This window comes from Cupriavidus sp. FW216-B1 (genome assembly GCF_058789195.1).
The window spans coordinates 1-55257 of sequence record NZ_JBYTEL010000026.1 but is presented as its reverse complement, the minus strand read 5'-3'; the positions used below and the strand labels follow the sequence as shown (position 1 = coordinate 55257).

Annotated in this window: 60 protein-coding genes and 4 tRNA genes (1 of these 64 only partly in view); 4 read left to right on the top strand and 60 right to left on the bottom strand. The window is 65.5% G+C overall.

Features of this window, described 5'->3' with window-relative positions:
• Both AC3WXD_RS31330 and AC3WXD_RS31325 read right to left on the bottom strand, forming a co-directional pair.
• A protein-coding gene (locus AC3WXD_RS31330; protein ID WP_059416012.1) for a cytochrome c biogenesis protein ResB crosses the window boundary here: on the bottom strand, nt 1–1247 show its 5' portion. 1114 nt of this gene lie to the left of the window's left edge; only the first 1247 of its 2361 coding nucleotides appear in the window; the start codon lies at nt 1245–1247; its stop codon lies off the left edge, out of view.
• Between the two features lie 196 nt (nt 1248–1443).
• Nucleotides 1444–2103 (bottom strand): c-type cytochrome, encoded by a 660-nt coding sequence (locus AC3WXD_RS31325; protein WP_029043788.1) that lies wholly within the window; start codon nt 2101–2103, stop codon nt 1444–1446.
• A 596-nt stretch (nt 2104–2699) separates the two neighbouring features.
• Here AC3WXD_RS31325 and yihA point away from each other — a divergent pair.
• The 3 genes from yihA (at nt 2700) to AC3WXD_RS31310 (ending at nt 6084) form a co-directional block, all read left to right on the top strand.
• A complete protein-coding gene (yihA, locus tag AC3WXD_RS31320; RefSeq protein ID WP_020203834.1) occupies nt 2700–3428 on the top strand; it encodes a ribosome biogenesis GTP-binding protein YihA/YsxC in 729 nt (242 codons plus the stop codon).
• A 351-nt stretch (nt 3429–3779) separates the two neighbouring features.
• Nucleotides 3780–4772: a porphobilinogen synthase gene (hemB, locus tag AC3WXD_RS31315; protein ID WP_029043789.1), complete on the top strand. Its 993-nt coding sequence runs from the start codon at nt 3780–3782 to the stop codon at nt 4770–4772.
• Between the two features lie 10 nt (nt 4773–4782).
• Nucleotides 4783–6084, top strand: a complete 1302-nt coding sequence (locus tag AC3WXD_RS31310; RefSeq protein WP_492325386.1) for a magnesium transporter CorA family protein — start codon at nt 4783–4785, stop codon at nt 6082–6084.
• Nucleotides 6085–6123: 39 nt separating this feature from the next.
• On the opposite strand, the gene dsbD is transcribed toward AC3WXD_RS31310, so the two are convergent.
• The 34 genes from dsbD to AC3WXD_RS31140 all read right to left on the bottom strand — a co-directional run bounded on the left by dsbD (nt 6124) and on the right by AC3WXD_RS31140 (nt 27307).
• The gene (gene dsbD, locus AC3WXD_RS31305; protein ID WP_492325385.1) at nt 6124–8112 is read right to left on the bottom strand and encodes a protein-disulfide reductase DsbD; all 1989 of its coding nucleotides are present in this window, start codon (nt 8110–8112) and stop codon (nt 6124–6126) included.
• 66 nt (nt 8113–8178) lie between these two features.
• Complete coding sequence (gene cutA, locus AC3WXD_RS31300; RefSeq protein WP_043366869.1) at nt 8179–8514, bottom strand: divalent-cation tolerance protein CutA; 336 nt, start codon at nt 8512–8514, stop codon at nt 8179–8181.
• A 208-nt stretch (nt 8515–8722) separates the two neighbouring features.
• Nucleotides 8723–9118 (bottom strand): 50S ribosomal protein L17, encoded by a 396-nt coding sequence (gene rplQ / locus AC3WXD_RS31295; protein ID WP_029043791.1) that lies wholly within the window; start codon nt 9116–9118, stop codon nt 8723–8725.
• A gap of 163 nt (nt 9119–9281) precedes the next feature.
• Complete coding sequence (locus AC3WXD_RS31290; protein ID WP_017225222.1) at nt 9282–10262, bottom strand: DNA-directed RNA polymerase subunit alpha; 981 nt, start codon at nt 10260–10262, stop codon at nt 9282–9284.
• 181 nt (nt 10263–10443) lie between these two features.
• Complete coding sequence (rpsD, locus tag AC3WXD_RS31285; protein WP_020203841.1) at nt 10444–11067, bottom strand: 30S ribosomal protein S4; 624 nt, start codon at nt 11065–11067, stop codon at nt 10444–10446.
• 296 nt (nt 11068–11363) lie between these two features.
• On the bottom strand, nt 11364–11765 hold the full coding sequence (gene rpsK / locus AC3WXD_RS31280; protein WP_017225223.1) for a 30S ribosomal protein S11: 402 nt from the start codon (nt 11763–11765) through the stop codon (nt 11364–11366).
• Between the two features lie 24 nt (nt 11766–11789).
• Entirely contained in the window at nt 11790–12155 is a 366-nt protein-coding gene (gene rpsM, locus AC3WXD_RS31275; RefSeq protein WP_020203842.1) for a 30S ribosomal protein S13, read from the bottom strand.
• A 19-nt stretch (nt 12156–12174) separates the two neighbouring features.
• Nucleotides 12175–12291: a 50S ribosomal protein L36 gene (rpmJ, locus tag AC3WXD_RS31270; protein ID WP_008642959.1), complete on the bottom strand. Its 117-nt coding sequence runs from the start codon at nt 12289–12291 to the stop codon at nt 12175–12177.
• 31 nt (nt 12292–12322) lie between these two features.
• Nucleotides 12323–12541, bottom strand: coding sequence for a translation initiation factor IF-1 (gene infA / locus AC3WXD_RS31265; RefSeq protein ID WP_010812378.1), 219 nt, complete (start codon nt 12539–12541; stop codon nt 12323–12325).
• A gap of 23 nt (nt 12542–12564) precedes the next feature.
• Complete coding sequence (gene secY / locus AC3WXD_RS31260; RefSeq protein ID WP_020203843.1) at nt 12565–13908, bottom strand: preprotein translocase subunit SecY; 1344 nt, start codon at nt 13906–13908, stop codon at nt 12565–12567.
• 48 nt (nt 13909–13956) lie between these two features.
• On the bottom strand, nt 13957–14391 hold the full coding sequence (rplO, locus tag AC3WXD_RS31255; protein ID WP_020203844.1) for a 50S ribosomal protein L15: 435 nt from the start codon (nt 14389–14391) through the stop codon (nt 13957–13959).
• A 20-nt stretch (nt 14392–14411) separates the two neighbouring features.
• Complete coding sequence (rpmD, locus tag AC3WXD_RS31250) at nt 14412–14594, bottom strand: 50S ribosomal protein L30 (RefSeq protein WP_006160440.1); 183 nt, start codon at nt 14592–14594, stop codon at nt 14412–14414.
• A 13-nt stretch (nt 14595–14607) separates the two neighbouring features.
• A complete protein-coding gene (gene rpsE / locus AC3WXD_RS31245) occupies nt 14608–15126 on the bottom strand; it encodes a 30S ribosomal protein S5 (RefSeq protein ID WP_006160449.1) in 519 nt (172 codons plus the stop codon).
• A gap of 21 nt (nt 15127–15147) precedes the next feature.
• Complete coding sequence (rplR, locus tag AC3WXD_RS31240; protein ID WP_020203846.1) at nt 15148–15504, bottom strand: 50S ribosomal protein L18; 357 nt, start codon at nt 15502–15504, stop codon at nt 15148–15150.
• A gap of 11 nt (nt 15505–15515) precedes the next feature.
• The gene (gene rplF, locus AC3WXD_RS31235; protein WP_020203847.1) at nt 15516–16049 is read right to left on the bottom strand and encodes a 50S ribosomal protein L6; all 534 of its coding nucleotides are present in this window, start codon (nt 16047–16049) and stop codon (nt 15516–15518) included.
• 9 nt (nt 16050–16058) lie between these two features.
• Nucleotides 16059–16454 carry a 30S ribosomal protein S8 gene (gene rpsH / locus AC3WXD_RS31230; protein ID WP_010812384.1) on the bottom strand — a complete coding sequence of 132 codons (396 nt, stop codon included), beginning with the start codon at nt 16452–16454 and terminating at the stop codon, nt 16059–16061.
• A 27-nt stretch (nt 16455–16481) separates the two neighbouring features.
• Nucleotides 16482–16787: a 30S ribosomal protein S14 gene (gene rpsN, locus AC3WXD_RS31225; RefSeq protein WP_081651439.1), complete on the bottom strand. Its 306-nt coding sequence runs from the start codon at nt 16785–16787 to the stop codon at nt 16482–16484.
• A 9-nt stretch (nt 16788–16796) separates the two neighbouring features.
• Complete coding sequence (gene rplE / locus AC3WXD_RS31220; RefSeq protein WP_020203848.1) at nt 16797–17339, bottom strand: 50S ribosomal protein L5; 543 nt, start codon at nt 17337–17339, stop codon at nt 16797–16799.
• Nucleotides 17340–17364: 25 nt separating this feature from the next.
• Nucleotides 17365–17673, bottom strand: coding sequence for a 50S ribosomal protein L24 (gene rplX, locus AC3WXD_RS31215; RefSeq protein ID WP_017225232.1), 309 nt, complete (start codon nt 17671–17673; stop codon nt 17365–17367).
• Between the two features lie 9 nt (nt 17674–17682).
• Entirely contained in the window at nt 17683–18051 is a 369-nt protein-coding gene (rplN, locus tag AC3WXD_RS31210; protein WP_017225233.1) for a 50S ribosomal protein L14, read from the bottom strand.
• Nucleotides 18052–18328: 277 nt separating this feature from the next.
• A complete protein-coding gene (gene rpsQ, locus AC3WXD_RS31205; RefSeq protein ID WP_020203849.1) occupies nt 18329–18607 on the bottom strand; it encodes a 30S ribosomal protein S17 in 279 nt (92 codons plus the stop codon).
• Complete coding sequence (gene rpmC / locus AC3WXD_RS31200; protein WP_020203850.1) at nt 18604–18798, bottom strand: 50S ribosomal protein L29; 195 nt, start codon at nt 18796–18798, stop codon at nt 18604–18606. The genes rpsQ and rpmC overlap by 4 nt, the downstream gene beginning before the upstream one ends.
• An 11-nt stretch (nt 18799–18809) precedes the next feature.
• The gene (rplP, locus tag AC3WXD_RS31195) at nt 18810–19226 is read right to left on the bottom strand and encodes a 50S ribosomal protein L16 (RefSeq protein ID WP_006160465.1); all 417 of its coding nucleotides are present in this window, start codon (nt 19224–19226) and stop codon (nt 18810–18812) included.
• A 2-nt stretch (nt 19227–19228) separates the two neighbouring features.
• Nucleotides 19229–20035, bottom strand: a complete 807-nt coding sequence (rpsC, locus tag AC3WXD_RS31190; protein WP_020203851.1) for a 30S ribosomal protein S3 — start codon at nt 20033–20035, stop codon at nt 19229–19231.
• Between the two features lie 9 nt (nt 20036–20044).
• Nucleotides 20045–20374 carry a 50S ribosomal protein L22 gene (rplV, locus tag AC3WXD_RS31185; protein ID WP_020203852.1) on the bottom strand — a complete coding sequence of 110 codons (330 nt, stop codon included), beginning with the start codon at nt 20372–20374 and terminating at the stop codon, nt 20045–20047.
• Between the two features lie 9 nt (nt 20375–20383).
• On the bottom strand, nt 20384–20659 hold the full coding sequence (gene rpsS, locus AC3WXD_RS31180; protein ID WP_029043792.1) for a 30S ribosomal protein S19: 276 nt from the start codon (nt 20657–20659) through the stop codon (nt 20384–20386).
• Between the two features lie 21 nt (nt 20660–20680).
• On the bottom strand, nt 20681–21511 hold the full coding sequence (gene rplB, locus AC3WXD_RS31175; RefSeq protein WP_020203854.1) for a 50S ribosomal protein L2: 831 nt from the start codon (nt 21509–21511) through the stop codon (nt 20681–20683).
• Nucleotides 21512–21513: 2 nt separating this feature from the next.
• The gene (gene rplW, locus AC3WXD_RS31170; RefSeq protein WP_006160473.1) at nt 21514–21828 is read right to left on the bottom strand and encodes a 50S ribosomal protein L23; all 315 of its coding nucleotides are present in this window, start codon (nt 21826–21828) and stop codon (nt 21514–21516) included.
• Nucleotides 21825–22445 (bottom strand): 50S ribosomal protein L4, encoded by a 621-nt coding sequence (rplD, locus tag AC3WXD_RS31165; RefSeq protein ID WP_029043793.1) that lies wholly within the window; start codon nt 22443–22445, stop codon nt 21825–21827. Before rplD ends, rplW begins: the two co-directional genes overlap by 4 nt.
• 11 nt (nt 22446–22456) lie before the next feature.
• Nucleotides 22457–23107 (bottom strand): 50S ribosomal protein L3, encoded by a 651-nt coding sequence (gene rplC, locus AC3WXD_RS31160; RefSeq protein WP_020203858.1) that lies wholly within the window; start codon nt 23105–23107, stop codon nt 22457–22459.
• A gap of 282 nt (nt 23108–23389) precedes the next feature.
• Nucleotides 23390–23890 carry a flavin reductase family protein gene (locus tag AC3WXD_RS31155; protein ID WP_492325384.1) on the bottom strand — a complete coding sequence of 167 codons (501 nt, stop codon included), beginning with the start codon at nt 23888–23890 and terminating at the stop codon, nt 23390–23392.
• 1 nt (nt 23891) lies between these two features.
• Entirely contained in the window at nt 23892–25133 is a 1242-nt protein-coding gene (locus tag AC3WXD_RS31150) for a styrene monooxygenase/indole monooxygenase family protein (RefSeq protein ID WP_454732297.1), read from the bottom strand.
• A gap of 29 nt (nt 25134–25162) precedes the next feature.
• The gene (locus AC3WXD_RS31145) at nt 25163–25951 is read right to left on the bottom strand and encodes an SDR family oxidoreductase (RefSeq protein ID WP_492325383.1); all 789 of its coding nucleotides are present in this window, start codon (nt 25949–25951) and stop codon (nt 25163–25165) included.
• A gap of 120 nt (nt 25952–26071) precedes the next feature.
• On the bottom strand, nt 26072–27307 hold the full coding sequence (locus AC3WXD_RS31140) for a dienelactone hydrolase family protein (RefSeq protein ID WP_492325382.1): 1236 nt from the start codon (nt 27305–27307) through the stop codon (nt 26072–26074).
• Nucleotides 27308–27604: 297 nt separating this feature from the next.
• Here AC3WXD_RS31140 and AC3WXD_RS31135 point away from each other — a divergent pair, with 297 nt between their 5' ends.
• Entirely contained in the window at nt 27605–28618 is a 1014-nt protein-coding gene (locus tag AC3WXD_RS31135; protein WP_492325381.1) for an AraC family transcriptional regulator, read from the top strand.
• A 117-nt stretch (nt 28619–28735) separates the two neighbouring features.
• Here the strand turns inward: AC3WXD_RS31135 and rpsJ are convergent, their stop codons facing one another.
• The 24 genes from rpsJ to AC3WXD_RS31015 all read right to left on the bottom strand — a co-directional run bounded on the left by rpsJ (nt 28736) and on the right by AC3WXD_RS31015 (nt 54900).
• Nucleotides 28736–29044 carry a 30S ribosomal protein S10 gene (rpsJ, locus tag AC3WXD_RS31130; RefSeq protein WP_006160488.1) on the bottom strand — a complete coding sequence of 103 codons (309 nt, stop codon included), beginning with the start codon at nt 29042–29044 and terminating at the stop codon, nt 28736–28738.
• A gap of 95 nt (nt 29045–29139) precedes the next feature.
• Nucleotides 29140–30330: an elongation factor Tu gene (gene tuf, locus AC3WXD_RS31125; protein ID WP_020207180.1), complete on the bottom strand. Its 1191-nt coding sequence runs from the start codon at nt 30328–30330 to the stop codon at nt 29140–29142.
• Nucleotides 30331–30411: 81 nt separating this feature from the next.
• On the bottom strand, nt 30412–32520 hold the full coding sequence (fusA, locus tag AC3WXD_RS31120; protein WP_059416023.1) for an elongation factor G: 2109 nt from the start codon (nt 32518–32520) through the stop codon (nt 30412–30414).
• A gap of 117 nt (nt 32521–32637) precedes the next feature.
• Complete coding sequence (rpsG, locus tag AC3WXD_RS31115) at nt 32638–33108, bottom strand: 30S ribosomal protein S7 (RefSeq protein WP_017224519.1); 471 nt, start codon at nt 33106–33108, stop codon at nt 32638–32640.
• Nucleotides 33109–33332: 224 nt separating this feature from the next.
• Nucleotides 33333–33710 carry a 30S ribosomal protein S12 gene (gene rpsL / locus AC3WXD_RS31110; protein WP_006162330.1) on the bottom strand — a complete coding sequence of 126 codons (378 nt, stop codon included), beginning with the start codon at nt 33708–33710 and terminating at the stop codon, nt 33333–33335.
• Between the two features lie 371 nt (nt 33711–34081).
• A complete protein-coding gene (gene recQ, locus AC3WXD_RS31105; protein WP_020206077.1) occupies nt 34082–35938 on the bottom strand; it encodes a DNA helicase RecQ in 1857 nt (618 codons plus the stop codon).
• 142 nt (nt 35939–36080) lie between these two features.
• A complete protein-coding gene (gene pcaD / locus AC3WXD_RS31100; RefSeq protein WP_059416025.1) occupies nt 36081–36863 on the bottom strand; it encodes a 3-oxoadipate enol-lactonase in 783 nt (260 codons plus the stop codon).
• Between the two features lie 42 nt (nt 36864–36905).
• Complete coding sequence (gene catC / locus AC3WXD_RS31095) at nt 36906–37190, bottom strand: muconolactone Delta-isomerase (protein WP_020206075.1); 285 nt, start codon at nt 37188–37190, stop codon at nt 36906–36908.
• A gap of 52 nt (nt 37191–37242) precedes the next feature.
• Nucleotides 37243–38289 carry a cyclase family protein gene (locus AC3WXD_RS31090; RefSeq protein WP_492325380.1) on the bottom strand — a complete coding sequence of 349 codons (1047 nt, stop codon included), beginning with the start codon at nt 38287–38289 and terminating at the stop codon, nt 37243–37245.
• A gap of 98 nt (nt 38290–38387) precedes the next feature.
• On the bottom strand, nt 38388–38684 hold the full coding sequence (locus AC3WXD_RS31085) for a YciI family protein (protein ID WP_020206073.1): 297 nt from the start codon (nt 38682–38684) through the stop codon (nt 38388–38390).
• A 62-nt stretch (nt 38685–38746) separates the two neighbouring features.
• A complete protein-coding gene (locus AC3WXD_RS31080; RefSeq protein ID WP_492325379.1) occupies nt 38747–40087 on the bottom strand; it encodes a short-chain fatty acid transporter in 1341 nt (446 codons plus the stop codon).
• Nucleotides 40088–40529: 442 nt separating this feature from the next.
• Nucleotides 40530–44774: a DNA-directed RNA polymerase subunit beta' gene (gene rpoC, locus AC3WXD_RS31075; RefSeq protein WP_020206071.1), complete on the bottom strand. Its 4245-nt coding sequence runs from the start codon at nt 44772–44774 to the stop codon at nt 40530–40532.
• Nucleotides 44775–44897: 123 nt separating this feature from the next.
• Nucleotides 44898–49004, bottom strand: coding sequence for a DNA-directed RNA polymerase subunit beta (rpoB, locus tag AC3WXD_RS31070; protein ID WP_029044256.1), 4107 nt, complete (start codon nt 49002–49004; stop codon nt 44898–44900).
• A 445-nt stretch (nt 49005–49449) separates the two neighbouring features.
• A complete protein-coding gene (gene rplL / locus AC3WXD_RS31065; RefSeq protein ID WP_020206069.1) occupies nt 49450–49824 on the bottom strand; it encodes a 50S ribosomal protein L7/L12 in 375 nt (124 codons plus the stop codon).
• A gap of 70 nt (nt 49825–49894) precedes the next feature.
• Nucleotides 49895–50422, bottom strand: a complete 528-nt coding sequence (gene rplJ / locus AC3WXD_RS31060) for a 50S ribosomal protein L10 (protein WP_029044255.1) — start codon at nt 50420–50422, stop codon at nt 49895–49897.
• Between the two features lie 424 nt (nt 50423–50846).
• On the bottom strand, nt 50847–51542 hold the full coding sequence (rplA, locus tag AC3WXD_RS31055) for a 50S ribosomal protein L1 (RefSeq protein ID WP_020206067.1): 696 nt from the start codon (nt 51540–51542) through the stop codon (nt 50847–50849).
• Nucleotides 51543–51974 carry a 50S ribosomal protein L11 gene (gene rplK, locus AC3WXD_RS31050; protein ID WP_006162338.1) on the bottom strand — a complete coding sequence of 144 codons (432 nt, stop codon included), beginning with the start codon at nt 51972–51974 and terminating at the stop codon, nt 51543–51545. It abuts the gene before it with no gap.
• A gap of 166 nt (nt 51975–52140) precedes the next feature.
• Entirely contained in the window at nt 52141–52722 is a 582-nt protein-coding gene (nusG, locus tag AC3WXD_RS31045) for a transcription termination/antitermination protein NusG (protein ID WP_029044254.1), read from the bottom strand.
• A 10-nt stretch (nt 52723–52732) separates the two neighbouring features.
• Nucleotides 52733–53113, bottom strand: coding sequence for a preprotein translocase subunit SecE (gene secE, locus AC3WXD_RS31040; RefSeq protein WP_020206065.1), 381 nt, complete (start codon nt 53111–53113; stop codon nt 52733–52735).
• A 59-nt stretch (nt 53114–53172) separates the two neighbouring features.
• Nucleotides 53173–53248: transfer RNA gene (locus AC3WXD_RS31035), tRNA-Trp, on the bottom strand.
• A gap of 84 nt (nt 53249–53332) precedes the next feature.
• The gene (gene tuf / locus AC3WXD_RS31030) at nt 53333–54523 is read right to left on the bottom strand and encodes an elongation factor Tu (RefSeq protein WP_020207180.1); all 1191 of its coding nucleotides are present in this window, start codon (nt 54521–54523) and stop codon (nt 53333–53335) included.
• Between the two features lie 43 nt (nt 54524–54566).
• Nucleotides 54567–54641, bottom strand: a tRNA-Thr gene (locus AC3WXD_RS31025).
• Between the two features lie 41 nt (nt 54642–54682).
• Nucleotides 54683–54756: transfer RNA gene (locus AC3WXD_RS31020), tRNA-Gly, on the bottom strand.
• Nucleotides 54757–54814: 58 nt separating this feature from the next.
• Nucleotides 54815–54900: transfer RNA gene (locus tag AC3WXD_RS31015), tRNA-Tyr, on the bottom strand.
• Between the last annotated feature and the right edge of the window lie 357 nt (nt 54901–55257).

Genomic DNA, 55257 nt, shown 5'->3' with positions numbered 1-55257 from the left:
TTGGCGCGGTCCGGGTTGACCGCCGAGCCGAGGTGCGACTCGAGCTTCTCGTTGAACGACTTGTGCGCCACGCCGCGCGCGTCGGGCTTGCCGGAGGCGTCGGTGACGTTCTCGATGTTCATCGGGCGGAAATCGCTGAACTCCACCGTCAGGCCGTCGGCGTCGGCGGCGCTGCCGGTGCCGGCCAGCGGCGTGTTGGCGCCCACCGTGCCGGCGAAGGCGAAGGTCTTGCCGCTGCCGCCCTGCATCGGGTAGCCGACGAATTTCAGCCGGGAGCCGCCGTCCTCGAAGCTCGACTGGTAGATCGCCACGCCGTCCACCACCAGCGGCTCGTTGACCTTGACGGTGGCCTCGGTGCGGCGGCCGGTGGCGCGGTCGGTGATGATCACGTCGGAGGCGAACAGCTTGGGCATGCCGGTCGAGTAGTGCTCGACGGTGAACTTCTTGAGCGTGATGGTAAACGGCAGGTCCTGCACCAGCGCGCCGTCGGCGATGTTGAGGATGGCGGTGGACACGGTCGCGCCTTCCGGCACGAAGGCGTTGCCGCGGAAGCCCGGATTGCCCGCCGACAGGCGGTGCTGCGGCGGAATGTCGGTGATCACGGCGTTGCCGCTGATCGGCGTCTTGCCGCCGAACCACATCTGCGCGCGGATCAGCATGTCGCCGTCGAGCAGGCCGCCGATGCAGATCACCACGATGGCGGTGTGCGCGAGGATGTAGCCGAGCTTGTTGGCCGAGCCGGCCTTGGCCGCCAGCAGCGTGGCGCCCTCGTGCGGCACCGCCTTGACGCGGTAGCCGCGGTTGGACAGCAGCGCGGCGAGGCGCGCCACCGCATCGGCGCGCGGCCGGCCGGCGTCGAACTCGGCGCGGTGGTGGAAGGCACGCAGGCTGCGCTCGCGCACGTGGTCCTTCCACGAGCGCATGTCGGTGATCATGCGGGGCGCGTTGCGCGTCAGGCACAGCGAGGTGGAGACCACCAGGAAGGCCAGGATCAGCAGGAACCACCAGGAGCCGTAGACCTTCTGCAGCGACAGCGTGTGGAACAGGTCGGCCCAGAACGGCCCGAACTGGTTGACGTAGTTGGGGTACGGCTCGTTCTGCTTGAGGACCGTGCCGATCACGCTGGCGATGGCGATCACGGTCAGCAGCGTGATGGCGAAACGCATCGAGGACAGCAGCTCCACCGTGTCGCGCAGCAGGCGGTGGGAGGTCTTCAGGTGCAGTCCTGACGTGGAAGCGGTCGACATGTGCAGTGTGGCCCGGGGCCATCAAATAAAAAGAGGGTGGGCATGCTCGCGCAGGCCACCCTCTTCGATTGCCGCCGGGCTGCTTGGTTGCGCCGGCGCGGAACGACTTTGGGAGGTGGTTTCAGGCAGAAGCCTGGCGACAGTACATCAGGCGCGGCACGCCGCGCAACGACGCCAGGGTTTCCGCCTCTACCCCTCAACGCACACCGGCGACGTAGTCGGCGACGGCCTTGATCTCGGCGTCCGACATCTTGGCGGCGATCGTGGTCATCACGGTGTTGTTCTTGCGGGTGCCCTGGCGGAATGCGACCAGCTGTGCCTCGGTGTACTCGGACCACTGGCCGCCGATGCGCGGGTACTGCGCGGGAATGCCGGCGCCGGTGGGGCCGTGGCAGGCCGCGCAGGCCGGCACGCCCTTGGCCGCGATGCCGCCGCGGTAGATCTTCTGGCCGGCCTCGATGGTGTCCTTGTTCTTGGCGGTGGCCGGCTTCAGCGACTGCTTGGCCAGGTAGGCGCCGACGTCCTTCATTTCCTGCTCGGACAGCGCCGCCGCGTACGGCGACATGATGGCGTTGCTGCGGGTCTTGGCCTTGAAGTCGTCGAGCTGCTTGTGGACGTATTCGGGATGCTGGGCGGCCAGCTTGGGATTGACGGCGGCGCCGCTGTTGCCGCCGTCGCCGTGGCAGCTCAGGCAGGCGGGCACATTGCGATCGGGCGCACCTTGCGTGTACAGCGTCTCGCCCTTGGCCGGATCGGCCTTCGCGGCGGGCTGCTCGGCTGCAGATGCCAGACCCGTCATGGCGGTTGCAGGCAGGCCCAGCGCCATGACAGCCAGAAGTTTCGCAATGCGGTTCATTCGCACACCTTCTCTGATTGTTTTGAATTCCACGGAGCACGCCGCTCAGCCTCTTGCCTGCGGTGAGGACGCGCAGGGCCGGGACTTTGACATCGGAAATTCATCACGACGGCCACCCGGCCGCCTGAACCGACAACGCCCAGACGCAACCCGGATGGCGCCGCGCCCACGCAGAACGGAATCGAAATGGCATCGAAACGAATCGTGCGGATGCGGCGGACCGTGCGAATATCCAGGTAGCGGACTTCCGGTGCCGATTTGCCCCGCTGTGCCGGCACCGGGTTCTTGGCGCCGCCGCAACGAGGCCGGAACCGCAGGCCGCGCTACCACGATGGAACGGACACGCAAGGCTTCCTTCATGCGCAATGAAGCGTGCCAAGGATGTCACGCGTCACGCAATCGGGAGGCCGTTAACCGCGTTATTGTACAATAAATCGTGTGCCGGATAGAGGATGTGCGCGCTGCGACGCGGCCCGACGCCACCCCCGGCCAACCCGGTGGCCCAAGTGCCGCCCGCCTTACTCACTTCGGCGCGACCGCGCCGGCAGCGCCAATCTCTCGCGCGCCGCCGCCGCCCCGCCTCATTGCCCACGCGCATGTCCCTCCTACACCAGGCCCGCTTCTTCGTCACCGTCAACCACCTGCGCGACCTGCCCGCCACGGCGGTGCCGGAAGTGGCCTTCGCCGGCCGCTCCAACGCCGGCAAATCGACCGCCATCAACGTGCTGTGCAACCAGAAGCGGCTGGCCTTCTCCTCGCGCACGCCGGGCCGCACCCAGCACATCAACTATTTCGCGGTGGCGCCGGTCAAGGCGCCGGACCCGCTGGCCTTCCTGGTCGACCTGCCCGGCTACGGCTACGCGCAGGTCTCGGGCTCGGCCAAGTTCCACTGGCAGGGGTTGCTCAGCGACTACGTGCAGACCCGCACGCAGCTCGCCGGCCTGGTGCTGATGATGGACGCGCGCCGCCCGTTTACCGACCTCGATTGCCAGATGGTGGAGTGGTTCCTGCCGACCGGCCGGCCCATCCACGTGCTGCTGACCAAGGCCGACAAGCTGACCAACAGCGAGAACGCCCTGGCCCTGCGCGAGACGCGCAAGATCCTGGCCGGCTACGCCGGGCAGCTCGACACGCCGGTGGCGCTGACGGCGCAGTTGTTCTCCAGCCTCAAGCGGCGCGGCATCGAGGAAGCGCAGCGCGTGGTGGCCGGCTGGATGGGGCTGCCCGAGGCGCAGCCGGCGGCGGCGCCGGGAACGGAGCCGGAGACCGGGCCGGGAACCGAACCGGCGCCGGCCGAAGGCGCGCCGGACCCGGCCGCGGAATAGCCGCGGAATAGCCGCGGAATAGCCGCAGAATACCCGCCGCCGCGTACCCGGCGCTGCGCAAAAAAAACCCCGTTGCAAGCAACGGGGGCGAACTTTCCCGCCGGTTGAGGGCGGGTACCCGCTCAGGGAGGAGTAGCGGGGGACGCTGCATCGCGCAAGCGCAACACAGGGTGTCCGCGAGTATGATAGCGGGCACGATCAAAAGTTTAGTTTTTCTTGCCCGGCAGCCTGCCCGATCACGCGCGCGCCACATCGCGGCCGGTGGCGGCCATGTCCAGCCTCTGCGCCATCTCCGCCCATCTCCTGCCGACCGGTCCCGATTTTTTTCTCCCGACTCCCTCACCTCAAGCCATGTCCACTTTCCCCGAGTACCGTCCGCGCCGCATGCGCCGCGATGATTTCTCGCGCCGGCTGATGCGCGAAAACCGCCTGTCGCCGGACAACCTGATCTACCCGGTGTTCATCCTCGACGGCCACAACCAGCGCCAGAGCGTGGCGTCCATGCCGGGCGTGGAGCGCGTCTCGGTGGACCTGCTGCTGCCGGTGGCGGAGGATTGCGTGAAGCTGGGCATTCCGGTGATCGCGCTGTTCCCGGTGATCGACCCGTCGCTCAAGACGCCGGACGGCATCGAGGCCACCAATGCCGAAGGCCTGATCCCGCGCGCCGTGCGCGCGCTCAAGGACCGCTTCCCCGAACTGGGCGTGCTCACCGACGTGGCGCTGGACCCGTACACCAGCCACGGCCAGGACGGCGTGCTCGACGACAACGGCTACGTGATCAACGACATCACCGTCGAGATCCTGGTCAGGCAGGCGCTCACGCAGGCCGAGGCCGGCGTGGACATCGTGGCGCCGTCCGACATGATGGACGGCCGCATCGGCGCGGTGCGCGCCGCGCTCGAGAACGACGCCCACATCCACACCCGCATCATGGCCTACTCGGCCAAGTACGCGTCGGCGTTCTACGGCCCCTTCCGCGACGCGGTGGGCTCGGCGGCCAACCTGGGCAAGGGCAACAAGATGACCTACCAGATGGACCCGGCCAACACCGACGAGGCCCTGCGCGAAGTGGCGCAGGACATCATGGAAGGCGCCGACATGGTGATGGTCAAGCCCGGCATGCCGTACCTGGACATCGTGCGCCGCGTGAAGGACGAATTCCGCTTCCCGACCTACGTCTACCAGGTCAGCGGCGAGTACGCGATGCTCAAGGCCGCCGCGCAGAACGGCTGGCTGGACCACGACAAGGTCATGATGGAGTCGCTGCTGGCCTTCCGCCGCGCCGGCGCCGACGGCATCCTGACCTACTTCGCGCGCGACGCGGCCCGCCTGCTCACGCGCTGAACCGGCACGGATGCAACTGCTAGGCTTCTCCGCCAGCCAGGTCCACCAGCTCGCCTCGCTCGACGAGGCGCGCGACTTCCTCGCCGGCAACGCGGCCGCGCGCTTCGTGTGGGTCGACACGCCGATCGAGGAAGTCGGCGCGGCGCCGGCCGCGTGGCGCGACAGCGTGCAGGTGCTGACCGGCGCGCCGGTGCTGGACCTGCATCTGCTCGACGCCACCAACCCGTCGCATCCGTCGTATTTCGACACGACCCATGCCTACGACATGGTGGTCTTCCGCAAGCTCACCTTCGAGACCAGCCGGCTGATCGCCGAGGCCGGCGGCGAGCCGGCGCCGGCGAACGCGGCGGCACCGGCGGCGCCGAATGCACCGACGCCGCCGGTAGTGCCGGCGGCCAACGCGGCGACAACGCCCGCCACCACGGCCACCACCACGGCCGCCCGGCCGGCCGCGGCCAAGCCGCGCCGCTACCCGCCGGGCTTCCTGCCCGCGCTGGCGCGCATCGACACCCAGCCGGTCACCTGCTTCGTGTTCGACAACGTGCTGCTGACGGTGCGGCCGGCGCAGTCGCGCACGCTCGACCAGGTGCGCCAGCGGCTGCTCGAGCTATGCCGCGAGCCGCGCCCGCAGCCGGCCGGCAAGGCGCGCGCCAACGGGCAGGCCGCGCTGGTGCACGGCATCCGCCCGCCGACGCGCCCCGAGGACCTGATGCTGCGGCTGCTCAACGCGATGGTGGACCGCTACCTGGAGCTGCGCGCGCCGCTCACGCGCCAGCTCGACCGCTGGCAGCGCGCGCTGCTCAGCACGCGCCGCAGTTTCTCCAGCTGGGAAGGACTGCTCGACGCGCGCATCGAGCTGCGCCGGCTCGAGCACCTGTGCGAGGAGCAGCACGACGCGCTGCAGGAATTCCGCGACAGCCTGCTCGACAACAGCTACAGCATCGAAAGCGAGGGCCAGTCCGGCCCGGCCGGCCGCGACGATGCGCTGCTGGTGCGCATCAACGACGTGATGGAGCACATCTCGCGCGTGCTCGCGCACGCGCGCCGGCTCGAGGATTCGATCGAATCCGCGGTGCAGATCCATTTCTCGGCGGTGGCGCACCGCACCAACCGCACCATGCGCACGCTGACGCTGATCACCGCGCTGTTCATGCCGCTGACCCTGATCACCGGCATCTTCGGCATGAACTTCGAGCGCATGCCGTGGCTGCGCGAGCCGCAGGGCTTCTGGTGGTCGCTGGGGCTGATGGGCGCGGTGGTGGTGGTGCTGGGCGTGGTGTGGGCGCTGGGGCGGCGGCTGGAGCAGAACTGAACCGCTCCCGGCCCGTACCGGATCCGGATCCGCGCCGGCTCAGGCGCTGGCGTTGGCGCCGAACGCGCGCGACAGGCTGTCGAGAAAGCGCGCGGCCGGCTGGTAGCCGATCACGCGCACCGGCCGCTCGCGCCCGTCGGCGCCGTACAGGATGATGCCGGGCGGGCCGAACAGGCCGAAGCGCTTGAGCAGCGCGCGGTCGTCGGCATTGTTGCGGGTGACGTCGGCCTGCAGCATCACCACGCCGGACAGGCGCGCGCGCACGCGCTCGTCGCTGAACGTGAAGCGCTCCATCTCCTTGCAGCTCACGCACCAGTCCGCGTAGAAATCCAGCAGCACCGGCTGGCCGGCGGCGGCGGCCCGCGCCACGCGCGCGTCGAGTTCGGCCAGCGAGCGCACGCGCTCGAAGCGCACCTCGGGCAGCCGGCCGGCGGTGGCCTCCGGAACCGCCCGCAGCGCCGCCAGGTGCGCCAGCGGCTGCAGCGGATCGCGGCCGCCCGAGGCCAGCCCCAGCAGCAGGATGGCGGCGGCCAGCGCGGCCAGCAGGCCGAGGCCCTTGCCCACGCGGGCCAGCCCGTGCGGATCCGGGCCGAGCGCGTCGAAGGCGCTCAGGAACACCGCGCCCACCAGCAGCAGCGCCGCCCAGCCCGTCATCAGGGCCCAGGCCGGCAGCACCGGGCTGACCATCCACAGCGCCACGCCCAGCAGCAGGAAACCGAAGAAGCGCTTGGTCATCTCCATCCAGCGGCCGGCGCGCGGCAGCAGGTTGCCCGCGCCCACGCCCACCAGCACCAGCGGCACGCCCATGCCGAGCGCCATCGCGAACAGCGCGCCGCCGCCGGTGACGGCGTCGCCGGTGCGCGCGATATAGGCCAGCGCGCCCGCCAGCGGCGCCGTCACGCAGGGGCCGACGATCAGCGCGGAGATCGCGCCCATGACCGCGGCGCCCACCAGTTGCCCGCCCTGGCGGCGGTTGGACGATTCGGTCAGGCGGGCCTGCCAGTGCTGCGGCAACTGCAGCTCGTACAGGCCGAACATGGAGAGCGACAGGGCCACCATCAGCGCGGCGAACAACGCCAGCACCCAGGGCGCCTGCAACGCCGCCGACAGGCCTTCGCCAAGCAGGCCGGCGGCCACGCCGACGCCGGTGTAGACCACCGCCATGCCGAGCACGTAGGACAGCGACACCAGCAGCGCGCGGCCGCGCGTGACGTGCTCGCCCACCACGATGGAAGACAGGATGGGCACCATCGGCAGCACGCACGGCGTGAAGGTCAGCAGCAGGCCGAGGCCGAAGAACAGCGCGGCGACCAGGCCGAGGTTGCGGCTGGCCAGCGCGCCGGCGATGCGGTCGTTCTCGTCCACCGCGGCCGCCAGGCGCGCGGCGGGAGCCGGAGCGGCCGGCGCGGCGCCGGCACTGTCGGCACTGCCGACGCTACCCGCGCCTTCCGCCTGCGCGGCGGCGCCTGCGGGGCTGGACTCGGGCCTGGCGCGCTTGCCGAACAGGCCGTCCAGCATGCCGCCGCCGACCTTGAAGACGTGCTCCTGCGGCGGGTAGCACAGGCCCTTGTCGGCGCAGCCCTGCGAAGTCACCGCCAGCGACCACTTGCCGTCGGCGGGCAGCGACGCGACCGGCACGCGGATGGTCACGCCGCCGTGATAGGTCTCCATCTCCTTGCCGAAGGTCTCGTCGAACTTGACCTTGCCGGGCGGAAAGACCGGCGTGCCGAGCCTGACCGAGGCCGGCTGCGCGGCGAACGCGAAGCGGTCGCGGTAGAGGTAGTAGCCGTCGGCCACGTCGAAGCGGACCTCGACGGTCTGCGGGTCCAGCTGGCGCGCGGCAAAGCGAAAGGCCTGCTCGGGCGGCAGGAAATCGTCCTCGCTCGCGGCATGCGCGGTGCCGCCGAGGCAGAGGCAAAGCACGGCCAGCAGCGCCGCCGACAGCGCTACCAGGAAACGCGCCGCGGCACTTTGCCGCACCACCGCGAACCGGTGGCCAAACGCGCCCGACGCCACTGCGAAACCCATGCTCTGTCCTTGAAAATCGTTGGTTCATCCGCCCGCTGCGGGCATCGCCGCCGCGGCCGGCCGTTGCTACGCCTGTGTGTCCCCGCCTGCGGCCGGGCGCGTTTCCGCGGCCACCCAGGCGAGGTAGGGCGCGAAGCCCGCCGCCACGGGCAGCGCGACGATCTCCGGCACCTCGTAGGGATGGGCCTGGCGGATCGCCGCTTCCAGCGCGGCGTAGCGGTCGCGCGTGGTCTTGATCAGCAGCGGCCATTCGCTGGCGGTCTCGAGCTGGCCGCGCCACCAGTATTCCGACTCGCACGGCGCGAGCCGGTTCACGCAGGCCGCCAGGCGCGACGCGAGCACGGCGCGCGCCACGCGCGCGGCGGCCTCGGCATCGGGCAGCGCCGTCATCACCAGCAGCATCGTCCGGCCCGGATCGTCCGCCGCGCCCGGATCGCCGGTCCCGCCCGTTTCGCCCGTTTCGCCCATCTCGCCGTCGCTCATCGCTCGTCTCTCACTCGCCACGCGGCTCCGCAAAACAAAAGAGCCAGGCATCAGCCTGGCTCGATTGTAAGCGGTGTCCGCGCCTGCCGCCGGGACCGATGGTCGCGGCGGCGGGACGGCATCGACCTTATTCCGCGGCTTCTTCGGCCGGGGCTTCGGTGATTTCCGGACGGTCGACCAGCTCGACCAGCGCCATCGGCGCATTGTCGCCCTGGCGGAAGCCGAACTTCAGGATACGCGTGTAGCCACCCGGACGGGCGTTGTAGCGCGGGCCCAGTTCGGTGAACAGCTTGGTGACGATGTCGCGGTCGCGCAGGCGGGCGAAGGCCAGGCGGCGGTTGGCAACGGTGTCCTTCTTGGCCAGCGTGATGAGGGGCTCGACGACCTTGCGCAGTTCCTTGGCCTTGGGCAGGGTGGTCTTGATCAGCTCGTGCTGGAACAGCGAGTTGGACATGTTGCGCAGCATCGCGAGACGGTGCGACGAGGTGCGGTTCAGTTTCCGCAAACCATGACGGTGACGCATGATGATTCCTTTATTGCAATGTTTGACCAGCTCTTCTATCGCTTGGCCGGGACATTCCCCGGTTCGGCGCGGGCCGGTAGTCGGTTGAAGCGGCCGGCACATGCCGGCTGCCGGAATCGCCGCGCGCCGCGCGGGGACCAGCCCCGCGCGGCACGCAGCGACATTACTTCTCGAGGCCTGCGGGCGGCCAGTTCTCGAGCTTCATGCCAAGGGTCAGGCCGCGCGAAGCCAGCACTTCCTTGATTTCGTTGAGCGACTTGCGACCCAGGTTCGGGGTCTTCAGCAGCTCGTTCTCGGTACGCTGGATCAGGTCGCCGATGTAGTAGATGTTCTCGGCCTTCAGGCAGTTGGCCGAGCGCACCGTCAGCTCCAGGTCGTCGACCGGGCGCAGCAGGATCGGGTCGATCTGCGGCGTGCGGCTCGAGGCGGCTTCCGCCGACGACTCGGTGCCTTCCAGCGCGGCGAACACGGACAGCTGGTCGACCAGGATGCGGGCCGACTGGCGGATCGCTTCCTCGGGCGAGATCACGCCGTCGGTCTCGATGTTCATGACCAGCTTGTCGAGGTCGGTACGCTGCTCGACGCGGGCCGATTCCACCGCGTACGACACGCGGCGCACCGGCGAGAACGAGGCGTCCAGCACGATGCGGCCGATGACCTTGCCCGATTCGTCGCCGAACTTGCGCACGTTGCCCGGCACGTAGCCGCGGCCCTGCTCGACCTTGATCTGCATGTCGAGCTTGCCGCCGGCCGACAGGTGAGCGATCACGTGGCCGGGGTTGATGATCTCGACGTCGTGCGGCAGCTCGATGTCGGCAGCCGTGACCACGCCTTCGCCTTCCTTGCGCAGCGACACCGTGACTTCGTCGCGGTTGTGCAGCTTGAAGACCACGCCCTTCAGATTGAGCAGCAGGTTGACCACGTCTTCCTGCACGCCATCGATGGTGGAGTACTCGTGGACCACCCCAGCGATCGTGACTTCGGTCGGGGCGTAGCCGACCATCGACGACAGCAGCACGCGACGCAGGGCGTTACCGAGCGTATGGCCGTAGCCACGCTCGAACGGCTCCATCACGACCTTGGCGTGGTGGTCGCCCAGCGGCTCTACGGCGATGATTTTAGGCTTGAGGAGTGCTGTTTGCATTAGGTTGTCCTTTTCAATACCCTCGGCTCGTTACACCGATAAGGCTGACGTATGGAACCTGAAAATCCCATCGTACGATGGGCAATAAGCCCGGCGCGCGGCAGCGCGTCGGGCTGAAAGTGAAGCTTGACGGGAAACGCAAGCCCCTGACCGTTCGATGGTGTCGGACAGATTCGAGCGATTAGCGCGAATACAATTCGACGATCAGGCTTTCGTTGATGTCACCCGAGATATCGGCGCGGTCCGGCACTTGCTTGAACGTGCCTTCGAACTTCTTCGCGTCAACGCTGACCCATTGCGGGAAACCCGACTGCTCGGCCAGCGACAGGGCCTCGGCGATGCGGACTTGCTTCTTCGACTGCTCGCGGATGGTGATGACGTCACCGGCCTTGACCTGTGCCGACGGCACGTTCAGGGCCTGGCCGTTCAGCAGGATCGCCTTGTGCGAGACCAGCTGGCGCGCTTCGGCGCGGGTCGAGCCGAAGCCCATGCGGTAGACGACGTTGTCCAGGCGCGATTCCAGCAGTTGCAGCAGCTTCTCGCCGGTGTTGCCCTTGCGGCGGTCGGCTTCGGCGAAGTAGCGGCGGAACTGGCGCTCGAGCACGCCGTAGATGCGCTTGACCTTCTGCTTTTCACGCAGCTGGTTGCCGTAGTCGGAGGTGCGTGCACCGGAGGTGCGGCCGTGCTGGCCCGGCTTGCTGTCCAGCTTGCACTTGTCGGCAAGCGAGCGGCGTGCGCTCTTCAGGAACAGGTCGGTACCTTCACGGCGGGAGAGTTTGGCCTTCGGGCCGATATAACGTGCCACTTTATCTTCCTTCCTGATCGATCGCGGCGCCTTCTGTACGCGCCGCGAGTCCGCCTGCTCCGCCCTTGCGGGGCGCCGAGTGGCGGACGGTGGGCTTATCCAGCGCACGCCCCGCAGGGTGCGCGCAAAAGCATGACTGGCTGCGCCGGGTCGCGGAACAAGGCTTCGATCCAACAAACGCAAGGCGCAAAACGAAAACCTGCCGCAAAGCTGATGCAGCAGGTGAACGTGCGATAGTACCACACCGGAACACCGGCAGGAAAACCCCGCCGGCTATCCGGGTACGACGGCGTCGCTCAGATGCGGCGGCGCTTCGGCGGACGGCAGCCGTTGTGCGGCACCGGCGTCACGTCTTCGATCACCGAGATCTTGATGCCCAGCGCGTTCAGCGCGCGGACAGCGGACTCACGGCCAGGGCCGGGGCCCTTGATGCGCACGTCCAGGTTCTTGATGCCCTGGTCTTGCGCCACGCGGCCGGCGTTCTCGGCTGCGACCTGGGCTGCGAACGGGGTCGACTTGCGCGAACCCTTGAAGCCCTGGCCACCCGAGGTCGCCCACGCCAGGGCATTGCCCTGACGGTCGGTGATCGTGATGATGGTGTTGTTGAACGAAGCGTGGACGTGCGCAATGCCGTCGGCAACGTTCTTCTTGACCTTCTTACGCGCGCGCTGGGCGGCGTTGTTCGGACCTTTTGCCATTAGTTTCTTCCTCTGCCTTCGGCTTTACTTCTTCAGAGCCACGCCGGCCTTACGCGGACCCTTGCGGGTACGGGCGTTGGTGCGGGTGCGCTGACCGCGCATCGGGAGGCCCCTGCGGTGACGGACGCCACGATAGCAACCAAGGTCCATCAGACGCTTGATGTTCATCGTGGTTTCACGACGCAGGTCACCCTCGACCGTGGCCTTGCCGACTTCGTCACGAAGCTTTTCCAGGTCGGCGTCGGTCAGGTCCTTGACCTTCTTGTCAAACGGAACGCCGGTGGCCTCGCAAATCTTGCGGGCGCGCGAGCGGCCGATACCGTAAATAGCCGTCAGGCCGATCTCGGTATGCTTGTGGTTCGGGATGTTAACCCCTGCGATACGTGCCATTCGTCAATCCTCTTTACGATTAGCCTTGGCGTTGCTTGTGGCGGGGATCCGACGAGCAGATCACGCGCACGACACCGTTGCGCTTGATGATTTTGCAGTTGCGGCAAATGCGCTTAACAGAAGCCAGCACTTTCATGATTTTCCTCTTCCTTCAATTCCTGTTCGCTTCACTTCGTCCGAAAGACGATACGCGCGCGTGACAGATCATATGGAGTCAGCTCAACCGTCACCTTGTCACCCGGAAGAATCCGGATGTAGTTCATTCTCATCTTCCCGGAGATGTGGCCCAGCACTACGTGGCCATTCTCCAGTTTGACTCGGAACGTCGCATTGGGAAGGTTTTCCAGGACCTCCCCCTGCATCTGGATGACGTCGTCTTTTGCCATACCTAGCCCGTACCGACCCGGCTTCAGCGCAAGGTCAAATTACCCTTGAAATTCGCTTTCTTCAGCAGGGACTCATATTGCTGCGACATGACATAGGACTGGACCTGGGCCATGAAATCCATCGTGACGACCACGATGATCAGCAGCGAGGTTCCGCCAAAATAGAACGGAACGTTCCAGCGCAGTACCAGGAATTCCGGCAACAGGCAGACCAGTGTGATGTAGATCGCACCAGCCAGCGTCAGACGCACAAGGATCTTGTCGATGTAGCGCGTCGTCTGCTCGCCCGGACGAATGCCCGGAATGAAGGCACCGCTTTTCTTCAGGTTGTCCGCCACTTCACGGCTGTTGTACACCAGGGCCGTATAGAAGAAGCAGAAAAATACAATCGCAGCAGCGTACAGCAGGATGTAGACCGGCTGGCCCGGCGACAGCGTTGCCGCCAGGTCCTTGATGAACCGGCCCGCAGCGCCCGTCGAGTCAGAGGTGAACCAGCCCGCGATGGTCGCCGGGAACAGGATGATCGACGATGCGAAGATCGGCGGAATCACCCCGGCCATGTTCAGCTTCAGCGGCAGGTGCGACGACTGGCCGCCGTACACCTTGTTGCCGACCTGACGCTTGGCATAGTTCACCAGGATCTTGCGCTGGCCGCGCTCGACGAACACCACGGCGAAAGTCACGCCGGCGATGATCGCCACGATCAGGATCGACGCGATGATGCTCATCGAACCGGTGCGAACCAGCTCGAAGAGACCGCCGATCGCGTTGGGCAGGCCCGCCGCGATACCGCCGAAGATGATGATCGAGATGCCGTTGCCCAGACCCCGCTCGGTGATCTGCTCACCCAGCCACATAAGGAACATCGTGCCGGTCACCAGCGTGATCACCGCCGTGGCCCGGAACATCAGCCCCGGGTCGATCACCAGGCCGGGCTGGGATTCCAGCGCGACCGCGATCGACAGCGCCTGGAAGGTGGCCAGGACCACCGTGCCGTAGCGCGTGTACTGCGTGATCTTGCGTTGACCCGCCTGCCCTTCCTTCTTCAGCGACTCCAGCTGCGGCAGCACGATCGTCAGCAACTGCATGATGATCGACGCCGAGATGTACGGCATGATGCCGAGCGCGAAGACGGTAAAGCGCGACAGCGCACCGCCCGAGAACAGGTTGAACATCCCGAGGATGCCACCCGACTGACTCTGGAAAAGCTTCGCGAGCTGTTCAGGATCGATGCCCGGCACCGGAATATGCGCTCCGATGCGGTACACGATCAAGGCCAGCACCAGGAACATCAGCCGGCGCTTGAGGTCGCCGTACTTCGCCGTGTTCTTGGCTTGCGTGCTTGCATTGGGTTTCGCCGTGGCCAAACGATGCTCCGACTGTGACTCGCCTATGCTGCGAAATCAGCTGCTAAATTACGCCGCGATCTGACCGCCGGCGGCTTCGATCGCAGCCTTGGCGCCAGCGGTGGCACCCAGACCCTTGATCGTCACCTTGCGGGTCAGCTCACCGGCCTTGATGACCTTGGCGCTCTTGACCAGATCAGCCACCAGGCCAGCCTGCTTCAGAACCAGCAGGTCCACTTCGGCCGCTTCCAGACGCTCGATGTCGCGCAGGCTCACCTCGGCGGTGAATTCCTTCGTCAGCGAGGTGAAGCCGCGCTTCGGCAGGCGACGATACAGCGGCATTTGACCGCCTTCGAAGCCGACCTTGTGGAAGCCGCCCGAACGCGACTTCTGACCCTTGTGGCCACGACCGGCAGTCTTGCCCAGGCCGGAGCCGATACCGCGGCCGACGCGACGCTTGGCGTGCTTCGAACCGGCGGCCGGTTTCAGGTTGTTCAGTTGCATCTTGCTCTCCGTGTCCGGTATCAGGCCAGAACCTTGACCAGGTACGACACCTTGTTGATCATGCCGCGCACGGCGGGCGTGTCCTGCAGCTCCGACACCGAGTTGATGCGGCGCAGGCCCAGGCCACGGACGGTGGCGCGATGATCCTCGCGCGTGCCGATCAGGCTGCGCACGAGTTGCACTTTTACGGTTTGTTGCGACATTTCGTCCGACTCCTTAACCGAGGATGTCTTCGACCGACTTGCCGCGCTTCGCGGCGATCTCGCCCGGCGTGCTCATCTTCTGAAGACCGTCCAGCGTGGCGCGAACCATGTTGTACGGATTGGTCGAGCCGTGCGACTTGGTCACCACGTTGGTGACGCCCATCACTTCGAAAATCGCGCGCATCGGGCCGCCGGCGATCACGCCGGTACCTTCCTTGGCCGGCATCATCAGCACCTTGGCGGCGCCGTGCTTGCCCACGACTTCGTGTTGCAGCGTGCCGTTCTTGAGCGAGACCTTGACCATCTTGCGACGGGCTTCGTCCATTGCCTTCTGAACTGCCACCGGCACTTCCTTGGCCTTGCCCTTGCCCATGCCGATGCGGCCATCGCCGTCACCGACCACGGTCAGCGCAGCGAAACCGAGAATCCGGCCGCCCTTCACCACCTTGGTGACGCGGTTGACCGAGATCATCTTCTCGCGGAGGCCGTCGTCGCGTTCGTCCTGCTGGACTTTTGCTTGCATCTTTGCCATGACGTATCTCTCTTTGTGCGCTTAGAACTTGAGGCCGGCTTCACGCGCAGCGTCGGCCAGGGCCTTCACGCGACCGTGGAAGCGGAAGCCGCCGCGATCGAACGCAACGGTCTCCACGCCGGCAGCCTTCGCCTTCTCGGCGATGCGCTTGCCGATCAGGCTCGCAGCGGCGGCGGTAGCACCGCTGCCGGTCAGTTCCTTGCGCACTTCTGCCTCGACGGTCGAAGCCGAAGCCAGCACTTGCGTGCCGCACGGCGAGTAGACCTGGGCGTAAATATGCGAATTCGTACGGAACACGGTCAGACGATTGACTTTCAGTTCCGCGATCTTGGCGCGGGTCTGACGTGCACGGCGCAAACGAGCGTCTTTCTTGTTCATGATTGCACCCCTTACTTCTTCTTGGTTTCCTTCAGGATGACGCGCTCGTCCGAGTAGCGAACGCCCTTGCCCTTGTAGGGCTCAGGCGGACGGTACGCGCGGACTTCCGCGGCAACCTGACCGACTTTCTGCTTGTCCGCACCCTTGATGATGATCTCGGTCTGCGTGGGCGTTGTCGCCGTCACGCCTTCCGGCATCGCATGGATCACGTCGTGCGAGAAACCAAGCTGGAGCTTGAGCGCGGTACCTTGCAGCTGGGCACGGTAGCCCACGCCGACCAGGTTCAGCTTGCGCTCGAAACCGGTGGTCACACCCTTGACCATATTGGCCACCAGGGCGCGCATGGTGCCCTGCAGTGCGTTTGCTTCGCGCGATTCGTCGGCCGGGACGAAGGTCAGCGTGTCGTTTTCGACCTTGACCTGCACCAGGCTGTGAATCGGCTGCGTCAGCGTGCCGAGCGGGCCCTTAACGGAGAGCACGCCAGCCGCCACATTGACTTCTGCGCCTTTGGGCAGCGCGATGGGAGCCTTACCTACACGGGACATGGTTACTCCTTACGCGACGTAGCAGAGAACTTCGCCGCCCACGCCAGTGGCACGTGCCTTGCGATCGGTCATCAGACCCTGCGGGGTCGAGATGATCGCGACGCCCAGGCCGTTCATCACTTGGGGGATGTCGCTGCGGCCCTTGTACACGCGCAGGCCGGGCTTCGAGACGCGTTCGATGCGCTCGATGACCGGACGGCCGGCGTAGTACTTCAGACCGATGCTCAGTTGTGCCTTGCCGCCATCTTCCTGCACGGCGTAGTCGTCGATGTAGCCTTCGTCCTTCAGGACCTTGGCGATTGCCACTTTCAGCTTCGACGACGGCATGACAACCGACGCCTTCTGCACGCCCTGGGCGTTGCGGATGCGCGTCAGCATATCGGCGATAGGATCGCTCATGCTCATACTGTTTCTCCTGTAGCCTGTGCGTAATTACCAGCTGGCTTTCGTCAGACCCGGGATTTCGCCACGGAAGGCGATTTCACGGATCTTGTTACGCGCCAGGCCAAACTTGCGGAAGGTACCGCGGGGACGACCGGTGATCGCGCAGCGATTGCGCTGACGGGTCGGGTTCGCGTTGCGCGGGAGCTGCTGCAGCTCCAGACGAGCGCCATAACGCTCTTCTTCCGACTTTTCCTGGTCGTCGATAATGGCCTTGAGGGATGCGCGCTTCCCGGCATACTTCGCCACGAGCCTTGCGCGCTTCTTCTCACGTTCAATCAGAGCCAATTTAGCCACGGTAACCCCTTAATTACGGAACGGGAACTTGAATGCACCGAGGAGCGCCTTGGCTTCCTCGTCATTCTTAGCCGTCGTCGTGATGCTGATGTTCAGACCGCGCAGCGCGTCGATCTTGTCGTACTCGATTTCGGGGAAAATGATCTGCTCTTTCACACCGATGTTGTAGTTGCCACGACCATCGAACGAGCGGCCCGACACACCACGGAAGTCGCGCACGCGCGGCAGCGCCACGGTCACGAAACGATCCAGGAATTCGAACATGCGTTCGCCGCGCAGCGTCACCATCGCGCCGATGGGATAACCCTGGCGGATCTTGAAGCCTGCGATTGCCTTCTTGGCCTTCGTCACCACCGGCTTCTGGCCGGCGATCTTGGTCAGGTCGCCCACGGCCAGCTCAATGACCTTCTTGTCATTGATGGCTTCGCCAAGGCCCATGTTCAGGGTGATCTTGGTGATGCGCGGCACTTCCATGACCGACTTGTAGCCGAACTGTTCGATCAGCTTCGGTACGACCTGTTCTTTGTAAAACTCTTGCAGACGTGCTGTCATGCTCAACTCCTATCCTTGCCCAGAATCAAGCTGCCACGACGGCGCCGGTGGTCTTCAGCACGCGCACGCGCTTGCCGTCTTCCACCTTGATGCCGACGCGCGACGGCTTGCCATTGGCATCCACGAGCGCAACGTTGGAAATATGCAGCGGCATGACCTTGTCGACCACACCACCGGTGGTGCCCAGCATCGGGTTCGGACGTGCATGCTTCTTGGCAACGTTCACGCCTTCAACCACGACCTTGTCGCCGAGCATGGCTTGCACGGTACCGCGCTTGCCCTTGTCTTTGCCGGTCAGGACGATGACTTCGTCGCCTTTGCGAATCTTGTTCATGGCGGCTCCTTACAGCACTTCCGGCGCGAGCGACACGATCTTCATGAAGCGCTCGGTACGGAGTTCACGAGTCACCGGCCCGAAGATACGGGTGCCGATCGGCTCGAGCTTGGTGTTCAGCAGGACAGCGGCATTGCTGTCGAACTTGACGAGCGAACCATCGGCACGGCGCACGCCCTTGGCGGTGCGAACGACGACGGCATTGTAAATATCGCCCTTCTTCACGCGACCGCGCGGCGCTGCGTCCTTGACGGTCACCTTGATGATGTCGCCCACGCTCGCATAACGGCGCTTGGACCCACCCAGCACTTTGATGCACAGAACTTCGCGCGCACCAGTGTTATCGGCCACTTCGAGCCGGCTTTCTGTCTGAATCATGGTGTTATCTTCCCAACTTAATCCACCGGGCAACGCCCGCCGGTCAGTCTTGGTCCCGTCGGCCTCCGGCTTTGCGCCAGCAACCGTTTGGGTTGATCAACTTTGAAGTCGGTAGTTACCAGGCGGCCTGAACATGGTTAATCAGGAGCCGCTCGGCCTAGGTTCGCCCAGTCGATTCGCCGTGGTGATGGTGCTAAGGCGAATGCAACAAAGCGGAAGTCCAGGATTATAGCACATAACCCTGGACTCGCAAGTCAACCGAAAACCGTGTGGTTTTTTAGATGACGCGCGCAGCTTCGACCAGACGGGAAACCACCCAGGACTTGGTCCGCGACAGCGGACGCGATTCCTGGATCTCGACCTTGTCGCCTTCCTTGTACTGGTTGGCTTCGTCGTGTGCGTGGTACTTCTTCGAACGCAGCACGTACTTGCCGTACAGAGGATGCTTGACGCGGTTTTCGATCAGGACCGTGACGGTCTTGTCCATCTTGTCGCTGACTACACGGCCGACCAGAGTGCGGCGAAGCGACGATTCCGTTTGTGCAGTTTCAGTCATTTCGTGGTCGCCTTCTCGTTCAGCACGGTTTGCACCCGCGCGATGTCCTTGCGCACCTTCTTCAGCTGGCTGGTGTTCTGCAGCTGTTGGGTGGCCTTTTGCATGCGCAGGCTAAATTGGGCCTTCAGCAGCTCGGAGAGCTCCTGGTTCAGCCCGGCGGCGTCCTTGCCGCGAAGTTCGGATGCTTTCATCCCTGCTCTCCTTACGTCCCGACCTGGCGCACCACGAAATTGGTGGCGATCGGCAGCTTGGCAGCCGCGAGGCGGAACGCCTCACGTGCCAGCTCTTCGGTCACGCCATCCATTTCGTACAGCATCTTGCCCGGCTGGATTTCTGCCACGTAGTATTCCGGATTACCCTTACCGTTACCCATACGGACTTCGGCGGGCTTCTTCGAGATCGGCTTGTCCGGGAAAATCCGGATCCAGATGCGGCCGCCACGCTTGATGTGACGGGTCATCGCACGACGTGCCGACTCGATCTGGCGGGCCGTCAGACGGCCACGGCCCATTGCCTTCAGGCCGAATTCACCGAAAGACACGGCGTTGCCACGGGTAGCCTTACCCGTGTTGCGGCCTTTCTGCTCCTTGCGGTATTTTCTGCGCTTAGGTTGCAGCATCGTTATTCTCCACTCTTCGCATCTGCGCCAGGCGCAGCGCGGCGACCGGCACCGGCGCCACCAGCACCACCGCGGCGGTTGCCACCCGGACGGCCTTCGCCCTCGCGGCGGCGGCCTTCGGGACGGCCCGGACGGCGGCGACGTTCGTCTTGCGGCTCTTCCACCACCGGCGCGTCGTTGCGGCCGAGGTGATCACCCTTGTAGACCCACACCTTGACACCGATGATGCCGTAGGTGGTTTCTGCTTCGGAGAAGCCGTAGTCGATGTCGGCGCGCAGGGTGTGCAGGGGCACACGGCCTTCGCGGTACCATTCGGTACGTGCGATTTCGATGCCGTTCAGGCGACCGGCGCTCATGATCTTGATGCCCTGGGCACCGAGGCGCATCGCGTTCTGCATCGCGCGCTTCATGGCGCGGCGGAACATGATGCGGCGCTCGAGCTGCTGGGTGATCGAGTCGGCGATCAGCTGCGCATCGGTTTCCGGCTTGCGGATTTCCTCGATGTTCACGTGCACGGGCACACCCATGCGGCGTTGCAGCTCGGCCTTGAGCAGTTCGATGTCCTCGCCCTTCTTGCCGATGACCACGCCCGGACGCGAGCTGTAAATGGTCAGACGTGCGTTGCGGGCGGGGCGCTCGATGACGACGCGGCCAACCGAAGCGTTCTTGAGCTTCTTCTTCAGAAACTCGCGAACTTCGATGTCTTCCTTCAGCATGCCGGCGAACTTCGTGTTGTTGGCGTACCAACGCGAAGCCCAGTTACGGCTGACGGCCAGACGGAAGCCAGTCGGATGAATCTTCTGTCCCATCGTGACTCCTTAGTTGCCGAGCGTCACAGTGATGTGACAGGTTTGTTTCTCGATGCGGTTGCCGCGGCCCTTGGCTCGTGCCGTGAAGCGCTTGAGCGAGGTTGCCTTGTCGACGAAGATGGTCTTGACCTTCAGTTCGTCGATGTCGGCGCCTTCGTTGTGCTCGGCGTTGGCGATGGCCGATTCGACCACCTTCTTCACGATCCCGGCAGCCTTTTTCGGGCTGAACGTCAGGACGTTGAGCGCGCGCTCGATCGGCAGACCGCGGATCTGGTCGGCGACCAGGCGAGTTTTCTGGGCGGAGATGCGGGCACCGCGATGAATCGCTTTCACTTCCATGATGGCACCTTACCTCTTCGCTTTCTTGTCAGCCGCGTGGCCCTTGAACGTGCGGGTGAGCGCAAATTCGCCGAGCTTGTGGCCGACCATGTTTTCCGAAACGTACACCGGCACGTGTTGACGGCCGTTGTGAACGGCGATCGTCAGGCCGATGAATTCCGGCAGAATGGTCGAGCGACGCGACCAAGTCTTGATGGGCTTCTTGTCCTTGCCGCCTGCAGCCGCTTCCACCTTTTTCAGCAGGTGGGCGTCACAGAACGGACCCTTTTTTGCGGAACGTGTCATGTCTAGGCTCCTACCTACCGATTAACGCTTGTGGCGCTTCTGCACGATCATGCTGGCAGTGCGCTTGTTGCTGCGGGTACGGTAACCCTTGGCCGGGGTACCCCACGGCGAAACCGGATCGCGACCAGCGGCGGTCTTGCCTTCACCACCACCGTGCGGGTGATCCACCGGGTTCATCACGACACCACGCACCGTCGGGCGGATACCGCGCCAGCGGGTGGCACCGGCCTTGCCGATGACGCGCAGGCTGTGCTCTTCGTTGCCGACTTCACCGATGGTGGCGCGGCATTCGATGTGCACGCGGCGCACTTCGCCGGAGCGCAGGCGCACCTGGGCGTAGATGCCTTCGCGAGCCAGCAGCACGGCGGAACCGCCGGCGGCGCGCGCGATCTGGGCACCCTTGCCGGGCAGCATTTCCACGTTGTTGATCGTGGTGCCGACCGGGATGTTGCGGATCGGCAGGTTGTTGCCGGCCTTGATCGGCGCTTCCGAGCCGTTCAGCACGGCCTGGCCGGCCACCATGCCCTTCGTGGCGATGATGTAGCGGCGCTCGCCATCGGCGAACAGCACCAGCGCGATGTTGGCGCTGCGGTTCGGATCGTATTCCAGGCGCTCGACCTTGGCGGGGATGCCGTCCTTGTCGTTGCGCTTGAAGTCGACCACGCGGTAGTGGTGCTTATGACCACCGCCCTTGTGGCGGGTGGTGATGTGACCGTTGTTGTTGCGGCCCGACTTCTGGAATTGCTTTTCCAGCAGCGGAGCGTGGGGCTCGCCCTTGTGCAGGTTGGGATTGACAACCTTCACCATCGAGCGACGGCCCGGGGACGTCGGCTTGGTCTTGACGAGTGCCATGATTACTTGGCCTCCGCTTCAAAATTGATTTCCTGACCCGGCTTCAGCGAAACGTAAGCCTTCTTCACGTGGTTGCGACGCCCCATGAAGCGGCCAAAGCGCTTTTGCTTGCCCTTTTGGTTCAGGATCTGAACGGACTGCACCTCGACCTTGAACAGCAGCTCGACCGCCGCCTTCACGTCTGCCTTGTTGGCATCGCGAGCGACTTCGAACACGACTTGTTCGTTCTTGTCGGCGACCAGGGTTGCCTTTTCGGAAACCACCGGCGCGAGCAGCACCTGCATCAAACGATGATCGTTCTTGGCTACTTGCGTCATTTCAGCAACTCCTCGATCTGCGCGACGGCTGCCTTGGTCACCAGCACCTTCTTGTAGTGCACGAGCGACAGCGGGTCAGCCTGGCGCGGCTCGACAACCGCCACATGCGGCAGATTGCGCGAAGCCAGGTAGAGGTTTTCGTCGAGGCTGTCGGTGATGATCAGCACCGAGTCCAGGCCCATGGCCTTGAACTTGTCGGCCAAGAGCTTGGTCTTGGGCGCATCGACGGTGAAACCGTCCACCACGTTGATACGACCTTCACGTGCGAGCTGCGAGTAGATCGAGCGCATGCCGGCACGGAACATCTTCTTGTTGACCTTCTGGCTGAAGTTCTCTTCCGGCGAATTCGGGAAGATGCGGCCGCCCCCGCGCCACAGCGGCGAGGAAGACATACCGGCACGGGCACGGCCCGTACCCTTCTGGCGCCACGGCTTCTTGGTCGTGTGCTTGACCTCTTCACGATCCTTCTGCTTACGGTTGCCGCTGCGAGCGTTGGCCTGGTAAGCGACGACGATCTGGTGAACGAGGGCTTCGTTGTAGTCACGGCCGAAGACTTCGGGCGAGGCGTCAACGCCCGCGCCGACTTGGCCATTGTCCTGGAGGAGCTTGAGTTCCATTGATTCGCTCCTTAAGCTTTGGCTTTGGCCTTGACGGCCGGGGTCACGATGACCTTGCCGCCCTTGGAACCGGGGATCGCGCCCTTGACCAGCAGCAGCTTGCGCTCTGCGTCGATCTTGGCGATTTCCAGGTTCTGGACGGTGCGGGTGACGTCACCCAGGTGACCCGTCATGCGCTTGCCGGGGAACACACGGCCCGGATCCTGCGCCATACCGATGGAACCCGGCACGTTGTGCGAACGCGAGTTACCGTGGGTGGCACGACCGGATGCGAAGTGGTGGCGCTTGATGGTACCGGCGTAGCCCTTACCGATGCTGACGCCCTGCACGTCGATCTTCTGACCGACTTCGAACAGGTCGACCGACAGCGAACCGCCAGCTTGCAGTTCGCCCGCCTTGGCGGCATCGATACGGAATTCGCGGATGATTTCGCCGGCTTCGACACCAGCTTTGGCGAGATGACCCGCCAGCGGCTTGGTGACGCGACTGGCGCGGCGTGCGCCGAAAGTGACTTGAACCGCGGTATAACCGTCGGTCTCGTCCGTCTTGATTTGCGTCACGCGGTTGTCGCCGACCTCGACCACGGTAACGGGAATCGAATCACCGTCGTCCGTGAAAATACGGGTCATGCCAACCTTGCGACCTACAAGGCCAAGGCTCATGGTTTGCTCCATTCCCAGCTGCGATTGGCCGGGGCTGATTGATACACGAAAACTGTGTGTGCAAACTGCGTTTGCAGTGCGCGGGCTTGCGCTAAAGAAGACGGCGCGCGGCCAAAACGGCCAGCCCACTACCCATAGACAAACGGGTAGCCTTACACTATATCGCACTGGTTTGGAAAGAGCAAGCACGGCGTGGAATGACGCCGCACGTCGCGGCGCCGCGTGTTGCTTTGTGACGTTTTCCGCTACTTTTGCCGGCCGATGGCGGCGTCATGCGGGGCTTCAGCGGCCCGCGGCGTCGCCGATGCGGACGAATTCGCCGCCATAGAACACCAGCGGCTCGCCCTCCCCGGCTTCAAACCCCTCGACCGCGCCCACGATCAGCAGATGGTCGCCGACCGGGTCGGCGCGCTCGACCCGGCACGCCAGCGTGGCCAGCGCGTCTGCCAGGTAGGGCACGCCGCGCGGGCAGCGCCGGTGCGCGACGCCGGCGAACTTGTCCGCCGCGGGCGTGGCGAAGCGGCGCGCGAGCTCGCCCTGCTCCGCGCGCAGGATGCTGATGCCGAAGGCGGCGCCCGGCGCGAAGTGCGCGGCGCTCGGCGAATGCAGGGCCAGGCTCCACAGGATCAGCGGCGGCGCCAGCGACAGCGAGGCGAACGAGTTGACGGTCAGGCCGAGCGGACGGCCGCCGGCGCCGCACGCGCCGATGACCGCCACGCCCGTGGCATAGCGCCCGCACGCGCGCCGCAGCGCGCGCGCATCGCCGGTGGTGGCCGCCGCCATCTCAGGCCGCCCGCGGCAGGTGCCGCTCGATCATCTGCTGGCACGCCGCGGCGTCGGCCCACCACGGGAAGAAGTCCGGCGGGTTGTCGAAGCCGTTGGCGATGCGCGCGGCCAGTGCCGGCGCCTGCCCGGCCGCGCCGAGCAGGGCCAGGATGTGGGGCGGCGGCGGCGTGAGCAGCGAGTTGGTCCAGTTGACCACGTCGCCGGCGTATTGCCAGTAGCGCGCGAAGGTCCGCGCCATCCAGCCGGCGTCGAAGGCGCGCTCGCCGTGGGCGACGATGGCGTCGAGATAGACCTTGCAGCATTTGGCGGCGTTGTTCGAGCCCTGGCCGGTGATGGGGTCGTTGACGACCACCGCGTCCGCCATGCCGAACACCAGCCGCCCGGACGGCAGCGTCATGACCGGGCGGCGCACGGTCGGCGTGAAGCGCCCGGCCAGGATGCCCTGCTCGTCGGTCAGCGTCACGGCTTCGCAACGCTCGGCCTCCCACGGCAGCCAGGTGCGCAGGATGCGCAGGCTCTCGGCGAGGTGCTGCTCCGGCGTGCGCGCCTCGGCCCAGCGGTCCATCGGGCCGCCCGGCACGCCTTCGAACACCATGATCTCGCAGGGCCCGCCCAGCGTCAGCGCCGGGAAGACGAAGTACTCGCCGACGCCCGGGATCAGGTTGAAGGCCACGCGCGAGAACGGGCTGCCCGGGCGCATGCCGTTCACGTAGGTCAGCGCCAGCGCGCGCTGCGGCGCGGTGAACGGGCTGCGCGCGGCGTCGCGCTCGAAGCGGTTGACGATCTCGCCCTTGCCGGCGGCAAGCAGCACCAGGTCGTGCTCCGCGGCCAGCGCCTCGAGTTCGGCGATGCCCGCATCGGCGATGCGCAGGTCGCCGCCGCGCTGCGCGAAGGCTTCCATCCAGGCCGGCATCTTCAGGCGCTGGTCCACGGCCTGCGCCGGCCGCTCGAGGCGCGCGGCCCAGTCGATCAGCTTCGCGCCGGGCTGCTCGGGATGCGGCACCGCCAGGCCGATGCCTTCGACCGGCGGACAGGTATCGCCCCACCAGTCGAGCGCGAGTTCGCGCTCGCACTGCAGCGCGCGGTCGAACATGCACTGGCTGGACATGACCTTGCCCGCGCGCACCTGCTCCGGCGTGCGGTTGGTCATCAGCGTGACCCGGTAGCCCCGGGCCTGCAGGCCGAGGGCCATCTGCAGGCCGGACTGGCCGGCGCCGACGATGGCAATGCGTTGGCTCATGACGATCTCCTCGATGTGGACAAGTCGCTTCAGCCGGCCAGGCGGGGAATGGCGGGAACGTTCTGCTCCGGCCCCATCGCGCCATAACCGCCGTCCACGGCGTAGTCGGCGCCGGTGACGAAGCTGGCGTGGTCGGAACACAGGAACAGCACCACCTGCGCCACCTCGTCCGGCTCGCCGGCACGGCCGAGCAGATGGAAGTCCGCCGCCACGCGGTCGGTGCGCGCGCGGTCGCCGCCGCTGACTTCATCCATCAGCCGGCACCAAGTCCAGCCCGGCGAGACCGCGTTGACGCGGATGCGGTCGGGCGCCAGGTCCATCGCCATGCTGCGCGTGAGCTGGCGGATCGCGGCCTTGGAGGCGGGATAGAGCCAGCGCCCGGTCTGCGCCACGCCGGCCGAGATGCTGGTGAAGTTGACGATGGCGCCGCCGCCGCGCGCGCGCATGGCGCCGTGCACGGCCTGCGCCAGCATCACGCCGGACACCACGTTGACGTCGAGCGCGGCAAGCCAGTCGCGGCGCGTCGAGCGCAAGCCGTCGTCGAGGTAGGTGCAGGCGAGGTTGACCAGGTAGTCGATGCCGCCGAAATGCCGCGACACCTCGGCCACGGCCGCTGCGACCTGGGCGTCGTCGGTGATGTCGGTGCGCACGAACAGCGCCCGCTCGCCGAGCTCGGCGGCGATGCGCGCGCCGCCGGCCGCGTCGATGTCGAGAATGGCCACGCGCGTGCCGGCCCGTACGAAGGCCCTGGCCACGCCGGCCCCGATCAGGGTGGCGCCGCCGCTGACGATGGCGACCTTGTCCTGCAGTCCTTTCATGACGTTGTCTCCTGATGTGAGGCGTTGCCCGCGCCGCGCGGGCACGCCCTTTTTTTTGCTATGCGATGGATACGCCGGATGCGCCGGATGCGTCGCGGCGGGATGCCGGGCGCGCGCGGGCTACTTGCCCTCGCTCTCCCGCCAGCGCGCCATCAGCGTGTTCGACGGCAGCGTCTCGTCGATCAGCTTGCGCGCCGTTTCCACGCCGGCCACCGGCAACCCGGCGGGATCGAGCTTGCCGATCTGCACCAGCACGCTGGCCTGGTCCCAGTAGATGTGCTCGTGGTAGAGCTTGTCGCCGCGGAACTTGACGATGGCGATCAGCGGGATCTCCACGCGCTTGCCGGTGGGCGGCACGCCGGGCAGCATCCAGTCGATCCCGCAGGTATGGGTGAAGCAGAACAGCAGCTCGTCCACGATCTGGCTGGCGCCCACCGTGCGCGACAGCGGGATCAGCGTGGTGTCGGGTGGGTTGCTGTGGACGAAGTGGTTGGCGTAGAAGCGCCTGAGCTGGCCGTGGCCCACGCCGCCGGTCATGGTCGGGATGTGGTTGACGTAGGGCTGGGCCACCATCGTCGCCATCGTGGCGTCGACGTCGCGCGTGGCGAATTCGTATTCGCAATGCTTGTCCCACAGCGCCGAGAAATCGTAGTGCGGGCCCATCTCGGCGCGCAGCGCGGCGATCGAGCGCTGGTGCGCCATCAGCGCGGCGGGGCGGTCGTAGTGTTCGCCGCCGGCGCGCGCGAACGCATGGTCGGCGCCGGGATAGACGTACAGCTCGACGTTCTCGCGGGCGCCCAGCGCCTCGCGGATCCGCGCCTGCGCCTCGGGCGGGCAGAAGCCGTCGCTGCCGGCCACGTGCAGCACCAGGCGGCCGCGCACATGGCGGGCTTCGTCGAGCGCGCGCTCGATGCCCACGCCGTAGTACGCCACCGCGCAGGCCACGCCGTCCAGGCGGCAGGCGGCGAGATAGGCCAGCTTGCCGCCCAGGCAGAAACCCAGCACGCCGGTCTGTCCCGCGCATTCCGGGCGCGCGCGCAGCGCGGCCAGCGCGGCGCCCACGTCCCGCACGCCCGCGGCTTCGTCGAACTGCTGGTAGAGGCCGAGCGCGCGCTGGAAGTCCGCGCCGCGGTCGCCCAGCTCGATGCCGGGCGCGATGCGCCAGAACAGGTCCGGCACCAGCACCGTGTAGCCTTCCTCGGCGTAGTAGTCCGCCACCGCCCGCATGGTGGCGTTGACGCCGAAGATTTCCTGGCACAGCACGATGCCCGGGCCCTTGCCCGCGGCGGGGGTGGCCAGGTAGGCGCTGAACGTGCCGCCGCCGTCGGCGGCGTGGATCTGGATGGTCTGGCCCATGAATGGCGCTCCTTCTTGTCTGGTTTGGGGGGCGGGGCTGCGGTGCCGGATTGCATGATGGGCGATCCGCACCGCAGCAAACTAGCCGCCGGCTGCAGCGGCTATCCGATTAGTGCAGGAAAATGCCGGGCCGGGCAAGCGCCGCGCCGCCGCCGCCGCGCGGCAATCCACTATAGTGGTGCGAAGGAATCCGTCCGCCGGCCCGCGCGGGCGCCGGGCCGTGCGCTGCGCGGCGGCGCCGCGCCGACCATGCGGCCCCTTCAGCAACGGCGCGCCATGACGCCGAGGAGCGAGACCATGCCGCAGCCCCCCGCCGCCACGGCCGCCGAGCCGCTGGCCGGTGCCTTGCTGTCAGACCCGAGCAGGCTGGTGTTCGCCTCGGCCGACCACGCCCGCACGCGCGCCGCGGTCGGCGCCGTCTTCAAGCCGCACCGGCTCGCCATTGCCGGCACGACGCTGGCCGCGCGCATGCATCACGCGCCGCTCGGCGCGGTGTCGTTCAACCGGCTGGCCTACGGGGCCGAGGTGCGCATCGAGCCGGGGCCGCTCGAGGATTTCCTGCTGGTGCAGATGCCGGTCGGCGGCAGCGCCGAGATCCACTGCGGCGCGCAGCGGATCGTTTCCGACCGCGACACGGCCTCGGTGCTCACGCCCGCCGATCCGGTGCGGATGCGCTGGAGCCACGACAGCGACCAGTTGATCGTGCGCGTGGAACGCAGCGCGCTGGAACGGGTCTGCGCGGCCCACCTCGGGCACCCGCCGCGGCAGGCGCTGCGCTTCCAGCTCGGCATGGCGTGGCGGCGCGCGGCGGCGTGGTACCAGTTGATGCACTACCTGGCGGACCTGCTGGCGCAGGCGCCGGACACGGCGCGCCATCCGCTGACCGCCTGCCAGCTCGAGCAGTTGGTGATCGGCACGCTGCTGACGGTGCAGCCGCACAATCTCAGCGAGGCGCTGCAGGCGCGCGGCAAGCCGCTGGCGCCGCGCCACGTCAGGCGGGTCGAGGAATACATCCACGCGCATGCCCACGCGCCGCTCACGCCCGCCGTGCTGGCGGAGGTGGCCGGGGTCAGCCTGCGCGGGCTGTACGCGGGCTTCCGCGAGCATCGCGGCATCAGCCCGATGGCCTACCTGCGCGCGGTCCGGCTCGAGCGCGTGCGGCACGACCTGCTCGGCGACAAGACCGTCGATTCGGTCACGGCGGCGGCCTTGCGCTGGGGCTTCAGCCACCTGGGACGGTTCAGCATGGAATACCGCAAAAGCTTCGGCGAAGCGCCGGGACAGACGCTGCGGCGGCGCGGGCCGGCATGAGGAAGGGGCCGCGCCGGGACGGTACGAGGAGGAGGCGCGCAAAAACAAAAACGGCGAACCGAAGTTCGCCGTTTTCGTTGCCCGAGGCCGCCTGGGGCGGCCTTGCGCGGAATGGCTTTACACCTTGATTTCGACGTCGACGCCTGCCGGCAGGTCGAGCTTCATCAGTGCGTCAACGGTCTTGTCGGTAGGATCGACGATGTCCATCAGGCGCTGGTGAGTGCGGATCTCGAACTGATCGCGGCTGGTCTTGTTGACGTGCGGCGAACGCAGGATGTCGAAGCGCTGGATGCGGGTCGGCAGGGGCACCGGGCCCTTGACGATCGCGCCGGTACGCTTGGCGGTATCCACGATTTCGGCTGCCGACTGGTCGATCAGGCGATAGTCGAAAGCCTTCAGGCGGATACGGATCTTCTGGTTCTGCATGATATTTCCTTAAAAGAGCGATGGGCGCATGCGCCCTGGAACATGGGAAAAGGCCAGCGGCATTGTACCGCCAGCCAGTTCCAGGAAGTTTTTTATCAGTCGAGGATCTTGGCCACGACGCCGGCGCCGACGGTGCGGCCGCCTTCACGGATGGCGAAGCGCAGGCCTTCTTCCATCGCGATCGGGGCGATCAGCTTGACCGTGATCGACACGTTGTCGCCGGGCATGACCATTTCCTTGTCCTTCGGCAGCTCGATCGAGCCGGTCACGTCGGTCGTGCGGAAATAGAACTGCGGGCGGTAGTTGTTGAAGAACGGGGTGTGACGGCCGCCTTCGTCCTTCGACAGAATGTAGACCTCGCCGGTGAAGTGCGTGTGCGGCTTGATCGAACCCGGCTTGCACAGCACCTGGCCGCGCTCCACGTCTTCGCGCTTCGTGCCGCGCAGCAGCAGGCCCACGTTGTCGCCGGCCTGACCCTGGTCCAGCAGCTTGCGGAACATTTCCACGCCGGTGCAGGTGGTCTTGACCGTCGGCTTGATACCGACGATTTCGATTTCCTCGCCGACCTTGATGATGCCGCGTTCGATACGGCCGGTCACCACGGTGCCGCGACCCGAGATCGAGAACACGTCTTCCACCGGCATCAGGAAGGTACCGTCAACGGCACGTTCCGGCGTCGGGATGTAGGTGTCCAGCGCGTCGGCCAGGTTCAGGATGGCCACTTCGCCCAGCTCGCCCTTGTCGCCTTCGAGCGCCAGCTTGGCCGAACCCTTGATGATCGGGGTGTCGTCGCCGGGGAACTCGTACTTCGAGAGCAGTTCGCGCACTTCCATTTCGACCAGCTCGAGCAGCTCGGCGTCGTCGACCATGTCGCACTTGTTCAGGAACACGATGATGTAAGGCACGCCGACCTGGCGGGCCAGCAGGATGTGCTCGCGGGTCTGGGGCATGGGGCCGTCGGCGGCCGAGCACACCAGGATCGCGCCGTCCATCTGGGCGGCACCCGTGATCATGTTCTTCACATAGTCGGCGTGGCCCGGGCAGTCGACGTGCGCATAGTGGCGATTGGCCGTTTCGTACTCGACGTGGGCGGTATTGATGGTGATACCGCGTGCCTTTTCTTCCGGCGCTGCGTCGATTTCGTCGTACTTCTTGGCCGAACCGCCAAACTTCGCTGCCAGCACCGTGGCGATCGCTGCCGTCAGCGTGGTCTTGCCGTGGTCAACGTGACCGATCGTACCAACGTTCACGTGCGGCTTGGTCCGCTCGAACTTTTCCTTTGCCATTTTTCAGCTCCTAATGGAATGCAGTCTTTTATACAGTTCATTGCACCGCCGCGCGGGTCGCGCGCGGCGGTTAAGCTTTACTTACTTGCCCTTGGCCGCCATCACCGCTTCGGCGATGTTCTTCGGCGCCTCGGCGTAGTGCTTGAATTCCATGGTGTACGTGGCGCGGCCTTGCGTGGCCGAGCGCAGCGACGTCGAATAACCGAACATTTCCGACAGCGGGACTTCAGCCTTGATGATCTTGCTGCCGCCCACCATGTCGTCCATGCCCTGCACGATGCCGCGGCGGGACGACAGATCGCCCATCACGGTACCCGTGTAGTCTTCCGGCGTTTCCACTTCCACGGCCATCATCGGCTCGAGCAGAACCGGGCTGGCCTTGCGCATGGCGTCCTTGAACGCCATCGAGCCGGCCATGCGGAACGCGTTTTCGTTCGAGTCCACGTCGTGGTACGAACCGAACGTCAGCGTGACCTTCACGTCCACCACGGGGAAGCCAGCCAGGATACCGGCCGGCAGCGTGTCGACGATGCCCTTTTCGACCGCCGGGATGTATTCGCGAGGAATCACGCCGCCCTTGATGGCGTCGATGAATTCGAAGCCCTTGCCCGGCTCTTGCGGTTCCAGCGTGATCACGGCGTGACCGTACTGGCCGCGGCCGCCCGACTGCTTGACGAACTTGCCTTCGACGTCCTCGGCCTTCTTGCGAATGGTTTCGCGGTAGGCCACCTGCGGCGCGCCGATGTTGGCTTCCACGCCGAATTCGCGCTTCATGCGGTCGACCAGAATTTCGAGGTGGAGCTCGCCCATGCCCGAAATGATGGTCTGACCCGATTCTTCATCGGTACGCACGCGGAACGACGGATCTTCGGCGGCCAGGCGGTTCAGGGCGATGCCCATCTTTTCCTGGTCGGCCTTGGTCTTCGGCTCGACGGCCTGCGAGATCACCGGCTCCGGGAAGATCATGCGCTCGAGCACGATCGGGGCAGCCGGATCGCACAGCGTATCGCCCGTGGTGGCGTCCTTCAGGCCCACCGCGGCGGCGATGTCGCCGGCCAGCACTTCCTTGATTTCTTCGCGCTGGTTGGCGTGCATCTGCAGAATACGGCCCAGACGCTCCTTCTTCTGCTTCACCGGGTTGTACACGGTGTCGCCCGAGTTGATCTTGCCCGAGTACACGCGGAAGAAGATCAGCTGGCCGACGAACGGGTCGGTCATGATCTTGAACGCCAGCGCCGAGAACTTCTCGCTGTCGTCGGCCTTGCGCTCGAGCTTCTTCTCGTCGTCGCTTTCGTCCACGCCCTTGACCGGCGGGATGTCGACCGGCGACGGCAGGAAGTCGATCACGGCGTCGAGCATGCGCTGCACGCCCTTGTTCTTGAACGCGGTGCCGCACAGCATCGGCTGGATTTCGCAGGCGATGGTACGGTCACGCAGCGCCTTGACGATCTCGGCGCGGGTCAGCTCTTCGCCGCCCAGGTACTTTTCCATCAGCTCTTCGCTGGCTTCGGCGGCGGACTCGACCATCTTCTCGCGCCATTCTTCAGCGGTAGCCTGCAGCTCGGCCGGGATGTCCTGGTATTCGAACTTCACGCCCTGGCTGGCTTCGTCCCAGATGATCGCCTTCATTTCCAGCAGATCGACCACGCCCTGGAAGCCGTCTTCAGCGCCGATCGGCACCACGACGGGCACCGGGTTGGCCTTCAGGCGGGTCTTCAGCTGGTCGTAGACCTTGAAGAAGTTCGCGCCGGTACGGTCCATCTTGTTGACGAAGGCCAGGCGCGGCACGCCGTACTTGTTGGCCTGACGCCAGACGGTTTCCGACTGCGGCTGCACGCCACCCACTGCGCAGTACACCATGCACGCGCCGTCCAGCACGCGCATGGAACGCTCCACCTCGATGGTGAAGTCCACGTGGCCCGGGGTGTCGATGATGTTGAAGCGGTGTTCGGGATAGTTGCCGGCCATGCCCTTCCAGAAGGCGGTGGTCGCAGCGGAGGTGATCGTGATGCCACGCTCCTGCTCCTGCTCCATCCAGTCCATCGTGGCGGCGCCATCATGCACTTCACCGATCTTGTGGTTCACACCGGTGTAGAACAGGATGCGCTCGGTCGTGGTGGTTTTACCCGCGTCAATGTGAGCCGAGATACCGATATTGCGGTAGCGCTCAATGGGAGTCTTACGAGCCACTTTAATCCTCTATTCGTCCGTGAGGCGCCGGCATCTCATTGCCAGCGCCCGTAACACAAACGGGCGAGCGTGTCGCGACACAGCCCGCCCGGCAACCAACGACGTAACCCGCGCGCCTTAGAAGCGGAAGTGCGAGAACGCCTTGTTGGCTTCGGCCATGCGGTGCACTTCGTCGCGCTTCTTCATCGCGCCGCCGCGGCCTTCCGATGCTTCCAGCAGCTCACCTGCCAGGCGCAGCGCCATCGACTTCTCGCTGCGTTTTTTCGCGGCCTCGCGCAGCCAACGCATCGCCAATGCCAAACGACGCGACGGACGGACTTCGACCGGAACCTGATAGTTGGCGCCGCCCACGCGACGGCTCTTCACTTCGACCACCGGCTTCACGTTGTTGATGGCAACGGAAAACACTTCGACGGGGGCCTTGCCTGCCTTCTTTTCGATCTGGTCGAACGCGCCGTAGACGATGCGTTCGGCAACCGACTTCTTGCCGTCCAGCATCAGCACGTTCATGAACTTGGCAACTTCGACGTTACCGAACTTCGGATCAGGCAGAATTTCCCGCTTGGGGACTTCACGACGACGTGGCATCTTCTTTCCTTTAGATTCAGTTGAGAGCGCGGCACAGATTTCCCGCTCTCCGGCCACCAACTAGCTTGCCTTCCATTCAGGCAAATTCGCCGGGTGACCACTTACTCGACGGCACGGCGCAAAAAACGCTCCGTTGTACCGCCGCCTGGTGACAGCACCATGACGCAACCGCCACAGGCCATCGGTTATGGCTTCGGGCCTCGGCCCAGGCTGCAAGCCTTGACTTAGGCAGCCTTCGGACGCTTCGCGCCGTACTTCGAACGAGCCTGGCGGCGATCCTTCACGCCTTGCAGGTCGAGCGAGCCACGGACGATGTGGTAGCGCACACCCGGCAAGTCCTTCACACGGCCGCCGCGGATCAGCACGACCGAGTGTTCCTGCAGGTTGTGGCCTTCACCGCCGATGTACGAGATGACCTCGAAACCGTTGGTCAGGCGCACCTTGGCGACCTTACGCAGTGCCGAGTTCGGCTTCTTCGGCGTCGTGGTGTACACACGGGTGCACACGCCGCGACGCTGGGGGCAGTTCTCAAGCGCCGGGCTCTTGCTCTTGACGACTTCAGAGACGCGCGGCTTGCGAACCAGTTGGTTGATAGTTGGCATTGTTCAATCCAGCTTGGTTTTACGAAAAACACCCCTCCGCCACAAGCAATGGGCCGGAAGGGCAACGACGGGTTTTGGGCGGGAAAGGTGAGCGGGCGCTCTTGAGACGGGACCTGTGGAAGTACAGACGGCCAAAGAGCGCGAGCTCGCCGGGGATCCCGCTGCGACCACACCACCGGAGACATCGTCGATCCCCCGGCAGGCTTGCCGATTGCGGACCGGAGGCCACAAATCCGACAGGCGAGCGAAATCCAAAGCCAAAAACTCGAATCTGACATGCTAGCAGGGCAATCGCAAACGGTCAAGCGGGTATACGTATACGTTCCCCTGTGCCGACCATGCCGCCGACATGCGCCGTTGCCGGCCGGCCGCTACACCGCGCCGAGCGTCTCGAGGATCGCGTCGCCGTAGCGCTCGAGCTTGGCCGCGCCGATGCCGGGCACCTCGGCCAGCGCCGCCAGCGAGTCCGGCGCGCTGCGCGCCAGCTCGGCCAGCGTGGCGTCGTGGAAGATCACGTAGGCCGGCACGCCGTGCTCGCGCGCGGTGTCGGTGCGCCACTTGCGCAGCGCTTCCCAGTTGGCCAGCGCGTCGGCGTCCATGCCGGCGGTGTGGTCGGTGCGCGTGCCGCTGCCGCCGCGCGCGGCGCGCTCGCCGCTGCGCCCGGGCTTGCTGGCCTGCCGCCGCAGCGTGATCGGCATCTCGCCCTTGAGCACCGCGCGCGCGGACTCGCCCAGCAGCAGCGAGCCGTGGCCGCCGTGGTCGATCACCAGCAGGCCGTGCGCGATCAGCTGGCGGAACACCGCGTGCCACTCGGACACCGAGCGCTCGGCGCCGATGCCGAACGTGGAAACCTTGTCGTGCCCCCACTGGCGCACTTTCTCCGAGGCGTTGCCGCGCAGCACGTCGACCAGGTGCGTGGCGCCGAAGTGCACGCGGCTGGCCTGCGCGGTGCGGTAGACGCAGGACAGCGCCATCTGCGCCTCGCGCGTGCCGTCCCAGGTGGCGGGCGGCTCCAGGCAGGTGTCGCAGTTGCCGCACGGCTCGCTGGCTTCGTCGAAGTAGGCCAGGATGCGCACGCGGCGGCAGCCGGCGGTCTCGCACAGCCCGAGCAGCGCGTCGAGCTTGGCGGACGACACGCGCTTGTGGGCTTCGTCCGCCTCCGACTCGTCGATCATGCGCTTCTGCTGCACCACGTCGCCCAGGCCGTAGGCCATCCAGGCGTTGGCGGGCAGGCCGTCGCGGCCGGCGCGGCCGGTTTCCTGGTAATAGCCTTCCATGCTCTTGGGCAGGTCCATGTGGGCGACGAAGCGCACGTCGGGCTTGTCGATGCCCATGCCGAAGGCGATGGTGGCCACCATGATGACGCCCTCTTCCTCGCGGAACCGCGCCTGGTGGTGCTGGCGCACGCCGGCGTCCATGCCGGCGTGGTAGGCCAGCGCGTTGAGTCCCTGGCTGTTGAGCCAGCTCGCGGTTTCCTCCACCTTCTTGCGCGACAGGCAGTAGACGATGCCGCTGTCGTGGGTGCCGTCCGCGGCGAGGTGCTCGGCCTTGATGAAGGACAGCAGCTGCTGGCGCGCATTGTCCTTCTCGACGATGCGGTAGCGGATGTTGGGGCGGTCGAAGCTGGAGACGAAGACGCGCGCGTCATGCAGCGACAGGCGCTCGACGATCTCCTCGCGCGTGACCGAGTCCGCGGTGGCGGTGAGCGCGATGCGCGGCACGTAGGGGAAGCGCTCGTGCAGCACCGACAGCTGGATGTATTCCGGGCGGAAATCGTGCCCCCACTGCGACACGCAGTGCGCCTCGTCGATGGCGAACACGCCGATGCGGGTACGCTCGAGCAGGTCCTGGAAGCGCGGCGTCATCAGCCGCTCGGGCGCCACGTAGAGAATCTCGAGCCGGCCGGCGAGCAGGTCGCGCTCGACCGCCGCGGCCTCGGCGCCGCTGAGCGTCGAGTTCAGCACGGCGGCGTGCACGCCGGCCTCGGTCAGGGCCGCCACCTGGTCCTGCATCAGCGCGATCAGCGGCGACACCACGATGCCGGTGCCCTGCCCCGCGCGCTGGCGCAGCAGCGCCGGAATCTGGTAGCACAGCGACTTGCCGCCGCCGGTGGGCATCAGTACCAGGCAATCGCCGCCGTCGGCCACATGGTCGATGATCTCGGCCTGGCGGCCGCGGAAGGCGTGGTACCCGAAAACATCCTTGAGAATCGCCAGCGCGCGCGACATAGGGAAACGATAGCGGTGAAGCCGGAAAAGCCCCGGCAAGCCGGAAAGGCGTAACCATACCACTAAGGGCCCGGCACGGACGTTTCCAACCGTTGCGCGCCCGCGCGGCGCCGGCCATCCCGCCGGCGCCGCGGCGCCGGCTTCAGCCCTGCAGGAAGTCCAGCACCGCCCGGGCGAACGGCTCGGCCTGCTCCAGGTTCGAGAGATGCGCGGCCGGCGCCAGCTCCACGTAGCGCGCGCCGGGAATGGCCTGCGCCAGGAAGGCGCCGTCGCGCGGCGGCGTGGGCAGGTCGTTGGCGCCGGCGATCACCAGCGTCGGACGCGTGATGGCCGCCACGGCCTCGCGCAGGTCCGAGTCGCGCACCGCGCGGCAGTTGGCCGCATAACCGGCCGCGTCGGTGGCGCCCAGCATGGCCAGCAGCGATGCCACCAGCGCCGGCTGCTGCGCGGCAAACCCGGGCGTGAGCCAGCGCTCGACCACGGCCGCGGCGATCGACGCCACGCCGTCGCGCTCGACCGCCGCGGCGCGGTTGGTCCAGTTCTCGGGCGGGCCGATGTAGGCCGCGGTGTTGCTCAGCACCAGGCGGTCGATGCGCTGCGGATGATGCACGGCGAGCCACATGCCGGTGATGCCGCCCATCGACAGGCCGCAGAAATGCGCGCGCGCGATCTGCAGGTGGTCGAGCAGGCCGATCACGTCCTGGCCCAGCTGCGCGATGGTGTACGGGCCCGGCGTGACCGAGGACGCGCCGTGGCCGCGCGTGTCGTAGCGCAGCAGCCGGAAGCGCTGCGAGAACGCGGCCACCTGCGGCTGCCACATGTCGAGATTGGTGCCGAGCGAGTTGGACAGCACGAGCACCGGCAGGCTGGCGTCGCCGTCGAGGCGATAGTGCAGGCGGACGTCGGGTAGGTCTGCGTAAGGCATGGTGTGCGGGACTCCGGTGGATCGGTGGGTTGGCGGCGCGGCTCAGTTCTGCGCGATGGCCGAGCCGTGCTGCGCCAGCGCGGTCACGGTGATGTCCATGTACGGATAGAGCGGCAGCGAGGTCAGCAGCGTGTGCAGCTCGTCGTTGTCCTTGACGTCGAAGATGCTGACATTGGCGTACTGGCCGGCCACGCGCCACAGGTGGCGCCACTTGCCTTCGCGCTGCAGCTTCTGCGACAGCGCCTTTTCATCGGCCTTGAGCTTCTCGACGAACTGCGTATCGAGCGAATGCGGGATGCGGACGGTCATTTCTGCCATGAACAACATGAATATCTCCTGGGCTTGGCGGTACGTCGTATTTCGTGCGTTGAATGAAAGGTCACACCGTGGCGACCGGCGTCAGCGGCGAGCCGAGCGCGCCGGGCAGCCGCAGCGGCGGCGCGCTGAGGAAGAAGCGCGTACGGCCGTTGGCGCGCAGCCAGCCGGCCAGCTCGCGCAGGTACCATAGCTCGCCCAGCGGCAGGCCGAGCTTGAACAGGCAGTGGTGATGCAGCGGCAGGGCCGGCGCGGCGCCGCTGGCCGGGCGCGCGGGAAAGCGCTCGACCGCGTAGTTGTCGGCCGCCAGCGCGGCGATGCCGCTGTCGGTGATCCATTGCAGCAGGCGCTCGTCGCGGCCGTCGAGCGCGGCGCAGCTATGGTGCAGGCGCTCGGCGTCGGGCGTGCCGTTCATCTCCAGCACCATCTCGGCAAAACCCGTGCGCAGCACCAGGATGTCGCCCTCCCCGATCTCCACGCGGTCGGCCTCGATCACGCGCATCAGGTCGTCGTAGCCGAGCGTGGCGAACCCGCGGCCGTGGTATTCGGCGACGTCCAGCAGCACGCCGCGGCCCTGGACGCCGTGCGCGGCGAAATGCTCGATGCCCAGCGCCGCGGCGTGGCTGTGGTCGTGGCCGCACGGGTGGGCGGCAAACCCGTCGGCCTCGGCGTAGTCGACCGGGCCGACGATGTCCTGGTTGGGGCGGAAGCCGTTGTAGTAGACGCGCTCGGCCACGCCGTCGCCGTCGGCATCGAACAGCGCGCCGACGTGGGCCAGCGAATCCCATTGCGTCGAGTACTGCAGCGACAGCAGGACCTGGTCGTCGCTGAGCACGTCGAGCGCGTTGGCGTCGACCTTGGCCAGCGGGAAGTTGACGTAGGCGATGCCGTCGCGGAAGGTCGGGCGCAGCTGCGGCGGATGGCGCCGCACGTTGAGCGCGTTGCCGCCCGGCAGGTCGAGCGGCAGCGAGAGGCAGAAGGTGTTGCCGGTGCGGATCTCGCGCGCGGCGTCGCGCACCTTGTCCGGCGTGATCAGATTGAGGCGACCGAGCTGGTCGTCAGGGCCGAACTCGCCCCAGTTGGAGCCGTCCGGCCGGTTCTTCCATCGCATGTTGGTCTCGGGTCGTTGCGCCGGCGGGCGCCTGCGCGGGCAGGGCGCCGCGGGCCGGCAGGCGGGCGGCGCGGTGGCCGCTCAGGTGCGGGACAGGCTCACAGGTAGCATGCGCCGCCGAGGTAGGCCTTGCGCCAGCGCGTGATGCGCACTTCGCCGAACAGGCCGGCCAGGGCAAACGGATCGGCGTCGATAAAGGCCTGCGTGGCTTCGCGCGTGTCCAGGTCGACGATGTAGAAGCCGCCGCCGGCATCGCTGCCGTCGTCGTTGAGCTTGGCGCCGCAGGCCAGCAGCAGCGCCTTGTTGGCCTCGAGGTAGGCGAGATGGGCGGCCCGGCTGGCCTGGCGCACCGGCTGGTGCGCGGGCTTGTCCCAGGTTTCGATCAGGAACGGCATGGTGGTCTCCTCTGCGCGATTCGGTTTGGACGGGTTGGCTGGCAGTGCGAGGCGGGCCGGCTTCAGCCGATCTGCGCGCCCCACAGCAGCAGCGCGCCGATATACACCAGGCCGACCCAGAACATCATGATCACGGTGTAGCCCATCACGTCCTTCAAGCTGAGCTTGGACAGCGCCAGCGCGGGCAGGATCCAGAACGGCTGCACCAGGTCGTTCCAGGCGTTGCCCAGCATCACCGACATCGAGGTCTGGCTGATCGAGCTGCCGATGGCCTTGGCCGCATCGATCATGAACGGGCCCTGGATCACCCAGTGGCCGCCGCCCGACGGCGCGAAGAAGTTGATGACGAAGGAGCTGATCAGGCCCCAGAACGGCAGCGTCTGCGGCGTGGCGATGTCCACGAACACGCGCGAGATGCTGTCGACCAGGCCCGAGCCGGCCATGATCGCCATGATGCCAGCGTAGAACGGATACTGCAGGATGATGCCCGAGATGGTCTTGATGCCTTCGTTGAGCTTGGCCACGTAGTTGACCGGCGTGCCCAGCAGCAGCACGCCCAGGAACAGGATCATGAAGTTGATCAGGTTCAGGTCGAGCGACCCGCCCGCGCGGAAATACAGCACGGCGTAGCCCACGCCGCACAGGCCGATGGCCAGGCTCAGCAGGCGGCTGTGGTTCAGCCGGGCGGCCACGGTGCCATCGCCGCCGAGGCTGTGGCCGGAACCCTGCGCGGCGTCGGCAGCGCTGGCCTCTGGCTTGATCTCGACCACGTCGGCCGGGTTGCGCGGGTGCAGCCAGGCATTGAGCAGCGGCAGGGTCACGAGGACCACCAGGCTGGTCAGCAGCATCGGCAGCGAGAAGATGGTCTCGGACAGCGGCACCACGCCCATCGACTTCTCGAGCGGGTGGCCCGGCGTGGAGATCAGCACCGGGATGCTGGCCGACAGGCCCAGCCCGTACATGGTGAAGCCGCTGTACGCGGCGGCGATGATGAGCGGGTAATGCACGCCGCGCACCTTGTTGGCGAGCTTCTTCGCGATGATGCCGCCGATCACCAGGCCGAAGCCCCAGTTCAGGTAGCTGCCGATGGCGCCCACCAGCGTGGCGACGATCACCGCGCCGCGCGGCGTGTGCACGGCGCCGACGATGCGGTCGAGCAGGCGGTCGGTCAGCGGCGCGGCGGCGAGCACGTAGCCCATCGCCAGGATCACCGCCATCTGCGTGGTGAACGCCAGCAGGTTCCAGAAGCCCTTGCCCCAGCTCAAGATCACCGCCGGGGCGGGCTGGCCCTCCAGCAGGATCGCCATGACCATCGTCAGCAACGTCAGCGCGATGGCGAAAACGAAAGGATCCGGCAAATACCGGCGCATCAGTTCGGTAAAGAAACCTGCGATCTTGCTCACTGCGTGTCCCCACAAATGATGATTTTTGTCGCCTGTAGAACTTGAGTTCTTCTCTCGAACAAATTGGCGATTTGCGTGGATGCTAGGAGCAACGATGCGGGGGGTCAAGTCAATGAGCACGCTATTTCATTTCTTATTCAGCAATAATTCAGCGGCATTTTCCATAAGTACGTTCAAGTCGACGGCTTCTGACCGCATCCCTCGGCATTCCACGGCATCCGGCCGAATTCGCGAAAAAACGGCGCGCTGCCCGCGCCGCGCGGCTGAAAGCCCGGCGAAAGCACCATGAAAGGCAACCGAAAGACCGGACAAGGCCAGCGGCAGGCGCTGCGCAAGCGCCGGACGAAAAAAAGCCCGGCTCGAAAGCCGGGCTTTTCCACTTCTGCTGCTATTGCCTTTCGCGCTGACTTGGGCAGGCGTCAGGAAAACACGGTCAATGCGATCAGACCGCGTCGCCCTCGCCTTCCGTCGTCGCCGGCACCACCGGCGGCTCGATGAAGAGCGACTGCTCTTCGTCGGAGATCGCCTGGGCGCGTTCGCGCTCGGCCGCCTCGCGCGCCTTGCGGGCGCGGTGGTAGGCCAGGCCGGTACCGGCCGGGATCAGACGGCCGACGATCACATTTTCCTTCAGACCGCGCAGGTCGTCGGTCTTGCCCATGATCGCGGCTTCGGTCAGCACGCGCGTGGTTTCCTGGAACGATGCCGCCGAGATGAAGCTGTCGGTCGACAGCGACGCCTTGGTGATACCGAGCAGCAGGTTCTCGTACGTGGCCGGACGCTTGCCTTCGGCGATCACGCGGTCGTTCTCGTCGAGCAGTTCCGAGCGCTCCACCTGTTCACCCGGGATGAACTTGGTGTCGCCCACATCCGAGATCTGCACGCGGCGCAGCATCTGGCGCACGATCACTTCGATGTGCTTGTCGTTGATCTTCACGCCCTGCAGACGGTACACGTCCTGCACTTCGTCGACGATGTAGTGCGCCAGTTCCTCGATGCCCTTCAGGCGCAGGATGTCGTGCGGGTCCGCCGGACCTTCCACGATCATTTCGCCCTTGTTCACCACCTGACCGTCGTGGACCAGGACCTGCTTTTCCTTGGCGATCAGGAACTCGTGGGCGTTGCCGTCCAGATCCGTGATCACCAGGCGTTGCTTGCCCTTGGTGTCCTTGCCGAACGAAGTCGTGCCGGTGACTTCCGCCAGCACGGCGGCGTCCTTCGGCGAACGGGCTTCGAACAGCTCGGCCACGCGCGGCAGACCCCCGGTAATGTCGCGGGTCTTCTGCGATTCGGTCGGGATACGCGCGAGCACTTCACCCACGTGCACCTGCTGGCCGTCCTTCACGGTGATCAGCGCGCCGACCTGGAAGCCGATGGTCACGGAGTGGTCCGTGCCCGGAATCTTGACTTCCTGGCCATTCGCGTCGAGCAGCTTCACCTGCGGGCGCAGGCCCTTGGTGGCGGCCGTGCGGCGCTTGGCGTCGATCACCACGAGGGTCGACAGGCCGGTGACTTCGTCCATCTGCTTGGCGACGGTCACGCCTTCTTCGACGTTCTCGAACTTGGTCGTGCCGGTGTACTCCGACACGATCGGGCGCGTCAGCGCGTCCCACGTTGCGAGCTGCGTGCCGGCCTTGATGGCCTGGCCGTCCTGCACCAGCAGCGTCGCGCCGTACGGGATCTTGTGGCGCTCGCGCTCGCGGCCGTGGTCGTCGGTGATCAGCGCTTCGCCCGAACGCGAGATGACGATCAGCTCGCCCTTCGCATTGGTGACGTAGCGCATGGTCGCCGTGAAACGCACGGTACCGGTTGCCTTCGCTTCCACGCTCGATGCCACTGCCGCGCGCGATGCCGCGCCGCCGATGTGGAAGGTACGCATGGTCAGCTGCGTGCCCGGCTCGCCGATCGACTGGGCGGCGATCACGCCGACCGCTTCGCCGGAGTTCACCAGCACGCCGCGGCCGAGGTCGCGGCCATAGCACTTGCCGCACAGGCCGTAGCGCGTGTCGCACGACAGCGGGGTGCGCACCTTGACTTCGTCCACGCCGAGGGCGTCGATCAGGTCGACCAGGTCTTCGTCCAGCAGGGTGCCGGCTTCGATCGCGGTTTCCTGGGTTTCCGGGTTCACCACGTCGGTCACCGTCACGCGGCCGAGGATACGGTCGCGCAGGGCTTCGATCACTTCACCGCCTTCGACCAGGGCCTTCATGGCCACGCCGTTGGTGGTGCCGCAATCGTCTTCCACCACCACCAGATCCTGCGTCACGTCGACCAGGCGGCGGGTCAGGTAACCCGAGTTGGCGGTCTTCAGTGCCGTGTCGGCCAGGCCCTTACGGGCGCCGTGGGTGGAGATGAAGTACTGCAGAACGTTCAGGCCTTCACGGAAGTTCGCCGTGATCGGCGTCTCGATGATCGAGCCGTCCGGCTTGGCCATCAGGCCCCGCATGCCGGCCAGCTGGCGGATCTGCGCGGCGGAACCGCGCGCGCCCGAGTCGGCCATCATGTAGATCGAGTTGAACGATTCCTGCTTGACGGTGTTGCCGTTGCGGTCGACCACGTCTTCGTGCTGGAGCTGCTCCATCATCGCCTTGCCCACCTGGTCGCCGGCGGCGCCCCAGATGTCCACGACGTTGTTGTAGCGTTCCTGGTCGGTCACCAGGCCCGACATGTACTGCTTGTCGTATTCCTTGACCTTGGCGGCCGCGTCGCCAATGATCTTTTCCTTCTGCGGCGGCACCAGCATGTCGTCGATGGCGATCGAGATGCCGGCGCGCGTGGCCAGGCGGAAGCCCGACTGCAGCAGCTTGTCGGCGAAGATCACGGTCTCGCGCAGGCCGCACTTGCGGAACGCGGTGTTGATCAGGCGCGAGATTTCCTTCTTCTTCAGCGGCTTGTTCAGCACCGAGAACGGCAGGCCCTTCGGCAGGATCTCGGACAGGATCGCGCGGCCGACCGTGGTGGCCTGCAGCGTGATCTTGGGCGCGAAGCGGGCGTCGCCCACGGCGTCCTTGTCCACCAGCTCATACTCGGTGATGCGCACGTTCACGCGGGAAGCCAGCTCGACTTCCTTGTTCTCGTAGGCGCGGATCACTTCGCTGATGTCGGCGAAGGTCAGGCCTTCGCCGCGGCCGTTGATCTTGTCGCGGGTCGTGTAGTACAGACCCAGCACCACGTCCTGCGACGGCACGATCGAGGGGTCGCCGTTGGCCGGGAACAGCACGTTGTTGGAGGCCAGCATCAGCGTGCGGGCTTCCATCTGCGCTTCCAGCGACAGCGGGACGTGCACGGCCATCTGGTCACCGTCGAAGTCGGCGTTGAACGCCGCGCAGACGAGCGGATGCAGCTGGATGGCCTTGCCTTCGATCAGCACCGGCTCGAACGCCTGGATGCCCAGGCGGTGCAGCGTCGGCGCGCGGTTGAGCATGACCGGATGCTCGCGGATCACCTCTTCGAGGATGTCCCACACCACCGCGGTCTGGCTTTCCACTTCCTTCTTCGCCGCCTTGATGGTGGTGGCGATGCCCATCGTTTCCAGCTTGTGGAAGATGAAGGGCTTGAACAGCTCGAGCGCCATCAGCTTGGGCAGGCCGCACTGGTGCAGCTTGAGCGTCGGGCCCACCACGATGACCGAACGGCCCGAGTAGTCGACGCGCTTGCCCAGCAGGTTCTGACGGAAACGGCCGCCCTTGCCCTTGATCATTTCGGCCAGGGACTTCAGCGGACGCTTGTTGGCGCCGGTCATCGCCTTGCCGCGACGGCCGTTGTCCAGCAGCGAGTCGACCGCTTCCTGCAGCATGCGCTTTTCGTTGCGCACGATGATCTCAGGCGCCTTCAGCTCCAGCAGGCGCTTGAGGCGGTTGTTGCGGTTGATGACGCGGCGGTACAGGTCGTTCAGGTCCGAGGTCGCGAAGCGGCCGCCGTCCAGCGGCACCAGCGGACGCAGCTCGGGCGGCAGCACCGGCAGCACTTCCAGGATCATCCACTCGGGCTTGATGCCCGAGCGCTGGAACGCCTCGAGCACCTTCAGGCGCTTGGCGAACTTCTTGATCTTGGCTTCGGAGCCGGTGGCCTGCAGCTCGGCGCGGATCTGTTCGATCTGCTTCTCGATGTCGATGCCGCGCAGCAGCTCACGGATGCCTTCGGCGCCCATCATGGCGACGAACTCGCCCTCGCCGTACTCGTCGCACTTGGCCAGGTAGTCGTCCTCGGACATGATCTGGCTCTTCTTGAGCGGGGTCATGCCGGGCTCGAGCACCACGAATGCCTCGAAGTACAGCACGCGCTCGATGTCGCGCAGCGTCATGTCGAGCACCATGCCCAGACGCGACGGCAGCGACTTCAGGAACCAGATGTGCGCGGTCGGCGCGGCCAGTTCGATGTGGCCCATGCGCTCGCGGCGCACCTTGGCCAGCGTCACTTCGACGCCGCACTTCTCGCAGATCACGCCGCGGTGCTTGAGGCGCTTGTACTTGCCGCACAGGCACTCGTAGTCCTTGATCGGGCCAAAGATCTTGGCGCAGAACAGGCCATCGCGCTCGGGCTTGAACGTGCGGTAGTTGATCGTTTCCGGCTTCTTGACTTCACCGTACGACCACGAACGGATCTTCTCCGGCGAGGCCAGGCCGATCTTGATCGCGTCGAACTGCTCTTCCTGCTGAACCTGCTTAAAGAGATCGAGCAATGCTTTCATTGCAACTCCTTGTTTCGCCGCAACCCCGAAATCCCTTCGGGGCCACGGCATTCATCCTGTGGGAAAACCGTAGCTGGCAACCGGCGGGAGGCTGGCCGCGACCGGCCTCCCGCGCGCTCTCGATCAGTAGCGATCGAGGTCGATGTCGATACCCAGCGAGCGGATTTCCTTCACCAGCACGTTGAACGATTCCGGCATGCCGGCATCGATCGAGTGCTCGCCCTTGACGATGTTCTCGTAGACCTTGGTCCGGCCGTTCACGTCGTCGGACTTGACCGTCAGCATTTCCTGCAGCACGTAGGAGGCGCCGTATGCTTCCAGCGCCCACACTTCCATTTCACCGAAACGCTGGCCACCGAACTGCGCCTTGCCGCCCAGCGGCTGCTGCGTCACCAGCGAGTACGGGCCGGTCGAACGGGCGTGCATCTTGTCGTCGACCAGGTGGTGCAGCTTCAGCATGTGCATCACGCCCAGCGTGACCGGACGCTCGAACGCTTCGCCGGTGCGGCCGTCGAACAGCGTGACCTGCTGCTTGGAAGCGGTCAGGCCCTTCTCCTTCGCGATCTCTTCCGGATAGGCGAGGTCCAGCATGCGGCGGATTTCGTCCTCATGCGCACCATCGAACACCGGCGTCGCGAATGGCACGCCCTTCTTCAGGTTCTCGGCCAGTTCCAGGATTTCCGAATCCGACAGGCTGTCGAGGTCTTCGACCTTGCCGCTCTCGTTGTAGATCTGCGTGAGCAGCTTGCGCACTTCGGCTGCCTTGGCCTGCGCCTTCAGCATGTTGCCGATGCGCTCGCCCAGGCCACGCGCGGCCCAGCCCAGGTGGGTTTCCAGAATCTGACCCACGTTCATCCGCGAGGGCACGCCCAGCGGGTTGAGCACGATGTCGGCGGGCGTGCCGTCGGCCATGTAGGGCATGTCTTCGATCGGGGTGATCTTGGACACGACACCCTTGTTGCCGTGACGGCCTGCCATCTTGTCGCCAGGCTGCAGGCGGCGCTTGACGGCCAGGTACACCTTGACCATCTTGATCACGCCCGGCGGCAGTTCGTCACCCTGCGTGAGCTTCTTGCGCTTCTCTTCGAAGGCCAGGTCGAACTCGTGGCGCTTCTGCTCGATGGCTTCCTTGACGGCTTCGAGCTGGGCGGCGACTTCCTCGTCGGCCGGGCGGATGTCGAACCAGTGGTACTTGTCCAGGTCGGCCAGGTACTCGCGGGTCAGCTTGGCGCCCTTGGCCAGCTTCTTCGGACCGCCGTTGACGGTCTTGTCGAGCAGCAGGCGTTCCAGACGCTGGAAGGCGTCGCCTTCGACGATGCGCAGCTGGTCGTTCAGGTCCAGGCGGTAGCGCTTGAGTTCGTCGTCGATGATCGACTGGGCACGCTTGTCGCGCGTCACGCCTTCGCGGGTGAAGACCTGGACGTCGATCACGATGCCGCTCATGCCCGAGGGCACGCGCAGCGAGGTGTCCTTCACGTCCGAAGCCTTCTCGCCGAAGATCGCGCGCAGCAGCTTTTCTTCCGGCGTGAGCTGGGTCTCGCCCTTCGGCGTGACCTTGCCCACCAGCACGTCGCCGGCTTCCACTTCGGCACCGATGTAGGTGATGCCGGACTCGTCCAGGCGCGCCAGCTGCGCTTCGGCGAGGTTGGAGATGTCGCGCGTGATTTCTTCCGGTCCCAGCTTGGTGTCGCGGGCGACGACCGACAGTTCCTCGATGTGGATCGAGGTGTAGCGGTCTTCGGCGACCACGCGTTCGGAGATCAGGATCGAGTCTTCGAAGTTGTAGCCGTTCCACGGCATGAACGCCACCAGCATGTTCTGGCCGAGCGCGAGCTCGCCCAGGTCGGTCGAGGCGCCGTCGGCGATCACGTCGCCGCGGGCGACGAAGTCGCCGACCTTGACCATCGGACGCTGGTTGATGTTGGTGTTCTGGTTCGAGCGCGTGTACTTGATCAGGTTGTAGATGTCCACGCCGACTTCGCCGGCCACGGCTTCGTCGTCGTTTACGCGGATCACGATACGCATCGCATCGACGTAGTCCACCACGCCGCCACGGGTCGCCTGCACGGCGGTGCCCGAGTCGACCGCGACGGTGCGCTCGATGCCGGTGCCCACCAGCGGCTTGTCCGGACGCAGGCAAGGCACGGCCTGGCGCTGCATGTTCGCGCCCATCAGTGCGCGGTTCGCGTCATCGTGCTCGAGGAACGGCACCAGCGAGGCTGCCGCCGACACGATCTGCGACGGCGCCACGTCGATGTACTGCACGCGGTCCGGCGTGACCATGCGGGTTTCACGCTCGCTGCCTTCACGCGACGACACCAGTTCGTCGATGAGGGTGCCGTCGGCGTCGACCGTCGCGTTGGCCTGCGCCACCACGTACTTGCCTTCCTCGATCGCGGACAGGTAGTCGACCTGGTCGGTCAGCTTGCTGTCGACGACCTTGCGGTACGGCGTTTCCAGGAAGCCGTACTCGTTCAGGCGCGCATACAGCGCCAGCGAGTTGATCAGGCCGATGTTCGGGCCTTCCGGCGTTTCGATCGGGCACACGCGGCCATAGTGGGTCGGGTGCACGTCGCGCACTTCGAAGCCCGCGCGCTCGCGGGTCAGGCCGCCCGGGCCCAGTGCGGAGACGCGGCGCTTGTGCGTGATCTCGGACAGCGGGTTGGTCTGGTCCATGAACTGCGACAGCTGCGACGAACCGAAGAACTCGCGGATGGCCGAGGAGATCGGCTTCGAGTTGATCAGGTCGTGCGGCATCAGGTTCTCGGTCTCGGCCTGGCCCAGACGTTCCTTGACGGCGCGCTCCACGCGCGACAGGCCGGCGCGGAACTGGTTTTCGGCCAGTTCGCCGACGCAACGCACGCGGCGGTTGCCCAGGTGGTCGATGTCATCGACCTCGCCCTTGCCGTTGCGCAGGTTGACCAGGATCTTGATGGTCTCGAGGATGTCCTCGTCCTGCAGCACCATGCTGCCTTCGCCGCTCGGGCGGCCCAGGCGGCTGTTGACCTTCATGCGGCCGACGCGCGACAGGTCGTACGACTCTTCGCTGTAGAACAGGCGCTGGAACAGCGCTTCCACCGCGTCTTCGGTCGGCGGCTCGCCGGGACGCATCATGCGGTAGATGGCGATACGCGCGGCGGTCTGGTCGGCGGTGTCGTCCACGCGCAGGGTCTGCGACATGTACGGACCCTGGTCCAGGTCGTTGGTGTACAGCGTCTGGATCTGCTTGACGCCGGCTTCGCGCAGGTTCTCCAGGACGGTCTCGGTGAGCTCGTCGTTGGCGTTGGCGATCACCTCGCCGGTGTCCGGGTCGATGATGTTCTTGGCCAGCACGCGGCCCAGCAGGTAGTCTTCCGGCACGCTGATGAGCTTGGTGCCGGCCGAGTCCAGGTCGCGGATGTGCTTGGCGTTGATGCGCTTGTCCTTCTCCACCACGACGCGGCCGTTCTTGTCGGCGATGTCGAAGCGCGCGACTTCACCGCGCAGGCGCTCGGGCACGAACTCCATCTGCGCGCCTTCGGCCTGCAGCGTGAAGTTGTCGAACACGAAGAAGTGCGCCAGGATCTGTTCGGGCGTCAGGCCGATCGACTTGAGCAGGATCGTCACCGGCATCTTGCGGCGGCGGTCGACGCGGAAGTACAGGATGTCCTTCGGGTCGAACTCGAAATCGAGCCACGAACCGCGGTAGGGGATGATCCGGGCCGAGAACAGCAGCTTGCCCGAGCTGTGGGTCTTGCCCTTGTCGTGCTCGAAGAACACGCCGGGGGAACGGTGGAGCTGCGAGACGATCACGCGCTCGGTACCGTTGATCACGAACGAACCGGTCGACGTCATGAGCGGAATTTCGCCCATGTAGACTTCCTGTTCCTTGACTTCCTTGACCTTGCCCGGATTTTCCCGATCGTTGATGATCAGGCGCACCTTGGCGCGCAGGGCCGAGTGGAAGGTCAGGCCACGCTGTTGACATTCCTTGACGTCGAACGGCGGGTTGGAGAGGTGGTAGGAGACGAACTCCATACGGGCGAGCCCGTTGTGCGACACAATCGGGAAGATTGCGCTGAATGCCGCTTGCAGGCCCTCTGTTTTGCGACGCGAGGGTGGCGTATCCTCTTGCAGAAACTGAGTGTAGGATTCAATCTGAGTGGCAAGCAGGAAAGGAACCTGGTGAACCGTCGCGCGCTTCGCAAAACTTTTGCGAATGCGCTTCTTTTCGGTGAAGCTGTACGCCATGGGATCTCCGAATCATCGCAGGGCTGGCTGGACCTGGCGCAGCACCTGAGGTGTTCAGCGACTGGGAGGGGATTTGGCGGTTGGCCGCTACCAACCTCTGGCTGACGGTGCCCGCACGCTGCGAGCCGGCAGCTACGACGCGATGCGCCATGCCGGCTCGGGGGACACCCGACCAAACTTGTCTTCTGCAGTCGGTTCAGAAGACAAACATCAGCAACCGTTTAGTGTGCCACTGATGTTTGGCCTCTGCTGAAGCTTAGGAAATTACCTAGCTTTCAAGCATCGTTTACGCCACTTCTTGCGCCATACTCTGGCGACTTGTCCGATTTATCCGCGCTCCAGGTGTCGTATAAAACACACTTCGCAGAAGCGCAAAAAGGCTGGCGCCGGGAAACTCCCTTTGCCAGCCCCATCCGCGTGCCGCGAAATGGCACGCGAGCACAGCTTACTTGATTTCGGCCTTTGCGCCTGCGTCTTCCAGCTTCTTCTTGGCTTCGGCTGCAGCAGCCTTGTCCACGCCTTCCTTGACGGGCTTCGGTGCGCCATCGACCAGGTCCTTGGCTTCCTTCAGGCCCAGGCCGGTGATTTCGCGCACGGCCTTGATCACGCCAACCTTGTTGGCGCCGATTTCGGCCAGGATCACGTTGAACTCGGTCTGCTCTTCGGCAGCGGCAGCACCGCCGGCGCCCGGGGCAGCAGCCACGGCCATTGCAGCGGCGGACACGCCGAACTTTTCTTCGAACGCCTTGACCAGGTCGTTCAGTTCCATCACGGACATCGCGCCTACGGCTTCGAGGATGTCGTCTTTGCTGATTGCCATTTGTTACTCCTGCTAGATTTGATTCGGTATCGGTAATGCGATCTTTTAAGCCGGGCTGCGGGCTTGCGCCTTAAGCAGCCGCGCCTTCGCTCTCGGCGGGGGCGGCTTCGCCCTCGCCCTTCTTGGCGGCCAGTGCAGCCAGCAGACGGGCGAAGCCCGACACCGGTGCCTGCATCACGCCAAGCAGCTGAGCAATCAGTTCGTCACGGCTCGGGATCGAGGCCAGTGCCTTGACGGCAGCAGCATCGAGCACGTTGCCGTCGTACGACGCTGCGCGCAGAACCAGCTTGTCGTTGGTCTTGGCAAAGTCGTTCAGAACCTTGGCCGACGACACTGCATCTTCGGAAATACCGTAGATCAGCGGGCCGGTCATTTGCTCTGCGAGGCCTGCAAACGGCGTGCCTTCCACGGCGCGGCGGGCCAGCGTGTTCTTCAGAACGCGCAGGTACACGCCTTGCTCGCGGGCCTTGGCGCGCAGCTTGGTCAGATCGCCAACCGCAATGCCGCGATATTCGGCCACGACGATGGTCTGGGCTTTGGCGACTTGCGCCGAAACCTCAGCAACGACGGCCTTCTTATCTTCAATATTGAGTGGCACGGTTAAGCTCCAAAACGATGCTTGTCCCCCGGATCGTCCGGGGCACGCACATCAGTCCAAACGAACGGCGTCCGATTGGCCCGAATCACCCGGGTCGTTGCCCGGATTCATCAATCCCTCGGGTGCGCCATCTGCGCTGGTGGGGCGGGAGGCGCCGCAGCCGGGTCAAACACCCCGCCACACACGCTCCGCCCGATTAAGGCAAGCCGGCCAGACTTCGGCCGCGCCCGCCACCAGCGGTCTTTGATAACCAGCGGTGCCTGCCTGCTTGCGCCGGCGGGCACCACTGCCCAAAGCCTTGCTCCCCGCGGCTGCCGCGCCTGTTGGGGCGCCGCTGCGGCCGGGAGACGACCCCGGCCTGGGCCGGGATCTTCGATTCTTTACCCCGGGCGACGTTATCGGGTCCGCCCGGTGTCTGTCAGCCTCAGGCCGACAGCGAGCCCTGTTCCACGCGCACGCCAACGCCCATCGTGGACGACACGGCGATCTTGCGCAGGTACACGCCCTTGCTCGTGGCCGGCTTCGACTTCACCAGCGCTTCGATCAGCGCGTTCAGGTTGCTCTTCAGCGCGGCGTCGTCGAACGAGCGGCGGCCGATGGTGGCGTGGATGATACCGGCCTTGTCGACGCGGTACTGCACCTGACCGGCCTTGGCGTTCTTCACGGCCTGGGCCACGTCGGGCGTCACGGTGCCGACCTTCGGGTTCGGCATCAGGCCGCGCGGGCCCAGGATCTGGCCCAGCGTACCGACGACACGCATGGTGTCCGGCGAGGCGATCACCACGTCGAAGTTCAGGTTGCCGGCCTTGACTTGCTCGGCCAGGTCTTCCATGCCGACGATGTCGGCGCCGGCTGCCTTGGCAGCTTCAGCCTTTTCGCCTTGCGCGAACACAGCCACGCGCACCGACTTGCCGGTACCGGCAGGCAGCACCACGGAGCCGCGGACCACCTGGTCCGACTTCTTCGCATCGATGCCGAGCTGCACGGCCACGTCGATCGATTCGTCGAACTTGGCCGATGCGCATTCCTTCACCAGGCCCAGGGCCTCGTCGATCGGGTAGAACTTGGTGCGCTCGATCTTCGCCTTGTTGGCGGCTGCGCGCTTCGAAAGCTTAGCCATTTACAGACCCTCCACGGTGATGCCCATCGAACGCGCCGAGCCGGCGATGGTACGCACGGCGGCGTCCAGGTCGGCGGCGGTCAGGTCAGCGTTCTTTGCCTTGGCGATTTCTTCAGCCTGGGCGCGGGTGATCTTGCCGACCTTGTCGGTGTGCGGCTTGGCCGAACCCTTGGTCAGGCCGGCGGCCTTCTTGATCAGCACGGTCGCCGGGGGCGACTTCATCACGAACGTGAAGCTCTTGTCGGCGAAGGCGGTAATCACCACCGGCACCGGCAGGCCGGGTTCCATGCCCTGGGTCTGCGCGTTGAACGCCTTGCAGAACTCCATGATGTTCAGGCCGCGCTGACCCAGTGCCGGGCCCACGGGCGGGGAGGGATTTGCCTTACCAGCCGGAATCTGCAGCTTGATAAAGCCAATGATCTTCTTGGCCATCTTTACTCCAATCCGGATCCTTCGCTTGTCGAACGGATCCTGTTGAGTCGTAACGCGCTGTCGCCGTGCCGCTGGCACGACCTCACGCTCCTCTTTGGGCGCGGTCGCGAGGACCCCGCCCTATTCGTCCGCCACCGCCCTTGCGGGCCGGCGGCGGGCAAAATCCTTAAACCTTCTCGACCTGGCCGAACTCGAGCTCGACCGGGGTGGCGCGGCCGAAGATCGTGACCGAGACGCGCAGGCGCGATTTCTCGTAGTTCACTTCCTCGACGTTGCCGTTGAAGTCGGTGAACGGGCCGTCCTTGACGCGCACCATTTCGCCCACTTCGAACAGCGTCTTGGGACGCGGCTTCTCGACCCCTTCCTGCATCTGGGTCATGATCTTGTCGACTTCCCGCTGGGAAATCGGGCTCGGGCGATTGCGCGCGCCGCCCACGAAACCCGTGACCTTGCTGGTGTTCTTCACCAGGTGCCAGGTCTCGTCGGTCATTTCCATCTCGACCAGCACGTAGCCAGGGAAGAAACGGCGCTCGGTGACGGACTTCTGGCCACCCTTGATCTCGATCACTTCTTCCGACGGCACCAGGATGCGGCCGAACTTGTCCTGCATTTCCGCGCGGTCGATGCGCTCCTGCAGCGCGCGCTGCACGCTCTTTTCCATGCCGGAATAAGCGTGCACCACATACCAGCGCTTCTTCGACGAAGGCGATTCCGCTGCGGGGACTTCCTGTTGTGCGTTATCCGTCATGTTCTATCCTTCATTTCCAGCCAAGCACGAGCGAAAAGATGACCCACTCGATGAGCTTGTCCGCAGACCACAGGAACACGGCCATGATCACGACGAAGACAAACACCAAGCCCGTCATCTGACCGGCTTCCTTGCGGGTAGGCCAGACGACCTTGCGGACTTCGCGATAGGATTCCTTGGCGAATCCGATGAAGTCCTTGCCCGGCGCCGAGACCAGCGCGACCACCACGCCCAGTGCGATGCCGCCGAACAGCGCGGCGCCGCGCACATAGGAAGGCTGCTGTGCCAGGGCATAGAAACCGATGACGCCGGCAACCACCAATAGCACCGCTACGCCCAGCAACCACTTGCCGCTGGAGGCATTGACGGTTTCGACGTTGGGATTGGCCATGTTTCGCAAACGAGACTAAGCCGCGTCACGATACTGTATCGCGACGCGGCTGATTGAATTGGCAGGGGCAGAGGGAATCGAACCCCCAACCTTCGGTTTTGGAGACCGACGCTCTGCCAGTTGAGCTATACCCCTAAAACAACTTTGGGGTCGGCGCTGACGCCAACCCCTCTGGCAACGGATACGGCCGGTTGGTGCCGTATCCGCTGATCGACCTTATCAGTCGAGGATCTTGGCCACGACGCCGGCGCCGACGGTGCGGCCGCCTTCACGGATGGCGAAGCGCAGGCCTTCTTCCATCGCGATCGGGGCGATCAGCTTGACCGTGATCGACACGTTGTCGCCGGGCATGACCATTTCCTTGTCCTTCGGCAGCTCGATCGAGCCGGTCACGTCGGTCGTGCGGAAATAGAACTGCGGGCGGTAGTTGTTGAAGAACGGGGTGTGACGGCCGCCTTCGTCCTTCGACAGAATGTAGACCTCGCCGGTGAAGTGCGTGTGCGGCTTGATCGAACCCGGCTTGCACAGCACCTGGCCGCGCTCCACGTCTTCGCGCTTCGTGCCGCGCAGCAGCAGGCCCACGTTGTCGCCGGCCTGACCCTGGTCCAGCAGCTTGCGGAACATTTCCACGCCGGTGCAGGTGGTCTTGACCGTCGGCTTGATACCGACGATTTCGATTTCCTCGCCGACCTTGATGATGCCGCGTTCGATACGGCCGGTCACCACGGTGCCGCGACCCGAGATCGAGAACACGTCTTCCACCGGCATCAGGAAGGTACCGTCAACGGCACGTTCCGGCGTCGGGATGTAGGTGTCCAGCGCGTCGGCCAGGTTCAGGATGGCCACTTCGCCCAGCTCGCCCTTGTCGCCTTCGAGCGCCAGCTTGGCCGAACCCTTGATGATCGGGGTGTCGTCGCCGGGGAACTCGTACTTCGAGAGCAGTTCGCGCACTTCCATTTCGACCAGCTCGAGCAGCTCGGCGTCGTCGACCATGTCGCACTTGTTCAGGAACACGATGATGTAAGGCACGCCGACCTGGCGGGCCAGCAGGATGTGCTCGCGGGTCTGGGGCATGGGGCCGTCGGCGGCCGAGCACACCAGGATCGCGCCGTCCATCTGGGCGGCACCCGTGATCATGTTCTTCACATAGTCGGCGTGGCCCGGGCAGTCGACGTGCGCATAGTGGCGATTGGCCGTTTCGTACTCGACGTGGGCGGTATTGATGGTGATACCGCGTGCCTTTTCTTCCGGCGCTGCGTCGATTTCGTCGTACTTCTTGGCCGAACCGCCAAACTTCGCTGCCAGCACCGTGGCGATCGCTGCCGTCAGCGTGGTCTTGCCGTGGTCAACGTGACCGATCGTACCAACGTTCACGTGCGGCTTGGTCCGCTCGAACTTTTCCTTTGCCATTTCGCGACTCCTGTGTCGGCTGCGATATTGCCAGTACGGTATTTGGTGCCCATGGGCAGGATCGAACTGCCGACCTCTCCCTTACCAAGGGAGTGCTCTACCACTGAGCCACATGGGCGAAACTTGACTGCTGCTTTCTTGACTGCAACCCGGGCAATCTGGAGCGGGTGAAGGGAATCGAACCCTCGTCGTAAGCTTGGAAGGCTTCTGCTCTACCATTGAGCTACACCCGCCGGGTTACCACGCTTTCTGCTTCACCGACTACCGCCGGGTTACTGTCTTGCTTAATTCTGGTGGAGAGGGCTGGATTCGAACCAGCGTAGGCGTAAGCCAACAGATTTACAGTCTGCCCCCTTTAGCCACTCGGGCACCTCTCCGCAGAGAACTTGTGATTATGGTGTAACTCATCAGGCCTGTCAAGCTTTTTCCATACTATGCAAAGCATGGGGACAGTGACGAGCTCGCGACCGGGCACCATCCAGGCTGCCTGGCCATTCCACAACCACCGGCGTTCGAAAAGAACACGCTCTCACCCTATAGGGTGTCACCGGCAGCCCGGAAATGGCTTCCGGCGGGCGTTCCCGGGCTCCTTGCGCCGTCGTCCGAGGCGACTTTTGGCCGGCCAGACCCGAAGCGCTGTCCAGCAATCGGTCGCCGTAAAAAGCAAAACCCCCCAGTACGTACGTACTGAGGGGTTTTAAGAGAGAGCCTGGCGATTACCTACTTTCACACGG

Excerpts from the sequence above, each read along its gene's own strand:
- rplF (WP_020203847.1), bottom strand. The coding sequence starts at position 16,049 with ATGTCCCGTGTAGGTAAGGCTCCCATCGCGCTGCCCAAAGGCGCAGAA.
- rpoB (WP_029044256.1), bottom strand. The coding sequence starts at position 49,004 with ATGGCGTACAGCTTCACCGAAAAGAAGCGCATTCGCAAAAGTTTTGCG.
- rpsQ (WP_020203849.1), bottom strand. The coding sequence starts at position 18,607 with ATGACTGAAACTGCACAAACGGAATCGTCGCTTCGCCGCACTCTGGTC.
- recQ (WP_020206077.1), bottom strand. The coding sequence starts at position 35,938 with ATGTCGCGCGCGCTGGCGATTCTCAAGGATGTTTTCGGGTACCACGCC.
- rplB (WP_020203854.1), bottom strand. The coding sequence starts at position 21,511 with ATGGCACTCGTCAAGACCAAGCCGACGTCCCCGGGCCGTCGCTCGATG.
- AC3WXD_RS31090 (WP_492325380.1), bottom strand. The coding sequence starts at position 38,289 with ATGCGATGGAAGAACCGGCCGGACGGCTCCAACTGGGGCGAGTTCGGC.
- yihA (WP_020203834.1), top strand. The coding sequence starts at position 2,700 with ATGTCCCTCCTACACCAGGCCCGCTTCTTCGTCACCGTCAACCACCTG.
- rplL (WP_020206069.1), bottom strand. The coding sequence starts at position 49,824 with ATGGCAATCAGCAAAGACGACATCCTCGAAGCCGTAGGCGCGATGTCC.
- AC3WXD_RS31325 (WP_029043788.1), bottom strand. The coding sequence starts at position 2,103 with ATGAACCGCATTGCGAAACTTCTGGCTGTCATGGCGCTGGGCCTGCCT.
- rplP (WP_006160465.1), bottom strand. The coding sequence starts at position 19,226 with ATGCTGCAACCTAAGCGCAGAAAATACCGCAAGGAGCAGAAAGGCCGC.
- tuf (WP_020207180.1), bottom strand. The coding sequence starts at position 30,330 with ATGGCAAAGGAAAAGTTCGAGCGGACCAAGCCGCACGTGAACGTTGGT.
- AC3WXD_RS31145 (WP_492325383.1), bottom strand. The coding sequence starts at position 25,951 with ATGAAAGGACTGCAGGACAAGGTCGCCATCGTCAGCGGCGGCGCCACC.
- rpmC (WP_020203850.1), bottom strand. The coding sequence starts at position 18,798 with ATGAAAGCATCCGAACTTCGCGGCAAGGACGCCGCCGGGCTGAACCAG.
- rpsG (WP_017224519.1), bottom strand. The coding sequence starts at position 33,108 with ATGCCACGTCGTCGTGAAGTCCCCAAGCGGGAAATTCTGCCTGATCCG.
- AC3WXD_RS31290 (WP_017225222.1), bottom strand. The coding sequence starts at position 10,262 with ATGCAAACAGCACTCCTCAAGCCTAAAATCATCGCCGTAGAGCCGCTG.
- rplC (WP_020203858.1), bottom strand. The coding sequence starts at position 23,107 with ATGAGCCTTGGCCTTGTAGGTCGCAAGGTTGGCATGACCCGTATTTTC.
- rplE (WP_020203848.1), bottom strand. The coding sequence starts at position 17,339 with ATGACAGCACGTCTGCAAGAGTTTTACAAAGAACAGGTCGTACCGAAG.
- rpsK (WP_017225223.1), bottom strand. The coding sequence starts at position 11,765 with ATGGCAAAAGGTCCGAACAACGCCGCCCAGCGCGCGCGTAAGAAGGTC.
- rplA (WP_020206067.1), bottom strand. The coding sequence starts at position 51,542 with ATGGCTAAGCTTTCGAAGCGCGCAGCCGCCAACAAGGCGAAGATCGAG.
- AC3WXD_RS31310 (WP_492325386.1), top strand. The coding sequence starts at position 4,783 with ATGCAACTGCTAGGCTTCTCCGCCAGCCAGGTCCACCAGCTCGCCTCG.
- rpsC (WP_020203851.1), bottom strand. The coding sequence starts at position 20,035 with ATGGGACAGAAGATTCATCCGACTGGCTTCCGTCTGGCCGTCAGCCGT.
- dsbD (WP_492325385.1), bottom strand. The coding sequence starts at position 8,112 with ATGGGTTTCGCAGTGGCGTCGGGCGCGTTTGGCCACCGGTTCGCGGTG.
- rplV (WP_020203852.1), bottom strand. The coding sequence starts at position 20,374 with ATGGAAGTGAAAGCGATTCATCGCGGTGCCCGCATCTCCGCCCAGAAA.
- rplW (WP_006160473.1), bottom strand. The coding sequence starts at position 21,828 with ATGACGCAAGTAGCCAAGAACGATCATCGTTTGATGCAGGTGCTGCTC.
- rplD (WP_029043793.1), bottom strand. The coding sequence starts at position 22,445 with ATGGAACTCAAGCTCCTCCAGGACAATGGCCAAGTCGGCGCGGGCGTT.
- AC3WXD_RS31155 (WP_492325384.1), bottom strand. The coding sequence starts at position 23,890 with ATGGCGGCGGCCACCACCGGCGATGCGCGCGCGCTGCGGCGCGCGTGC.
- AC3WXD_RS31085 (WP_020206073.1), bottom strand. The coding sequence starts at position 38,684 with ATGCCGTTCCTGATCGAAACCTGGGACAAGCCCGCGCACCAGCCGGTG.
- secE (WP_020206065.1), bottom strand. The coding sequence starts at position 53,113 with ATGGCCAATCCCAACGTCGAAACCGTCAATGCCTCCAGCGGCAAGTGG.
- AC3WXD_RS31150 (WP_454732297.1), bottom strand. The coding sequence starts at position 25,133 with ATGAGCCAACGCATTGCCATCGTCGGCGCCGGCCAGTCCGGCCTGCAG.
- rpsM (WP_020203842.1), bottom strand. The coding sequence starts at position 12,155 with ATGGCACGTATCGCAGGGGTTAACATCCCGAACCACAAGCATACCGAG.
- hemB (WP_029043789.1), top strand. The coding sequence starts at position 3,780 with ATGTCCACTTTCCCCGAGTACCGTCCGCGCCGCATGCGCCGCGATGAT.
- tuf (WP_020207180.1), bottom strand. The coding sequence starts at position 54,523 with ATGGCAAAGGAAAAGTTCGAGCGGACCAAGCCGCACGTGAACGTTGGT.
- rpoC (WP_020206071.1), bottom strand. The coding sequence starts at position 44,774 with ATGAAAGCATTGCTCGATCTCTTTAAGCAGGTTCAGCAGGAAGAGCAG.
- cutA (WP_043366869.1), bottom strand. The coding sequence starts at position 8,514 with ATGCTGCTGGTGATGACGGCGCTGCCCGATGCCGAGGCCGCCGCGCGC.
- rpsH (WP_010812384.1), bottom strand. The coding sequence starts at position 16,454 with ATGAGCATGAGCGATCCTATCGCCGATATGCTGACGCGCATCCGCAAC.
- rpmJ (WP_008642959.1), bottom strand. The coding sequence starts at position 12,291 with ATGAAAGTGCTGGCTTCTGTTAAGCGCATTTGCCGCAACTGCAAAATC.
- AC3WXD_RS31140 (WP_492325382.1), bottom strand. The coding sequence starts at position 27,307 with ATGGGCCAGACCATCCAGATCCACGCCGCCGACGGCGGCGGCACGTTC.
- rplO (WP_020203844.1), bottom strand. The coding sequence starts at position 14,391 with ATGCAACTGAACAACCTGAAACCGGCCGCCGGTTCGAAGCACGCCAAG.
- rpmD (WP_006160440.1), bottom strand. The coding sequence starts at position 14,594 with ATGTCGCAACAAACCGTAAAAGTGCAACTCGTGCGCAGCCTGATCGGC.
- rplN (WP_017225233.1), bottom strand. The coding sequence starts at position 18,051 with ATGATTCAGACAGAAAGCCGGCTCGAAGTGGCCGATAACACTGGTGCG.
- rpsL (WP_006162330.1), bottom strand. The coding sequence starts at position 33,710 with ATGCCAACTATCAACCAACTGGTTCGCAAGCCGCGCGTCTCTGAAGTC.
- AC3WXD_RS31135 (WP_492325381.1), top strand. The coding sequence starts at position 27,605 with ATGCCGCAGCCCCCCGCCGCCACGGCCGCCGAGCCGCTGGCCGGTGCC.
- rplX (WP_017225232.1), bottom strand. The coding sequence starts at position 17,673 with ATGAACAAGATTCGCAAAGGCGACGAAGTCATCGTCCTGACCGGCAAA.
- rpsE (WP_006160449.1), bottom strand. The coding sequence starts at position 15,126 with ATGGCAAAGATGCAAGCAAAAGTCCAGCAGGACGAACGCGACGACGGC.
- rplR (WP_020203846.1), bottom strand. The coding sequence starts at position 15,504 with ATGAACAAGAAAGACGCTCGTTTGCGCCGTGCACGTCAGACCCGCGCC.
- nusG (WP_029044254.1), bottom strand. The coding sequence starts at position 52,722 with ATGACGGATAACGCACAACAGGAAGTCCCCGCAGCGGAATCGCCTTCG.
- rpsJ (WP_006160488.1), bottom strand. The coding sequence starts at position 29,044 with ATGCAGAACCAGAAGATCCGTATCCGCCTGAAGGCTTTCGACTATCGC.
- rpsS (WP_029043792.1), bottom strand. The coding sequence starts at position 20,659 with ATGACACGTTCCGCAAAAAAGGGTCCGTTCTGTGACGCCCACCTGCTG.
- pcaD (WP_059416025.1), bottom strand. The coding sequence starts at position 36,863 with ATGCCTTACGCAGACCTACCCGACGTCCGCCTGCACTATCGCCTCGAC.
- rplQ (WP_029043791.1), bottom strand. The coding sequence starts at position 9,118 with ATGCGTCACCGTCATGGTTTGCGGAAACTGAACCGCACCTCGTCGCAC.
- infA (WP_010812378.1), bottom strand. The coding sequence starts at position 12,541 with ATGGCAAAAGACGACGTCATCCAGATGCAGGGGGAGGTCCTGGAAAAC.
- catC (WP_020206075.1), bottom strand. The coding sequence starts at position 37,190 with ATGTTGTTCATGGCAGAAATGACCGTCCGCATCCCGCATTCGCTCGAT.
- rplK (WP_006162338.1), bottom strand. The coding sequence starts at position 51,974 with ATGGCCAAGAAGATCATTGGCTTTATCAAGCTGCAGATTCCGGCTGGT.